This window comes from Dietzia sp. PP-33 (genome assembly GCF_033790845.1).
Classification (GTDB): domain Bacteria; phylum Actinomycetota; class Actinomycetes; order Mycobacteriales; family Mycobacteriaceae; genus Dietzia.
The window spans coordinates 1-56,070 of the sequence record NZ_JAMYEI010000015.1 but is presented as its reverse complement, the minus strand read 5'-3'; the positions used below and the strand labels follow the sequence as shown (position 1 = coordinate 56,070).

58 protein-coding genes and 1 pseudogene (1 of these 59 only partly in view) are annotated in these 56,070 nt (G+C 70.1%); 22 read left to right on the top strand and 37 right to left on the bottom strand.

The features are described 5' to 3' along the window. On the bottom strand, positions 1-182 hold the 5' portion of the coding sequence (locus tag NJE57_RS18755) for a stage II sporulation protein M (RefSeq protein ID WP_319030032.1). Its footprint begins 484 nt before the window's first position; the window shows 182 of its 666 coding nt (coding positions 1-182); the start codon lies at positions 180-182; its stop codon lies beyond the left edge, outside the window. Positions 183-282: 100 nt separating this feature from the next. On the opposite strand from NJE57_RS18755, the gene NJE57_RS18750 reads away from it, so the two are divergent. From NJE57_RS18750 to NJE57_RS18725, 6 genes are all read left to right on the top strand, one after another. Continuing rightward, on the top strand, positions 283-537 hold the full coding sequence (locus NJE57_RS18750) for a hypothetical protein (RefSeq protein WP_319030031.1): 255 nt from the start codon (positions 283-285) through the stop codon (positions 535-537). Between the two features lie 59 nt (positions 538-596). After that, the gene (locus NJE57_RS18745; RefSeq protein WP_319030030.1) at positions 597-1,673 is read left to right on the top strand and encodes a sensor histidine kinase; all 1,077 of its coding nucleotides are present in this window, start codon (positions 597-599) and stop codon (positions 1,671-1,673) included. Continuing rightward, positions 1,670-2,287, top strand: a complete 618-nt coding sequence (locus NJE57_RS18740; protein WP_319030029.1) for a response regulator transcription factor — start codon at positions 1,670-1,672, stop codon at positions 2,285-2,287. Before NJE57_RS18745 ends, NJE57_RS18740 begins: the two co-directional genes overlap by 4 nt. 326 nt (positions 2,288-2,613) lie before the next feature. Further along, on the top strand, positions 2,614-3,252 hold the full coding sequence (locus NJE57_RS18735) for a SipW-dependent-type signal peptide-containing protein (RefSeq protein WP_319030028.1): 639 nt from the start codon (positions 2,614-2,616) through the stop codon (positions 3,250-3,252). Positions 3,253-3,314: 62 nt separating this feature from the next. Then, positions 3,315-3,983: a signal peptidase I gene (locus NJE57_RS18730; protein WP_319030027.1), complete on the top strand. Its 669-nt coding sequence runs from the start codon at positions 3,315-3,317 to the stop codon at positions 3,981-3,983. After that, positions 3,976-5,553 carry a hypothetical protein gene (locus NJE57_RS18725; protein WP_319030026.1) on the top strand — a complete coding sequence of 526 codons (1,578 nt, stop codon included), beginning with the start codon at positions 3,976-3,978 and terminating at the stop codon, positions 5,551-5,553. Before NJE57_RS18730 ends, NJE57_RS18725 begins: the two co-directional genes overlap by 8 nt. Before the next feature lie 59 nt (positions 5,554-5,612). Here NJE57_RS18725 and NJE57_RS18720 read toward each other — a convergent pair whose 3' ends face one another. Continuing rightward, complete coding sequence (locus NJE57_RS18720) at positions 5,613-6,164, bottom strand: XRE family transcriptional regulator (RefSeq protein WP_319030025.1); 552 nt, start codon at positions 6,162-6,164, stop codon at positions 5,613-5,615. Positions 6,165-6,229: 65 nt separating this feature from the next. Here NJE57_RS18720 and NJE57_RS18715 point away from each other — a divergent pair, with 65 nt between their 5' ends. Both NJE57_RS18715 and NJE57_RS18710 read left to right on the top strand, forming a co-directional pair. After that, entirely contained in the window at positions 6,230-6,901 is a 672-nt protein-coding gene (locus NJE57_RS18715) for an AzlC family ABC transporter permease (RefSeq protein WP_319030023.1), read from the top strand. After that, positions 6,894-7,211, top strand: a complete 318-nt coding sequence (locus NJE57_RS18710; protein WP_319030022.1) for an AzlD domain-containing protein — start codon at positions 6,894-6,896, stop codon at positions 7,209-7,211. The genes NJE57_RS18715 and NJE57_RS18710 overlap by 8 nt, the downstream gene beginning before the upstream one ends. A 121-nt stretch (positions 7,212-7,332) precedes the next feature. Here NJE57_RS18710 and NJE57_RS18705 read toward each other — a convergent pair whose 3' ends face one another. Next, positions 7,333-7,590 (bottom strand): hypothetical protein, encoded by a 258-nt coding sequence (locus tag NJE57_RS18705; protein ID WP_319030021.1) that lies wholly within the window; start codon positions 7,588-7,590, stop codon positions 7,333-7,335. Here NJE57_RS18705 and NJE57_RS18700 point away from each other — a divergent pair. Continuing rightward, positions 7,584-8,705 (top strand): DNA alkylation repair protein, encoded by a 1,122-nt coding sequence (locus NJE57_RS18700; protein ID WP_319030020.1) that lies wholly within the window; start codon positions 7,584-7,586, stop codon positions 8,703-8,705. The genes NJE57_RS18705 and NJE57_RS18700 overlap by 7 nt on opposite strands. A gap of 97 nt (positions 8,706-8,802) precedes the next feature. On the opposite strand, the gene NJE57_RS18695 is transcribed toward NJE57_RS18700, so the two are convergent. Then, positions 8,803-9,726: a GyrI-like domain-containing protein gene (locus tag NJE57_RS18695; protein WP_319030019.1), complete on the bottom strand. Its 924-nt coding sequence runs from the start codon at positions 9,724-9,726 to the stop codon at positions 8,803-8,805. Between the two features lie 3 nt (positions 9,727-9,729). Further along, entirely contained in the window at positions 9,730-10,362 is a 633-nt protein-coding gene (locus NJE57_RS18690) for a TetR/AcrR family transcriptional regulator (RefSeq protein ID WP_319030018.1), read from the bottom strand. A gap of 133 nt (positions 10,363-10,495) precedes the next feature. Here NJE57_RS18690 and NJE57_RS18685 point away from each other — a divergent pair, with 133 nt between their 5' ends. Next, positions 10,496-11,290, top strand: a complete 795-nt coding sequence (locus NJE57_RS18685) for an SDR family oxidoreductase (protein ID WP_319030017.1) — start codon at positions 10,496-10,498, stop codon at positions 11,288-11,290. A 362-nt stretch (positions 11,291-11,652) separates the two neighbouring features. On the opposite strand, the gene NJE57_RS18680 is transcribed toward NJE57_RS18685, so the two are convergent. From NJE57_RS18680 to NJE57_RS18660, 5 genes are all read right to left on the bottom strand, one after another. Further along, on the bottom strand, positions 11,653-13,302 hold the full coding sequence (locus tag NJE57_RS18680; RefSeq protein ID WP_413464441.1) for a CotH kinase family protein: 1,650 nt from the start codon (positions 13,300-13,302) through the stop codon (positions 11,653-11,655). A 212-nt stretch (positions 13,303-13,514) separates the two neighbouring features. After that, positions 13,515-14,192, bottom strand: a complete 678-nt coding sequence (locus NJE57_RS18675) for a DUF4956 domain-containing protein (protein WP_319030015.1) — start codon at positions 14,190-14,192, stop codon at positions 13,515-13,517. Between the two features lie 35 nt (positions 14,193-14,227). Then, positions 14,228-15,037, bottom strand: a complete 810-nt coding sequence (locus tag NJE57_RS18670; protein WP_319030014.1) for a polyphosphate polymerase domain-containing protein — start codon at positions 15,035-15,037, stop codon at positions 14,228-14,230. A 207-nt stretch (positions 15,038-15,244) separates the two neighbouring features. Continuing rightward, a complete protein-coding gene (locus NJE57_RS18665) occupies positions 15,245-16,900 on the bottom strand; it encodes a HAMP domain-containing sensor histidine kinase (RefSeq protein ID WP_319030013.1) in 1,656 nt (551 codons plus the stop codon). Further along, the gene (locus tag NJE57_RS18660; protein ID WP_319030012.1) at positions 16,900-17,637 is read right to left on the bottom strand and encodes a response regulator transcription factor; all 738 of its coding nucleotides are present in this window, start codon (positions 17,635-17,637) and stop codon (positions 16,900-16,902) included. Before NJE57_RS18660 ends, NJE57_RS18665 begins: the two co-directional genes overlap by 1 nt. Before the next feature lie 202 nt (positions 17,638-17,839). Between NJE57_RS18660 and NJE57_RS18655 the strand changes: the two genes are divergently transcribed. Beyond that, positions 17,840-18,385 carry a hypothetical protein gene (locus NJE57_RS18655; RefSeq protein WP_319030011.1) on the top strand — a complete coding sequence of 182 codons (546 nt, stop codon included), beginning with the start codon at positions 17,840-17,842 and terminating at the stop codon, positions 18,383-18,385. A gap of 179 nt (positions 18,386-18,564) precedes the next feature. On the opposite strand, the gene ccsB is transcribed toward NJE57_RS18655, so the two are convergent. Continuing rightward, a complete protein-coding gene (gene ccsB, locus NJE57_RS18650; protein ID WP_319030010.1) occupies positions 18,565-19,593 on the bottom strand; it encodes a c-type cytochrome biogenesis protein CcsB in 1,029 nt (342 codons plus the stop codon). After that, a complete protein-coding gene (locus NJE57_RS18645) occupies positions 19,590-21,293 on the bottom strand; it encodes a cytochrome c biogenesis protein ResB (RefSeq protein ID WP_319030009.1) in 1,704 nt (567 codons plus the stop codon). Before NJE57_RS18645 ends, ccsB begins: the two co-directional genes overlap by 4 nt. A gap of 155 nt (positions 21,294-21,448) precedes the next feature. On the opposite strand from NJE57_RS18645, the gene NJE57_RS18640 reads away from it, so the two are divergent. Continuing rightward, the gene (locus tag NJE57_RS18640; RefSeq protein WP_319030008.1) at positions 21,449-22,285 is read left to right on the top strand and encodes an SDR family oxidoreductase; all 837 of its coding nucleotides are present in this window, start codon (positions 21,449-21,451) and stop codon (positions 22,283-22,285) included. 36 nt (positions 22,286-22,321) lie between these two features. Then, positions 22,322-22,822: an SRPBCC family protein gene (locus NJE57_RS18635; RefSeq protein WP_319030042.1), complete on the top strand. Its 501-nt coding sequence runs from the start codon at positions 22,322-22,324 to the stop codon at positions 22,820-22,822. Between the two features lie 54 nt (positions 22,823-22,876). Here the strand turns inward: NJE57_RS18635 and NJE57_RS18630 are convergent, their stop codons facing one another. Then, the gene (locus tag NJE57_RS18630) at positions 22,877-23,545 is read right to left on the bottom strand and encodes a TetR/AcrR family transcriptional regulator (protein WP_319030007.1); all 669 of its coding nucleotides are present in this window, start codon (positions 23,543-23,545) and stop codon (positions 22,877-22,879) included. A 117-nt stretch (positions 23,546-23,662) separates the two neighbouring features. On the opposite strand from NJE57_RS18630, the pseudogene NJE57_RS18625 reads away from it, so the two are divergent. Then, positions 23,663-24,664, top strand: a pseudogene (locus NJE57_RS18625) (Rieske 2Fe-2S domain-containing protein). An 8-nt stretch (positions 24,665-24,672) separates the two neighbouring features. After that, a complete protein-coding gene (locus NJE57_RS18620; RefSeq protein WP_319030006.1) occupies positions 24,673-25,764 on the top strand; it encodes a dihydrodipicolinate reductase in 1,092 nt (363 codons plus the stop codon). Between the two features lie 78 nt (positions 25,765-25,842). Here NJE57_RS18620 and cynS read toward each other — a convergent pair whose 3' ends face one another. From cynS to NJE57_RS18600, 4 genes are all read right to left on the bottom strand, one after another. Next, a complete protein-coding gene (cynS, locus tag NJE57_RS18615; protein WP_319030005.1) occupies positions 25,843-26,292 on the bottom strand; it encodes a cyanase in 450 nt (149 codons plus the stop codon). A gap of 77 nt (positions 26,293-26,369) precedes the next feature. Then, positions 26,370-27,227, bottom strand: a complete 858-nt coding sequence (locus NJE57_RS18610) for a formate/nitrite transporter family protein (protein ID WP_319030004.1) — start codon at positions 27,225-27,227, stop codon at positions 26,370-26,372. Between the two features lie 213 nt (positions 27,228-27,440). Further along, positions 27,441-29,264 (bottom strand): WXG100 family type VII secretion target, encoded by a 1,824-nt coding sequence (locus NJE57_RS18605; RefSeq protein ID WP_319030003.1) that lies wholly within the window; start codon positions 29,262-29,264, stop codon positions 27,441-27,443. Positions 29,265-29,413: 149 nt separating this feature from the next. Next, positions 29,414-29,971 (bottom strand): DUF3558 family protein, encoded by a 558-nt coding sequence (locus NJE57_RS18600; protein WP_319030002.1) that lies wholly within the window; start codon positions 29,969-29,971, stop codon positions 29,414-29,416. A gap of 244 nt (positions 29,972-30,215) precedes the next feature. On the opposite strand from NJE57_RS18600, the gene NJE57_RS18595 reads away from it, so the two are divergent. The 4 genes from NJE57_RS18595 to NJE57_RS18580 all read left to right on the top strand — a co-directional run bounded on the left by NJE57_RS18595 (position 30,216) and on the right by NJE57_RS18580 (position 33,297). Next, positions 30,216-31,154 carry a hypothetical protein gene (locus NJE57_RS18595; protein ID WP_319030001.1) on the top strand — a complete coding sequence of 313 codons (939 nt, stop codon included), beginning with the start codon at positions 30,216-30,218 and terminating at the stop codon, positions 31,152-31,154. Further along, the gene (locus tag NJE57_RS18590) at positions 31,154-31,357 is read left to right on the top strand and encodes a hypothetical protein (RefSeq protein WP_319030000.1); all 204 of its coding nucleotides are present in this window, start codon (positions 31,154-31,156) and stop codon (positions 31,355-31,357) included. The genes NJE57_RS18595 and NJE57_RS18590 overlap by 1 nt, the downstream gene beginning before the upstream one ends. Positions 31,358-31,551: 194 nt before the next feature. Continuing rightward, positions 31,552-31,755 carry a hypothetical protein gene (locus NJE57_RS18585; RefSeq protein WP_319029999.1) on the top strand — a complete coding sequence of 68 codons (204 nt, stop codon included), beginning with the start codon at positions 31,552-31,554 and terminating at the stop codon, positions 31,753-31,755. A gap of 168 nt (positions 31,756-31,923) precedes the next feature. Further along, entirely contained in the window at positions 31,924-33,297 is a 1,374-nt protein-coding gene (locus tag NJE57_RS18580; RefSeq protein WP_319029998.1) for an HNH endonuclease signature motif containing protein, read from the top strand. 23 nt (positions 33,298-33,320) lie between these two features. Here NJE57_RS18580 and NJE57_RS18575 read toward each other — a convergent pair whose 3' ends face one another. From NJE57_RS18575 to NJE57_RS18520, 12 genes are all read right to left on the bottom strand, one after another. Then, positions 33,321-34,181, bottom strand: coding sequence for a cytochrome c biogenesis CcdA family protein (locus NJE57_RS18575; RefSeq protein WP_319029997.1), 861 nt, complete (start codon positions 34,179-34,181; stop codon positions 33,321-33,323). Continuing rightward, positions 34,178-34,789: a TlpA disulfide reductase family protein gene (locus NJE57_RS18570; RefSeq protein WP_319029996.1), complete on the bottom strand. Its 612-nt coding sequence runs from the start codon at positions 34,787-34,789 to the stop codon at positions 34,178-34,180. Before NJE57_RS18570 ends, NJE57_RS18575 begins: the two co-directional genes overlap by 4 nt. A gap of 3 nt (positions 34,790-34,792) precedes the next feature. Further along, positions 34,793-35,413, bottom strand: a complete 621-nt coding sequence (locus NJE57_RS18565; protein WP_319030041.1) for a histidine phosphatase family protein — start codon at positions 35,411-35,413, stop codon at positions 34,793-34,795. Between the two features lie 314 nt (positions 35,414-35,727). Further along, positions 35,728-37,038: a glutamate-1-semialdehyde 2,1-aminomutase gene (hemL, locus tag NJE57_RS18560; RefSeq protein ID WP_319030040.1), complete on the bottom strand. Its 1,311-nt coding sequence runs from the start codon at positions 37,036-37,038 to the stop codon at positions 35,728-35,730. 81 nt (positions 37,039-37,119) lie between these two features. Next, entirely contained in the window at positions 37,120-39,015 is a 1,896-nt protein-coding gene (locus tag NJE57_RS18555) for an alpha/beta fold hydrolase (RefSeq protein WP_319029995.1), read from the bottom strand. A 288-nt stretch (positions 39,016-39,303) separates the two neighbouring features. Continuing rightward, positions 39,304-39,546, bottom strand: a complete 243-nt coding sequence (locus NJE57_RS18550; protein WP_319029994.1) for a hypothetical protein — start codon at positions 39,544-39,546, stop codon at positions 39,304-39,306. After that, positions 39,543-40,076 carry a hypothetical protein gene (locus NJE57_RS18545; protein WP_319029993.1) on the bottom strand — a complete coding sequence of 178 codons (534 nt, stop codon included), beginning with the start codon at positions 40,074-40,076 and terminating at the stop codon, positions 39,543-39,545. The genes NJE57_RS18550 and NJE57_RS18545 overlap by 4 nt, the downstream gene beginning before the upstream one ends. Further along, positions 40,063-40,650: a hypothetical protein gene (locus tag NJE57_RS18540; RefSeq protein ID WP_319029992.1), complete on the bottom strand. Its 588-nt coding sequence runs from the start codon at positions 40,648-40,650 to the stop codon at positions 40,063-40,065. Before NJE57_RS18540 ends, NJE57_RS18545 begins: the two co-directional genes overlap by 14 nt. After that, positions 40,647-41,690, bottom strand: a complete 1,044-nt coding sequence (hemB, locus tag NJE57_RS18535; protein WP_319029991.1) for a porphobilinogen synthase — start codon at positions 41,688-41,690, stop codon at positions 40,647-40,649. The genes NJE57_RS18540 and hemB overlap by 4 nt, the downstream gene beginning before the upstream one ends. A gap of 51 nt (positions 41,691-41,741) precedes the next feature. Continuing rightward, positions 41,742-43,385 carry a uroporphyrinogen-III synthase gene (locus NJE57_RS18530; protein WP_319029990.1) on the bottom strand — a complete coding sequence of 548 codons (1,644 nt, stop codon included), beginning with the start codon at positions 43,383-43,385 and terminating at the stop codon, positions 41,742-41,744. 69 nt (positions 43,386-43,454) lie between these two features. Next, entirely contained in the window at positions 43,455-44,453 is a 999-nt protein-coding gene (gene hemC, locus NJE57_RS18525; protein WP_319029988.1) for a hydroxymethylbilane synthase, read from the bottom strand. Then, positions 44,450-45,871 (bottom strand): glutamyl-tRNA reductase, encoded by a 1,422-nt coding sequence (locus NJE57_RS18520; RefSeq protein ID WP_319029987.1) that lies wholly within the window; start codon positions 45,869-45,871, stop codon positions 44,450-44,452. Before NJE57_RS18520 ends, hemC begins: the two co-directional genes overlap by 4 nt. Before the next feature lie 422 nt (positions 45,872-46,293). Between NJE57_RS18520 and NJE57_RS18515 the strand changes: the two genes are divergently transcribed. Next, a complete protein-coding gene (locus tag NJE57_RS18515) occupies positions 46,294-46,650 on the top strand; it encodes an HNH endonuclease signature motif containing protein (protein WP_319030039.1) in 357 nt (118 codons plus the stop codon). 19 nt (positions 46,651-46,669) lie between these two features. Here NJE57_RS18515 and NJE57_RS18510 read toward each other — a convergent pair whose 3' ends face one another. Next, a complete protein-coding gene (locus tag NJE57_RS18510) occupies positions 46,670-46,939 on the bottom strand; it encodes a glutaredoxin family protein (RefSeq protein ID WP_319029985.1) in 270 nt (89 codons plus the stop codon). Between the two features lie 71 nt (positions 46,940-47,010). On the opposite strand from NJE57_RS18510, the gene NJE57_RS18505 reads away from it, so the two are divergent. Further along, entirely contained in the window at positions 47,011-48,126 is a 1,116-nt protein-coding gene (locus NJE57_RS18505) for an HAD family hydrolase (RefSeq protein ID WP_413464440.1), read from the top strand. 10 nt (positions 48,127-48,136) lie between these two features. On the opposite strand, the gene NJE57_RS18500 is transcribed toward NJE57_RS18505, so the two are convergent. The 7 genes from NJE57_RS18500 to NJE57_RS18470 all read right to left on the bottom strand — a co-directional run bounded on the left by NJE57_RS18500 (position 48,137) and on the right by NJE57_RS18470 (position 54,947). Continuing rightward, the gene (locus NJE57_RS18500) at positions 48,137-49,270 is read right to left on the bottom strand and encodes a lysophospholipid acyltransferase family protein (RefSeq protein ID WP_319029984.1); all 1,134 of its coding nucleotides are present in this window, start codon (positions 49,268-49,270) and stop codon (positions 48,137-48,139) included. Next, positions 49,267-50,418, bottom strand: coding sequence for an NAD-dependent epimerase/dehydratase family protein (locus NJE57_RS18495; protein ID WP_319029983.1), 1,152 nt, complete (start codon positions 50,416-50,418; stop codon positions 49,267-49,269). The genes NJE57_RS18500 and NJE57_RS18495 overlap by 4 nt, the downstream gene beginning before the upstream one ends. Positions 50,419-50,603: 185 nt before the next feature. Next, the gene (locus NJE57_RS18490; RefSeq protein WP_003855542.1) at positions 50,604-50,705 is read right to left on the bottom strand and encodes a 30S ribosomal protein bS22; all 102 of its coding nucleotides are present in this window, start codon (positions 50,703-50,705) and stop codon (positions 50,604-50,606) included. Between the two features lie 219 nt (positions 50,706-50,924). Next, positions 50,925-51,146 carry a helix-turn-helix domain-containing protein gene (locus NJE57_RS18485; protein WP_319029982.1) on the bottom strand — a complete coding sequence of 74 codons (222 nt, stop codon included), beginning with the start codon at positions 51,144-51,146 and terminating at the stop codon, positions 50,925-50,927. Between the two features lie 279 nt (positions 51,147-51,425). Beyond that, a complete protein-coding gene (gene proC, locus NJE57_RS18480) occupies positions 51,426-52,268 on the bottom strand; it encodes a pyrroline-5-carboxylate reductase (RefSeq protein ID WP_319029981.1) in 843 nt (280 codons plus the stop codon). Positions 52,269-52,396: 128 nt separating this feature from the next. Next, positions 52,397-53,998 (bottom strand): hypothetical protein, encoded by a 1,602-nt coding sequence (locus NJE57_RS18475; protein WP_319029979.1) that lies wholly within the window; start codon positions 53,996-53,998, stop codon positions 52,397-52,399. 1 nt (position 53,999) lies between these two features. Continuing rightward, positions 54,000-54,947 (bottom strand): Ppx/GppA phosphatase family protein, encoded by a 948-nt coding sequence (locus tag NJE57_RS18470; protein WP_319029978.1) that lies wholly within the window; start codon positions 54,945-54,947, stop codon positions 54,000-54,002. 33 nt (positions 54,948-54,980) lie between these two features. On the opposite strand from NJE57_RS18470, the gene NJE57_RS18465 reads away from it, so the two are divergent. Beyond that, complete coding sequence (locus NJE57_RS18465; RefSeq protein ID WP_319029977.1) at positions 54,981-55,856, top strand: hypothetical protein; 876 nt, start codon at positions 54,981-54,983, stop codon at positions 55,854-55,856. The last annotated feature ends 214 nt before the right edge of the window (positions 55,857-56,070 follow it).

Here is a 56,070-nt window from a genome sequence, read left to right as displayed (position 1 = left end):
ACGGCCCGGGCCGCGTTGAGCTCCGGAAAGAGCACGCCCATCACGAGCCCGAGGAGAGTCAGTCCGTAGGCCGCCGCGTTGACGACGAGATAGGCCCGCAGGTTCGCGCGGATGAGGTGGAGGGGACGCCACCAGAGTGGCGCGGGTGCGGAGTGCTCGAGGTGCGCAGGTCGCGACGTCATGTGACCATCGCATCCCATCGACCGCCGGGGATGCAGTGGCCGTGCGTCACCGGGACTCATGACACCACGTCACTACCCACACGACGGGGCGGGAGAGATCGTGACAGACATGAAGTTCCTCGACGTGGCACTGAACGCCGTTATTGTCCTGTCCGTGACCGTATTCCTCGCCTACATCGGGTTGCACCACTACGACTACGGCCTCTTCACCACGCTCCCCCGGGACATCGTCGGGTTCTTCACCGGCAACGCCTTTCTGCAGTACGTGGCGCTCGTCCTCCTCATCGCGGCCCTGATCGCGAAGATCCCCACCGGTCGGGCGATCACGCGACGAGAGATCGGGAAGAGGGTCTGACCATCCAGGACACGCTGCAGGCCGTCGCCCCGAGCGACCTCAGGATGCGCCGGGTGGCCATGACCACCGCGGTCGCCGCGATCGCGCCGCTGAGCGTCCTCGGCGTCGCGCTGACCTCCACATCCTGGTGGGAGGGGGTGACCGCTGCCGTCGGGTACCTGCTGACGTTCGGGGTGCTGCGGGAATGGAGCCTCGACGGCTACCCGCGCCGGGCCGTCCTCGCTCTCATGTTCACCGCGGCGGCGTGGTTCATCGGGGCACTGACCGCGTCCAGCCCGATCAGCTTTGTCCCGCTGTCCCTGGTGGGCGCGCTCCTGGTCGCCCGGACGAGGCGGCGGACGCTGTGGATCCTCGGCCTCGCCTCAGGGGTCGGGGCGATCGGCGCGATGTCGTTCCTGTCCCACCCGGTCACCTGGGAGCTGACCGCGACCTACCTCGCCACCCCGGCGGTCGGCACTCTCTTCGTCGCCGGGGTGATCCTACTGAGCGAACAGACGTGGCAGGTCGTCCGGACGCTCGAGCGCGCCAGGGAGACCGAAGCCGAACTCGCGGTGGCACACGAACGGATGCGGATCGCCGACGACCTGCACGACATCCAGGGCCATTCGCTCCACGTCATCAAGCTCAAGGCCGCGCTCGCCCGCCGAATGGTGCGTATCGACCCCGAACGATCGGAGGCGGAGCTCGACGAGATCCGCCAGCTCGCCGAGAAGGCCATCGCCGAGACGCGAACGCTGGCGTCCGCGCACCACGAGCTGAACCTCGTCGCCGAGCTCGAGAACGCCAAGCGGTTGTGCGAGGCCACGGGTATCGCCGTGGAACTGCGGTTCGTGGAGGGGACCGGTGCCTCCGCGCATCCCCTCCTGGCGCAGGTGCTCCGCGAGGCCACCACCAATCTGCTCCGGCACGCGCACCCGACCGTGGTGACGATCACGGCGTCGGCGGTCGAGGTGGAGGTGGCCAATGACGGCGTGATCGATGACGCCGCGTCACCCCTGCGCGGGCTCGCGAGGTTGAGCGAGCGGGTGGAGCGCGCCGGTGGCGAACTGCGGGTCGAGCGATCACCCGAGCGATTCGTGGTGGCCGCGCGACTCAACCCGGAGCCCGCCGCCCGCGTGGAGGGGGAACCGCGGTGACCTACACGGACCCGATCCGGATCATCCTGGCCGACGACGAGCACCTGCTGCGTTCGGCTCTGGCGGCATTGCTCCCACTCGACGGGGCGATAGAGGTGGTGGCGCAGGCGGACGACGGCCCCGGCGCCGTGGCCGCGACCCTCCGACACCGGCCCGACGTGCTGGTGATCGACCTCGAGATGCCCGGGATGGACGGCCTCGAGGCGGTCGCCGCGATCATGGCGGAATGCCCCGGACAGCGGGTGCTGATGCTCACCCGGCACGCGCGCCCCGGCGTCCTGCGACGCGCGCTCACGCTCGGGGTGACGGGCTTCATGGGCAAAGGGGCCGACCCGGAGGACATCGTCGAGGCCGTCTGCTCGCTGCACTCCGGGCGACGGCATATCGCCCACGAGATCCTCGAGGCCTCGGTCATGGACGACTCCCCGCTGACCGACCGCGAGGCCGACGCCCTCCGGGAGACCCGTGAGGGCTACTCGGTCAAGGACATCGCTCATCGGCTGCACCTCGCACCCGGCACGGTCCGCAACTATCTCTCGAGCGCCATGCAGAAGACCGGCGCCTCGACCCGACACGACGCGGCCAGAGCAGCCCGCGACCGCGGCTGGCTCTGACACTCCGGCCGATCGGCGCGGTGGGCTCCGGGCTCAGGTTCCAGAGGTGAATGACCTCGTCGTCGTCGTTTTTCTTCAGCTCCTCCCTAGTGCTGACACAGCGTCCAGGTAGGGCTCCACCCTCGAAGTACCTGGGGGTACGGAATCCGAGTGATGCCTCATATCTGCTGGTTGAACCGATTTCGCGGCGAAATTGTCAGAATGTGACCTTGTCGACAGAACGGCTCTTAACGTTTGCTACTGGCGGGTAACTAAGCAACAATAAATGGGACTCGTCAACAAAGACTGTTGGCGCCCACCCTCACCCCCACCGGAAAGGCCCTCCCATGAGCACCACGTCCCAGACCCCCCGGCCCGCCGCGCAGACGCAGAACCGCCGCAAGAAGGTCCGCGCCGTCATGGCCTCCGGTCTGGTGCTGGGCGTCGGCGCCGCGGTGACCCTGGCCGCCTGGTCCGACACCGCGTGGGGCGTGAGCGAGTTCGGCACCTCGGACAGCGCGTTCAACATCCAGGGCCACTTCAACGCCACCCAGGGTTGGGACGAGTTCCTCACCAAGGACAAGGCCGGCACCATGCAGTTCGGACCCGCCTCGACCGCCCTCGTCCCGGGCCAGCCGGTCTTCCAGCTCGTCGGCCTGCACGAGGAGAAGGGCAAGCTCGGAGCGGACATCACCGTCGCCCAGCAGAGTGTCGCCTCCAACGCGCTGACCGACAAGGTCGCCGTGTCCGTCGCCGATCTCGGCGGCGACACCACCCCGCCGGCCACCTGCTCCGCCGAGGCCACCGGCTTCCAGCCCGTGGGCACCCTCGCCGCCCCCGAGTCCAGCACAACGCGCGTCGAGAAGGGCGCATACAAGTGGCTGTGCCTGCGCGCCGAGCTCGCCTCGGATGCCGGACTGGACGCCGCCGGGATCGCGCCCGCCCCCGTGTACTGGAACTTCGACGCCCAGAGCGACGACGCCTGATCCGCCATAACCCCCTTCCAGCACGACCGGGCGACCGACCGCGACCGGCGAATGACTACGCGGTGAATGACTACGCAGAGGTGATGGCCATGCAGACCGCAGCAACGACCCCCGACAGCGGGACCCCGAGCCGTCCCGCGGGATCGCACCGCGCCCCCAGCAGGTCGTTCGGCTCCTACCTCGCCGGTGGGCTGGCCAATCTCCTCGCCGCCGGCGGGATGGTGGCGGTCGGGCTCGTGATAGCCGCGGTGACCATGAACATCTCGCTGATCATGTTCAAGACCGGCTCGATGTCTCCCACCATCCCCACCGGCTCCGTCGCCGTGGTCAAGGAGATCAGTGCGGACGAGATCGCGGTGGGCGACGTGGTGACGGTCGATCGGCCCGGCCGGTTGCCCGTCACCCACCGGGTCATCGACGTCCAGCCGCAGGTGCCCGGCGAGGCGCTGATCCTGATGCAGGGCGACGCCAACCCGAACCCCGACCCGGGGATGTACCGGGTCGAGACCGTCCGGAAGGTGCTGTGGTCCGTCCCCGAGCTGGCGAAGGTGATCGTCTGGGCCGGCAACCCGCTGGTCCTCGGCTCCATCACCACCCTCGCCGCACTCGGCGTCCTGTGGACCTTCTGGCCACGTGACCCCGACGAGAACCCCGACGAGGACGACGACGAGAACGACGACGTCGACGCCGGCTTCGCCGGAACCGGCCGGGTCGGACGCTCGGATGAGTAGCGCACGCACTCGCCTGCAGCTCATCGTGGCCCTCGCCGGGGTCCTGGCCCTGCTCGCCGCCGTGGCCCTGGCCGCGGCCTCGACGCGGCCCACCGAGGCGACGTGGAACGACACCGTTGCCGGCGAGGCCCGATTCGGGATGCAGAACCCGTATCAGGACACGCGTTTCGCCCGCGCCGTCTCGACCTTCGGCCTCATGGACCGGGCAACCCGGGACAACAATGTCGGCCCCGTGACCGCGGTCCGCGAGACCCCGGCGACGTCCCGTCAGATCGTCGGCCCGTCCACCCATGACAGCTCCACCTTCCTCACCGGGATCCTCCCCCTCCACACCGTGGGATTCTCCTGCTCCACACTCGACGTCGCGCAGGCCGCATGCGCGAACGGGAACACGGCCGGCGTGGCACTGCCCACCGCCAACGCGGTCTCCGAGACGCGGTCTCTGGACGTCAGGACGGCGCGCCTGCTCGGCTCGGATCTGGTCACCTACCAGGGCAGGAACCCGATCCGCGCGACCGCCACCTGTTCCCCGACCCAGGGCCTGGCCACACTCAGCTCGGACGGACCGGTGATCCTGGGTCGAAGCGGCCTCTTCGAGGAAGAGGTCCGCGTCCCGATCCCCGGTCCCAACTCGGAGCTGTCGGGTAGCCGGAGCTGGGGAAGCTACGACTACGTCGCGACCCTCCAGCACGTCAAGAAGGAAAGCCGTGGACACGCCCTGTCCGAGCTGCGACTGCGCGTCCACGCCACCGGTACCGGCGGAGCAGAACGCTGGAACCTCACCCTGATCCTCGCCCACGCCGAATGCGGGGTCGACCGGGAGACCACGGCCGCCCCCACCCGTCCGACGACCGGCGAGTGGCCCACCATCGCGGCCCAGACCAGTCGTATGACGGCGGTTCAGGCGGATACTCACACCGCTGCGCCGACCACCACGCAGCCCCAGGCAGTCGACCCCGAGAGCGACGAGCCCGCCACCGAGGAGACCTCGGCCCCCGCTGCTGCGACGACCCCGACCACGGCTGCGGCTACGGCTACGGCTACGGCTACGGCCGAGAGCACCACGCCTGCTGTGCAGCCTGAACCCACCGAGCAGTCCGACGTCGCGGACGAACCGCAGCGACCGGAGAACGTGGACGTCGGACGATGGTTCGCGCTGGTGGGCCGCGACGGCACCGAGCTCGGCTCCGCGAAGGTCGAGGACGTCGTGCGGACCCCCGGCTGCGGCGTGGAACTGACCCTGCACATCGCGACCTCGGCCGAGGCGGGAGCGGACCGCTGGTCCTCGCTCAGCCCCGACGACTTCGCCGAAGTCCGGCCCGGCGGTGCGACCCGCGACGCCGGGACCGTCAGCTCGGACTGCGAGCAGTCTGCGACCTCCACGACCACGCGCCTGTCGCCGGATCGCGAGTACGAGATCGTGGTGGCGTTCCAGCTCGACGACTCTGCGCAGCGGGCGATGCTCCGGCCCGACGGCACCGCAGGCCGGATCGTCGACCTGCCGCCGCTGACCCAGGTCACGACGAGCGCCGCGGCCACCACGACGGTCACCGCGGACTCCGACGCCTGATCGCCAGGCGGGCCTCCGACCCCTCGACGCATCCCAGAACCGGAAGGACCGCTGACGTGCTATCTGATCTCCGAGATGAGCACCGCGGTGGTTCCCTCCTGCTGGGCGTCGAAGAGGTGCGGGGCGTCGCCCGGATAGCAGAGGTAGTCACCGGGCAGCAGGGTGTGGGGAGATGATTCTGGTCCGACGAGTGCGGATCCCGACACCAGGATCACGTGCTCGACGGTGCCACGGGCATGCGGGGCGGACACTTTCGGGCCGCTGGGGTCAGCCTGGACCAGGTACACATCGCGGCGCGCGTGGGGAGGACTGGCCGACAGGAGCGCGGCCACATAGTTGGCACTGGCCGATCGGATGGGTGGCGCGCCTCCAGCGCGGATCAGCGTGACGGGCTCGGTGTCCTCGTCCACGAGACGGGCGAATGGCACGCCGAGCGCATCTCCCAGAGCCCACAAGGTCTCCACGCTGGGGTTCCCCCCGCCCGATTCGAGTTGGGACACGGTCGCCTTGGAGACGCCCGAGCGCCGAGCGAGCTCGGACACCGACAGGCCTCCTGAAGTGCGCTCCCGTTTGAGTGCAGCCCCGATTCTGGCGCCGAGCTGTTCCGTCATTCGTTCACTGTAGCGAACGAATGATCAGTTTGACAGATAGAAGCGGTTCGTTCACCATACTGATCATGTGCCTATTCCGCCGAACGCGCTCGGCCTTCGCGCCCGTCATGGCGATCGCCTCGGCGGTAGGTGTGGTCGGGGTGGCCTACGGGTCGATGGCCTCAGCTGCGGGTGTTCCCCCCTGGCTCGTAGTGCTCGCCGCCGTCCTGGTGCTCAGCGCATCCTCGGAACTGGTGTTCATCGGCGTGATCGCCTCGGGCGGTCTGGCCTGGGTCGCCGCCGGCGCAGGACTCCTGGTGACGCTCCGGAATTTCGTCTACGGATTCTCTGCGTCGGCGTTCCTGCCCCAAAGGTGCGTCCCTCGGGCCCTGTCGAGCCACCTGGTGAACGACGAGAGCGTCGCCTTCGCGATGGCCCAACCGCACCCATCTCGACGCCTCAGCGCGTTCCGCGCGGTCGGGGTCGCCATCCTGATCGCCTGGCCCCTCGGCGCGATGGTCGGCGTCGTCGTCGGGTACGTCATTCCCGACCCCGGCAGTCTCGGGCTCGATGCGGCGTTCCCCGCAGTCTTCGTCGCAATCCTGCTGGGAAGCGTCCACAGTCGCACCGCTGTTCCTGCCGTTGCCGGCGCGACGATCGCCGCGGCTGCCACCCCATTCGTGCTCGCCGGAGTGGCCCCCGTCCTGGGCCTGATCGGCCTGCTCACAATTGCGCGGAAGCGGGGAGACCGTGTCTGATGCAACCCTTCTACTCGCCGTTCTCGCCCTGGCCATCGGCACCTATGCCATCAGAGTGGGCGGGGTCGGCCTCGGAGGGTCGCGCCTCTCGCTGCATCTCCGACAGTGGGGCGATCCCGCGGTGATCGTGCTGATCGCCAGCGTCGCCGCTACCGCGACCCTCTACGAAGGCCAGGCCTTTGCCGGGTGGGCTCGCGTCGCCGGGGTGGCCGCGGCCGCCGGCCTGGCAGCGCTACGGGCACCGCTCGTTGTCGTGGTCGTCGCAGCAGCCGGAGTGGCCGCCTCGCTGCGAGCGCTCGGGATCCACTAACGGGATAGGCGAGGGACAGGTCTACTCGGTGGCCAACGCCGAGGTCGGCGCCGCGACCCTCGCCTTAGTGACGCAGTGGGCCTGAGGCCGGACAGGCCCTCACCTGACCGCCCGCTCCTCGTCATGCATCCTCCAGGTCAGAGTCGTTCATGACCTGCTCGAAGAACGTGTCCAGGCGAGTGAACAAGCCCAAGAAGGCCTCGAGGTCATCCTGGGCATCGACGTACACGGCCGCAGCCATGTCCTCGTACATGTCGTTGACCCCCTCGGCGACGAGGGCCCCGGCCTCGGTCACCCGCACCTGCCGGGCCCTGGCGAGTGCGGCCCGGAGAACCCCCTGGCGGAAACCTGGCGAGGCGCAATGATGAGGGCATGCCATTCGCTGACGAACTCATCTCCCCGGACGTCGCGACAGCACTGTCCAGCTCCATCCAGTCCGCCATCCCCGAGCGACGTCTCAGTGAACTGCCGCAGCTCAGCGGTGCTCTCGACGGCATGTCGCTTCGGGAGCGAGCGGATCTGCTGCGCGACGGACTGCTCGCCGACGTGCCCGGTGACTACCGAGCCCTCGCCGACGTCGTCCGATCTGCCCGCGATCTGGACTCGGGATTCACCGGCTGGATGATCTGGCCCGTCACGAGCGCGATCGCCACTCGCGCCACGCAGGAGAACACCGCTGCCGCCTTCTCCGATGCGATGGCGCTGCTCGCCGAGCTCACCCACAAGCTCACCTCGGAGTTCGCCATCCGGACATTGCTGCGGCACGACCTCGACCGCGCACTCGCCGTCATCACGGACTGGACGAAATCCCCGGACGAGCACGTGCGACGCCTGGCCAGCGAAGGCACCCGCCCCTACCTGCCCTGGGCGGTGCGGGTCCCGGAGATCACCCAGCACCCGGGAGTCACCGTGGCGATTCTCGACGCCCTCTACCGCGATGACAGCGCGTACGTGCGACGCTCGGTGGCCAACCACCTCAACGACCTCAGTCGCGATGCCCCCGACCTTGTCGTCGAGACGGCGCAACGGTGGTTCGAGGCGCCCGCGCCCACAACTGCCGCACTCGTCCGCCACGGTCTGCGCACCCTCATCAAGAGGGGACATCCCGGAGCGCTGGCACTACTGGGGTTCTCCCCCGCTGCGGTGGACGTCGACGGTCCGACCATCACCGACACTCGGGTGCCGTGGGGCGGCGACGTCCACTTCAGCGCGGTGCTCCGCAACACCGGCACGGAGCACGCCCGCCTCTCAATCGACTACATCATCGAATACCTCAAGGCCAACGGCACGCTGAGCGCGAAGGTCTTCAAGCTCGCCCAGCGCGATCTGGCCCCGGGAGCCGAAGTGGTCATTGACCGCAAACACTCCTTCCGCCCACTGACCACCCGCCGCTACTATCCCGGCGGCCACACACTCGCGCTGCAGGTCAACGGGATCAGGACTCCCCCAGCCGCCTTCGAACTGCTGCCGGCCGACGCGCAGCCCGGGACGTGAGCTACTCGGCGCACAGTCCCGTCCCACTGCGTCTGACCACGCTTCGTGGACCATCACGATGGTCGGCTCAGGAGATGCTTCGGTCCTTGCCCGTCGTTCAGGACACGGGATCGCGAAGGATGGTGCGCAGCGTGTCCTGCGGGGTCTCGCGGGTGAACCCGTCCAGGTGGATCTCGTGGTGGGGACCGCTGCGATGGGTTCCCCGCTGCTGCGCGAGTGCACCCAGACGCTCGAGGGTCGGGAACTCCTCGGCGAACGGCCCGTGGTGCATGATCTGGACGACGTCCTGCTCCGGCGTGCTGTGCAGCTCGATGACGTCGTCGCGCCGATCAGCCTCGCTCTCCGCGCGAGCTCTCGCTGCCGCCAGGTCCTCGGTCGTGGTGGCGTCCGGGACGGCCGCCATGATCCGGTACAACAGCGAGGGCACGGGGTTGACGGAGTAGAAGTCCGCGATCTCGACCGGGGTCGATCCCTCGGGATACCAGTACTGGATCTCGATGACCGGACTCGACTCCCGGGTGACCTGTCGGGCGATGTCTCCGATGAGCGCCATCTTGCGGTAGAACTCGTCGGTTCCGGGCGATCCGGAGCCGGCGATCGATGCGTACGTCATCGCCGGTACACGGACCAACTCGGGATCGTCCGGGGCGTGGAGATGCGGAGCTGCCGTCATGGGTTCTGTCCGGGCGATCGTGTCGTTAAGCCCGGTACGAATGGTCGCCATGGTGTCGGCGAAGGCCTGGTCGATATCTATCTCGAGCCTCTCGGCCAGGACGAACACCCACCACAGGCTCTCGGCGAGCTTGTGCTTCAACTCGGCCTCGCTGTCACCGTCGATCGCCCACGTTCCGTCGTTGGCGAGTAGCAGTCGGCCGATGTAACCGACGTCGTTGGAGAATCCGAGCATGAGCTCATGGAGGGACCACGTCTTGCCGTTGAAGCGCTGCTCGAGGGTCTCGTAGAGGCGGCGGATCTCGAGTGCCTGGTCTCGTGCGGGAGCGAGGTTGGCCAAGTCAGTCATGTGTCATGCCTTTCGGAGGTGGTCCGGCGCACTGTTCGGATGCGGTGTGGAATCGGGTGACGGGACGACGGCAACAGAACGATGGGCGAGGGCGACCAGCGCGTGCCGGGGTTCGCCATCGGCGGCGCGGATGGCGAAGCCGGTGGCGAGTGTGATTAGGAACCGAGCCAGCTCCTCGGCGTCCTCGTCGGACGGGAGGTCGCCGTCGCGGATAGCGCAGCGGAACCGGTCGGCCAGACGCCCCTGGATCACCCGGCGGTTCTCGGCGAGCAGCGAGAAGGCGTCTGCTTGATCTGTGACCATCGCCTGGACGGACAGGCATCCGGGCGGCTGCCCGGGAGACGTCACCGCCGCGGCGTTGCCGACCAGGAAGGCCTCGGCCACCTCACGCGCCGTGGGCTCGGCCAGGGCAGCCTCCACATACTCCATGTTGCGTGCGATGTAGCGCTCCAGCGCTGCGCGGAAGAGCTGGGCCTTGTCCCCGAATGCGCGGTACAGCGCAGGTCGGCTGATACCCATCGCTTCGGTGAGCTCTGCCAGCCCGGCCGCGTCGTAACCGTGCCGCCAGAACGTCTCGACGGCGGCATCCAGTGCGGTCTCCGGCTCGAATGCGCGGGGTCGTCCTACTGGTGCCATCAGTGCCCCCTCAATTACGAACCGATCGGTACGGTATCAGTGTTGCAGAGACGGCACGATGCGCGCAGCATGAGCTCGGGCGGCGCCTGCCGACACCCGCGCCCACCTCAAGTCCAGCCCGAAAGGGGCTCCCATGCTCATCGATCTTCACGGCCGCACAGCCCTCGTGACCGGTTCGACGCAAGGCATCGGACGTGCGATCGCCGCCACACTCGCCGATGCCGGAGCCCGCGTGGCGATCAACGGGCGCCGCCCCGACAGCGTTGACTCGGCGATCGCGGAACTGCTGGCCGAGCGCGCCGATCGCGACCTCGTCGCCGCGCCGGGTGACATCACCGACGAGGCCGGAGCCGCAGACGTGCTCGCCGCCGCCGGTGACATCGACATCCTGGTGAACAACCTCGGCATCTTCGGTACGACCTCAGCCCTCGACATCACCGATGACGAGTGGCGCCGCTACTTCGAGGTCAACGTTCTGGCCGCGGTACGTCAGATCCGCGCGGCCCTCCCGGGGATGAAACAGCGCGGCTGGGGGCGCGTGCTGAACATCGCCAGCGACTCCGCGGTCGTCATCCCCGAAGAGATGATCCACTACGGCATGTCCAAGACTGCTCTCCTGGCCGTCTCTCGCGGGTTCGCCAAAGACGCCGCCGGTACCGGTGTCACCGTGAACTCGGTGATCGCAGGTCCCACCCACACCGGCGGCGTGGAGAGCTTCGTCTACGAGCTGGTGGACCCCGGCACCCCGTGGGACGAGGCCCAGCGCGAGTTCATGCGCACCCACCGGCCGCAGTCGCTTCTGCAGCGGCTCATCGAGCCCCAGGAGATCGCGAACATGGTGGCCTACCTCGCCTCACCTCTCGCCTCGGCCACGACCGGCGCCGCAGTACGCGTCGACGGCGGGTACATCGACTCGATCATCCCGTAGGAAGTCACTGGCAGCTGGTCGTCGACCGACTCTGACATCCCCGCTCCCGCGCGGCTAGCGGGTCCTGGAGGCCGACGGCACGCGCGACCCTGCCGCAGCAGAGGGACCGCGCAGCTGAGGACCTCGTCGTCGTCATAAACCGGCCCGCACACACCGCAACCCGCACCTACCCGAGCCCCACCCACCCGAGTCCCCCACTCCCTCAGCGGCGACGGTGAACCTCGTCGCGGCCGGCGGCGGAATTGGTCGTGGCCACTGCGGAGTTTGTCGTGGCCACTGCGGAGATCCGCCGAGATTCCCGCAGTGGTCACGACCAATTTCTCCGAGCCCGGGGCGGCCCCAAGCCGGGGCGAGCCCGTGCGTCAGGCGGGCCGCTGCTCGGCGAGCGCCGTCGTCCGCTGCTCGATCCAGGCGCGCAGTGACGTCGCCTCCTGCTCGAGCGTGGCCTGGTCCACCTCGTCGCTCACCGGGAAGGCCGCCTCGACGTCATCGAGCGTCTGCGCAGCGAGGCCGCTTCCGTACATCTGGTCGTAGAGCTCCCAGTACTTCTGCTCGTACAACGCGGTGAAGGCGTCCGAGTCGAGGAAGCGGGTCTTGAGTGGATGACTTCCGCCCATGCCGCCCGGACGCTGCTCGCCGTCGGCGCCCTCGGCCATCCCTAGCTGCCCGGCGGCCTCCTGGCGGGCGGCCCACTGGTCGGCAGCGTTCTGACCAGCGAATTCTTGCCCAGCGGCCACTTGACCCGCGACGTCCTGGCCGCCCTCCGGCACCGCGGCCCCGGCAGCGGGAGCAGCAGCACCCGGCATGCCGCCTGCGCCTGCGCGCCCGCCCATCGAGACGGTGTCGTCCGGGCCGGCGGCCGTGTTCCCGCTCATCGCCAGGTTCAGATCCCAGGACACCACGGTGAACTTCTCGGATTCGAGGTCGTACCAGAGGTAGTAGTTCTGGCCCGGGCCCGACATGTCGTCGGAGTTCCCCAGCAGGTTCTGGGTCGCGATGTAGGCGGCCAGCGAGTCCACGTCGACCCATTGATCGAGCTCGGCGGCGAACTCCTCGTCGTCGGCGGAGTCCACCCAGCGCAGCAGGTCGATGATCGGCTGCATGGTGCCGTTCCCCTGCGCGTTGACCTGCTTGAACTGGTCCGAGTAGTCCGACTGGTCCTCGCCCACGTACGCGAAGTTCGAGCTGGCGTCGGCTTTGTAGAGGTAGCCGGAGCCCTCGAAATCTGTAGAGGCGTACCCGTCGTCGGGGTGTTCCAGCAGGAGCCGCGAGGTGGTGGCGCCGTCGTTGACCGAGTACTCGCTATAGGCGTAGCGCTGAGTCGCCTGACCCGTGGCCTCGGTGAGTTCCAGCGCCATGGCCTCGTTGAGCACCGGCGTGCCCGGGCGGACCGACAGCTCCGTCATCCCCTGGTACGCGCGGCCGGGATAGTTCTGGTCAAAACTGATGAGAAGCGGCAGCGTCGCGGGGTCATCGACGGATATTCCGCTGTTCATCCCGAACATGCCGCCCGGCGCCTCGGCGCCCTCCTGCGCCACAGGCGGCTCGGCGCCCTCAGCCATCGCGGGCGGCTCGGCACCATCGGGCATCGCGGGCGGCTGGCCGCCCTCTGCCGCCACGGGCGGCTCGGCACCATCGGGCATCGCGGGCCTCTCGCCGGTCTGTCCCATGCCGGGCCGGGCCTGCCGGCCACCTCCCCCCTCGCCTCCGGCTGCCTCGCTGTCCCCACGTAGACCGCGCAGCGTCGAATTGCCCTTGAGGCGCACGGCGACGTCGTTGACGAACACGCCATCGATCGTCATATCCGCAGTGACCCAGTCTTTGTCACCGTCGCGTTCATACGCCTCGATCATGTCCGCGTACTCCACGTCGGTGATCTCCAGGTGGATCTGGTGTGCCACCGTGTCGTCGAACAACTCCACCGTCCCAGTGACGTTCTGCGTCACCGTCGAGGCGATCACGTCCGCGTCGCCGGTGATGTACGGCCGGACGCGGATGCCACCCAGCACCATGACGACGACGACGAGCGCCGCCGCCCCCACCACGAGCACCTTCCAGTGCTTGCGCACGGACAGTGGCACCCGGTGGCGCAGTCGGCGGCGGGGCGGGGTCGCACCGTCCGGGCCAGCAGGCTCGGCTGGGTCCGCGGGTTCGGCTGGGTCCGCGGGCTCGGCCGGGTCTCGGGGTGCGGCGGAATCTCCGGCGCCTGCGGGGTCGGTCGTCATCACAGGTCCGTCTGGTCGTACCCGGTCAGCACGGTGACCCTCTGACCGGAGTTGACCTCGTTCAGCGCGGTGATGAGTTCTCCGGAGGTGCTGCCCTTCTTGAGCTGGGCCGTGAAGTTCAGCTCGGTGAGCGCCCCGCCGCGCGCGGACTCGGTGGAGACCAACTCGAACTCCGAGCAGTGGCGCACCAGCGCGTCCTCGACGAGCGAGTGGTACTCGGGCCCGGGCGGCACCTGCACCTTGACCACCTGGCGCTGCACGTCGAGCTTGAACCAGTTGAACCGGTGCATCACCACGATCACCAGGCAGATGCCCACGGTCGCGACCGCGGCGAGCACGTAGAAGCGCGTGCCGGCCGCCATGCCCACGGCCATCACCAGGAAGATGAACCCGACGTCGCGGGTCTCCTTGATCGCGTTTCGGAAGCGCACCACCGACAGCGCTCCCACCAGCGCGAACGCCCGGGCGATATTGGAGCCCACCACCAGCATGATCATCGCGATCACCATCGCCACGATGATCAGCGTCTGCACGTACGACTGGCTGTACGAGACGTTGCGGTGGGTATGGCGGTAGACCCAGCCGATCACGGAGGCGAGCACGAAGGACAGCGTCAGCGCCATGGCCACGTCGAAGACGGTGAAGGTTCCGCTGAGGTCCTGCAGATCGATAGTCATGTGTCCTGGTTCATTTCTCTAGTGAGTGGGGCCGGTCAGGCGGTCGCGAATTCGGGGGCTCCGTAGATGGAACGGGGAGCCAGTCCGAACGCCTCGACGGACTTGCAGTACTTGGAGATCCGCACCACGGTCAGCTCAAGGCGCGCGGCGAGGTCGGTGGCCCAGTACGGGACCCGCTCGTTGGCTTTGAGCTCGACGATCGCCAGCTTGGGCGGAACGATGAAGCGGTTCTGGCCACCGGAGGCGAAGTGGAAGTCGCGATCCCGGCCGTGGACACGGTGGTCGATCGTCATGCGGAGCCCGGAGTCGGCTTCGCGTCCCACGAACGCCTCGCGCACATATCCGGTGGTGGCGACGGGCCGCAGCTCCAGGGTCGAGACCAGGTTGCTGACCTCGTTGACGAACCCCTGCTGACCGGGCTCGCACTCGGGGCGGATCAGGTCGTCGAGCCAGCCGCGGGCGGTGCCGTACGGCAGCGCGAGGCGACGCTTCTGGGTGACGCGGTTGACGCGCTGCTTGATCTCCACGTGGACCGTCGAGGCGTCGGTGCACTCGGCGGGATCACCGTAGAGCCGCATCCGAAGCTTGCGGCGGAACCGCAGGCCCTCGATCTTCTCCCAGTAATAGAGCAGGTCCTGGGTGTCGTAGTACAGGGAGCTCACCGGGTAGCCGCCGTGGGGCGAGTGCGGGTCGCCGTCCATCCGGGCCGCGAGCTCCTCCCGCAGTGCGGGGACAGCGAGTTCGTCGATGAGGTACTTGATCTCGTAGCGGTTGAAGGCGTGCGGGCTGGGCGCGGGCGGGGTGGAAGCGGGCGGGCTGGGAGCGGGCGGTGTGGACGAATTCATGTATGCGGATCACTCTCTCGCTCCCCGTCCGATCCGGCGGGTGCCGGCGGAGTCGGTGAACGTGTGGTTGACTCCGCTAGTCCATCCGGCAACGCTTGGGTGTCGCTCCGCTGACGCTGGCAGTTTCCTGTCAGTGCCTGCCCAGCTCACCCCGCAGCCGCGCGCGCCAGAGGCAGCCGCATGCGAAATATCCCGTGCGGATGCACCTCAGGCGCGCGGCTGCGGGGCCTCGTCGTTGCCGTCGTCGCCGTTGTCGTCGTCGTACTCTCCCGCCCGGACGCGCGGCAACAGGACCCGGAACGTGGCCCCCTGCCCGGCGGCGGTCTCCACGTCCACGGATCCGCCGTGCGCCCCGACCAGAGAGCGCACGATCGCCAGGCCGAGCCCGCTGCCGCCGGTGGAGCTGGTGCGGGAGGTGTCGGCGCGGTAGAAACGCTCGAAGGCGCGCGCGGCGTGCTCCGGCGTCATCCCGGGCCCGCGGTCGGCCACCTCGAGCACGGCGTCGCTGCCGCGGGTACCCACCCGCACGGTCACGTCAGCGTCCGGCGGGGTATGGGTCAGCGCGTTGTCCACCAGGTTCCCGAGCACCTGACGCAGCCCGGTGTCGTCGCCCAGCACCTCCGGGGTGCCGGAGCCCTCGATCACCTCCAGCCCGACCCGCCTGTCCGGGGCGAGGAGCCGCGCGTCGTGGACGGCGTCGGCGGCCAGCGCGAGCAGGTCCACGCTCTCGCGGGCCAGCGGCCGCTGCTCGTCCAACCGCGCCAGGGTGAGCAAGTCCTCCACCATCACGCCCATGCGCTTGGCCTCGGCCTCGATCCGCCACATCAGGCGATCGACGTCATCCGAGGCGCCCAGACGATGGAGCTCGGCGAACCCGCGGATCGTGGTCAAAGGGGTGCGCAGGTCGTGGCCTGCGTCAGCGACGAATCTGCGCATGGCCGCCTCCGACCGCACCGCGGTGTCCTCCGATTCGCGGGCCGCCTCGGCGGACGAGCGGGCCGCGTCCTCGGCCTCGGCCGCATCCGCCATCGACGACTGGATCCGGGTGAGCATCGCGTTCACCGCGGCGGCCAACGTCCCGACCTCCGTGCGCGGATCACGCTCGGGCACCCGGCGGGACAGGTCGCCACCCGCGATCGCCGCCGCCGTGCGCTCGACCTCCCGCAGCGGCCGCAGACTGCGCCGCACGGTCGCGTAGGCGGCCAGCGCGAGCACCGCCAGAACCGCGATCCCGATGCCGACCTGCAGGTAGACAAGGCGCTGCACCACGGCCCGGTTCTCGGTCAGCGGGGTCGCCACGGTCACGCTCTCCCCGCCCGGACTGTCGAACCGCAGCGCCCGCCACGGGGCCGAGTCGCCGTCGGTCGACGGGACGGTCGTCGGCGTATCAGGCTCGAGCGAACCCAGCTCGGGCGTGGTGCCCTCGTCGTTGATCTCCACCACCACCTCGCCGGCGGCATCGCGGACCTGCACGAAGTAGCGGCTCGGCGGGCTCTGCGGACCGGGGGCGCGCGCCGGCGATCGCGGGGCGCCGGCGGGCCGGTCGCCGGGCAGGTCACCGGTTGGCAGGTCGCCGGCTGGCAGATCGCCGAGTGGGCGGGCCCATCCGCGCTCGGCCTCGTGCAGCGCGGCGTCGGTGCGGTCAAGCATCGAGGCATCCAGCGCGCGGGTGACGGCGAACCCCGAGACCAGCAGCGTGAGCGCCGTCAGCACCACCGCGAGCAGGACCAGACTCACCCGTAGCGGGACCGCGCGACGCCGCGAGGTGGGTGCGGCGGCGTCCGGCGGCGTTGCCTGTGACGACGAGGACTGTGACGACGAGGGTGACGACGACGAGGTGGCCGCGGCCGGGGCGGTGGGCATCAGCGTGGCTCGCGCAGGACGTAGCCGACTCCCCGGATGGTGTGGATCAGCCGCGGCTCTCCGGTGTCGATCTTCTTGCGCAGGTACGACACGTACGACTCGACCACCCCGCCGTCGCCGCCGAAGTCGTAGTCCCACACGTGATCCAGGATCCGCGCCTTGGACAGCACCGTCCCGGCGTTGACCATCAGGTACCGCAGCAGGGTGAACTCGGTGGGCGAGAGCGACACCGGCCGGCCCGCCTTGTGGACCTCGTGGCTGTCCTCGTCGAGTTCCAGGTCGGCAAAGGTGAGCCGGGAGCTGCGCTCGGCCTGGGACAGTGTGCCCGCGCGGCGCAGGATCGTGCGCAACCGCGCCACCACCTCCTCGAGGCTGAACGGCTTGGTCACGTAGTCGTCGGCCCCCAGGGTCAGCCCGGCGACCCGGTCGGCCACGGCGTCGCGTGCGGTGAGGAACAGCACCGGGGCATCGCAGCCGTCCGCGCGCAGTCGCTTGACCGCGTCGAAGCCGTCCATGACGGGCATCATCACGTCCAGGATCATCGCGTCGGGCCGGAAGCCGCGGGCCTTGTCGATCGCCTCCGCCCCCGTGCCGGCGGTCTCGACCTGGAAGCCCTGGAATCGCAGGGACACCGACAGCAGCTCGACGATGTTCTCCTCGTCGTCCACAACCAGGATGCGGGCCTCGGGCTGCGCGCCGGGCCGGGCGCCGTGGGCACTTCTCGCTGCGGGGTTCACGTGGACAGTATGCCCAGTGGTGCTGCGCGTTCTCCGGCAGTTCGCTGGCAGATTGCTGGGAGCCCTCCCCACGCTCGGGAATGCCGCCTGACCTGGGGCGCCCTGCAGAAGGGTTGCAGGGCGCCCCAGGTCAGCGCACGTTTCGGAGCGGCTGCCGGCCGAACCGAAGACCGTCCGCGCTCTCGTGGGGCAGCATGAGGACATGACCAAGCCCTCCAACACCTCCGCCATTACCGCAGCCACCGGCCGGTCGTGGGACGACTGGGTCGAGCTGCTCGAGCAGGCCGGGGCGCGGGAGTTGCCGCACTCGGCGATCGCGCGAAAGACCCTCGAGTTGATGCCCGAGTCGGTGGAGCGCCGGGAGTGGTGGGCCCAGGGCACCGCCATCGCGTACGAGCAGCACGCCGGACTGCGGGTCCCGGGCCAGTCCTGCACCGGTGACTTCCAGCTGTCCGCCTCGCGCACGGTCAGCGGCGACAAGGACGCGGCACTGCACGCGTGGCAGGAACTGGTCGGCGGGCTCGAGGAGTTCGGCGGGGTCGCGGTGGAGGCCCCCGCGGCAACGTCGAGTAGCGAGAAGTGGCGCTACTGGCGGGTCCCGCTGGCAGACGGCACGCGCGTGGCGGTGAACTTCAGCGACAAGGCTTCAGGCAAGTGCGCGGTGGGTCTGGCGCACACCAAGCTCGACTCTGCCGAGGCGATCGAGTACTGGCGGCCCGTCTGGAAGGGCCTGCTCGCGCGACTCTGAGGCCGGCTGCGGATCTGGCTCGGGCTCGGGCCGCCCACAGAAATCCGCTCCCGGCGATGAACTCTCGCGCGTACCGCTGCGCAGGCGAGAATGCATGGCCAGGAGCGGCTGTGCGAAGTGCGAGCATCTGCGCGCGCGGATGCCCACACGCCGATGCCCGCGCGCGGAGGCGACTCGGGTCAGGTCAGGCCGGCGTAGGAGTGCAGGCCCGAGACAACGATGTTGATGAAGAACAGGTTGAAGATCAGCACACTGAACCCGGCGAGGTTGATCCACGCCGCCTTCTTGGCGCCCCAGCCGCTGGTCGCGCGCGCGTGCAGATAGCCCGCGTAGAGCACCCAGGAGACGAACGACGCCGTCTCCTTGGGATCCCAGCCCCAGAAGCGGCCCCACGCGCTCTCGGCCCACACCGCGCCGAGGAGGACGCCCACGCCGAAGATCGGGAACGCGATCACCGTGGTGCGGTACGCCAGGCGATCGAGGGTGTCGGCGTTCGGCAGTGGACGCACCAGCCGCGCGCCCCAGCCGTGCTCGGCGCCCTGCGGCTGCCACACCCGCAGCAGGTACATGACCGAGGCCACGCCGGCGATCAGGAAGATCCCCGAGCCCAGCGAGATGATGGACACGTGGATCGGCAGCCAGTACGAGCGCAGCGCCGGCACGACGGGAGCGGCCTCGGAGTACAGGTGGGTACCGCCGAAGAACAGCAGCGCCAGCACCGGCACCAGCACGAACGGCCACGCCACCTGCAGCGCAGGCTTACGCAGGAACACCAACCCGGTGCCCACCCCCAGCAGCGTGGTGGCCAGGATGAACTCGTACATGTTGCCCCACGGGAACCGGTCCGTGGCGAGCCCCCGCAGGAGCAGCGCAGCGGCCTGCAACACGAACGCGACCATCACGAACAGCTGCGCGATCCGCGCCCAGCGCATACTGCCCGCCGAGGCGCGGTCCTCGTCGCCGGTGTCGGTGAGAGAGGTGGACTCGGTCAACACGGGATCGTCGAATCCGGGACGGGTCAGCCCCGGCCCACCGGCGCCCACGAGCTCCTTCTCCGAGGCCTTGGGCACACGGAAGCCCGCGTAGTAGATCATCGACGCGAGCAGCGCCAATGCGTAGATGCCGAACGCCGAGCGAAACGCCAGGTCGCTGTACGTCGAGAGCGCCTCGTTGACGGGCATGCCCTGGGCGAGGGTCAGAGTGATCACCGGGTGTCGTCCTTCCGCGGGTCGTCGCCGGTCGTGCCGCGACTGGTTGCAGTGTGCTCCGAGTCAGCTCGGTCGGGCAAGGTGGAGCCGGGCGGGACGGGGGTGACGGCCGCCGTCGCGACCAGCCGATCCCTCAGCTCGTCGAACTCCGAGCCCCAGCCCGATCGGTCGGTCTTGGCGAGGCCTCCCAGCTCGACGCGGGTCACGTTGTCGTCGTCGACACTCACGCGCGCCCAGATCCTCCGGCGCCGCACCATCAACGAGAGCACCAACCCGGCCATCATCACCGCGGCCGAGACACCCACCCAGATCTGCGTGGGGTCCTCCGAGACCTGGATGTTGATGAACTCCTCGGCGCCGTCGAACCGCACCTCTGTGCCGTCGGGCAGGGTCGTGGATTCGCCGGGCATGAGGTTGACGCGCGCCTGGCGCTCGAGGGCGCCCGACTCGATGAGGTCCGAGTCCAGCGAGAAGACCGACTGCGGCCGCCCGGTGTCGAGGCCGGCATCGCCCTGGTAGACGTCGATCGCCACGGCCGGGTCGTCCATCCGCGGGAAGCGTGAGCTCAAGATGGTGCCGTCGAACGACGCGGTGGGCGCGAACAGCCCCTGCACGGCGATCTGCTGCTCGCGCCGCTCGGCCAGATCCGGGTACAGACCGGCCGGCGGGTCGAAGCGCATGATGCCCGAGGACAGGAAGGTCTGCAGCTCGGTGGGCTGCCAGTGCTGGGTGTCCGTGCGGGTCTCGCCGTTCGGGAAGGTCACCGTGAACGTGGGCGCGAAGCCGTGACCCTGCAGGTAGACGCGGGTCGAGCCGATGCGCAGTGGGTGGTTGACCCGCATCTGGAACGACTCCCACGTGTCCGGGTCGGTGGTGGTGACCTCCTCGGTGTACCGCACGTTGGAGGTGAACATCTCGGCCTGGCCGTTGGGCAGGTAGTCCGCGCGGAAGTCCTCGATCTTGATGCAGAACTGCTCGAGATCCGTGCCGTCCACCAGCAGGCCCGCGCGGAACGCGTCGTAGGCGCTGGGGGTGGTGTTGCAGAACGCCGGCGACTCCTCGTTGGCGATGATCACCCGCATGCCCTCGGCGTAGACGAACTTGCCGGCGGCGAACATGATGAGCAGGGCGAGGAGGCCGAAGTGGAAGACGATGTTGCCGACCTCCCGCGCGTACCCGCGTTCCGAGGACAACTCGATGGTGCCGGGGACGCGGCCGTCGCCGTCGTTGCGGCGCACTCGTCCCTTGAGCTCGCGCCGGACCTGATCGGCGGCCTGCTCGGGTGGGGCCGCGGTGCGGTACGCCGCGTGATGGGGTAGCCGCGACAGGTTGCGGGGCGTCAGCGGCGGCGGCGTGCGCAACTGCCTGACCAGCTCGAAACAGCGCGGGGTGAGGCATCCGACCAGCGAGACGAACAGAAGCACGTAGATGGCGGTGAACCACCAGCTGGAGAACACGTCGAACAATTGGAGTTTGTCGTAGGTCTCGCCCAGCCAGCCGTTCTCGGCGATGTAGTCGTTGACGTTGCCCTCGTTGAGGCTGCGCTGGGGCAGGAGCGCGCCCGGGATCGCGGCCACGGCCAGGAGGAACAACAGGATCAGCGCCGTCCGCATGGCGGTAAGGGTTCGCCAGGAGCTGCGGAGGAAGGCGGTGACTGCGCCCAGCGACGAGCGGGCGGCGGCGGTTCTGGGCTCTGGCATGGGGTCCATCTGCGGTTCGCGGCGCGCCGACCTGTCGCGGCGCCGATTTCGACCCAGGTTAGTCGGGGCCCCCTGAGCGGATTCTGTGAGGGCCGGGCCCGGCCCGGCAGCGCGGATCCGGCACAGCGAATGAGAACGTGTTCTACCCTCGTGGCATGGACCTCCAGGGCAGATCAGTCCTCGTCACCGGTGGCGGCAGTGGAATCGGCGCAGGGGTGACCGAGGAGCTGGCACGCCGCGGCGCCCTCGTCACCATCATCGGACGGGACGCCGAGCGTCTGGCCGAGACCGCACGGCGGATCGGGGAGGCCACCTCCCGCCCCGACGCGGTCCGCGCCCACGCCGCCGACGTCACGGTCGAGGATCAGGTGAGCGGAGCGGTCGCGGCGGCAGTCGACCACGGCGGCGGGCTCGACGGCGTGGTGGCGTGTGCCGGGGGCAGCGAGACCATCGGGCCCCTCACCCAGACAGACACCGAGGCCTGGAAGCGGACGGTCGACCTCAACGTCAACGGGATGATGTACACGCTCAAGCACGCGGCCCGCGCCCTGGTCGCGCGAGGCGGGGGGTCGTTCGTCGCCATCTCCTCGATCGCCGCGAGCAACACCCACCGTTGGTTCGGCGCCTACGGGGTCACCAAGTCGGCGGTGGACCACCTCGTCCGCCTCGGCGCGGACGAGCTCGGCGCGAGCCGGGTCCGGGTCAACGCCATCCGGCCCGGGCTCATCGAGACCGAACTGGTGGCACCGGTGCTCGCCGACCCCGCCCTCTCCGAGGACTACCGGGCGAGCACACCACTGCCCCGGATCGGCCGGGTCAGCGATGTCGCGCACCTGGCCACCTTCCTCCTGGCCGACGAGTCGGAGTGGATCACCGGCCAGGTGATCAACGTCGACGGCGGGCAGATGCTGCGCCGCGGCCCCGACTTCTCCCCTATGTTGGAGCCGCTGTTTGGCGCCGACGGACTACGCGGGGTCGTGGCCGATGAGTGACGGACAGTCCTGACGAGAGGAGCGGCGATGACGACCATGCACCCCTGTGAACCGGTGGACGTGACGTACACCGGCACCGCCCGGTTCCGTTTCGCCAACAGCGTGGCGATCCCCGCCACGCCAGCGCAGTTGTTTGAGATCTTCGCCGACGCCGACTCGTGGCCGCGCTGGGCCGGGGTGATCACCAAGGTGGTCTGGACCAGCGAGCCCCCCTACGGCGTGGGCACCACCCGCACCGTCCACATGCTCGGCGGACTCGTGGGCGAGGAGGAGTTCCTGGCCTGGGAGCCAGGGCGGCACATGGCCTTCCGGTTCGACTCCTGCTCCCTGAAGAGCATCCGGGCCTTCGCAGAGGCCTACGACATCGTGCCCACCGACGACGGCTGTCGCCTCACGTGGACGCTGGCGATGCACGGCAACGCGGCGACCAACCTGTCGATCTCCGTGTTCCGGCCGGTCATGAACGTGCTGTTCCGCCGCTTCCTGCGCCGGCTCAGCGCGCTGGCGGCCGAGAGATACCCGGGCGCCTCCACCTGACACCGGACGCCTCCCTCTGACCCCGGGCGTCTCCCGCCGCCTGGGCGTGCCGCTTCATGAGGTGGCGCTGTGGCCCGGGCTCGTCAGCAGCAGTCGCAGCCTCGCCGTCATGTCGTCGACAAGTACCTCCGGGTCGTCCACACGACCGGACGACACCCACTCCGACAGCCAGACCTGGAGCGCGGAGATCGCCATTCCCGCGGCGATGCGCGGATCGAGGCCGGCGAGCTCCCCCTGATCCGCCGCGGTCTGCATTCCCGCGGCGATCACCTCCAGCCCCGAGCTCCACACCGTGCGCTGGATTCCGTGGGCGCCCTCCACGCTGCTCGCCCACCCCCCGCCCGCCCGGAGATTCATGTCGAGATAGGCGGGGTGCTCCGAGAGGAAGAGGAACACGCTCCGCAGCCCGCCCAGCAGGCGCTCCAGACCGGGCTCCGCTGTGTCGGCCTCGCCCACGACCTCCAACAGGGCGTCCATCCGCGTGCGGTGCAGAGCGTCCCAGATCTCCGCCTTGCCGGAGAAGGACTTGTACACGGTGGCCAGCGACAGACCGGCGGTGGCCGCGATCGCGCTCATCGGGGTCGCGGCGTAGCCGGACCTGCCGAACTCCCGCTCCGCGGCGTGGATGATCTGCTGCCGGTACCCGTGGATCCGCTCCTGACGGGGGCTCGCGCCTGCCGCTCCGCCTCTCCCCGGCTGCACACGTGCCCCATTCCTCGTCATCGACGTACTCCTTGTGGCCTCCACACCTCGATGCTACCTTCGCAGAATCGCCATTCTGTTATTCGTAGATGGCGGTTCACACCCCTTGCCCGTCCGAGCAGAGAACGGAGTCTGGCGATGTCGAAACCCCCGCTCCCGATGAAGCCGACCGGGTGGTTCCAGGTCGCGTGGTCCGCCGAGGTCCCCGTCGGCCACGTCCACCGGGTCGCAGCGTTCGGGGAGGACCTGGTGGCCTGGCGGAGCCGGTCTGGCCGGGTCACCGTCATGGACGCGTACTGCAAACACCTCGGCGCCCACCTGGGCCACGGTGGCACCGTCGTCGACGAGACCATCCAGTGCCCCTTCCACGGCTGGCAGTGGAATTCGGACGGCCGCAACACCGCCATCCCCTACGCGGATCGTCCGAACCTCGGCCGCAAGATCAGGACCTACCCGGTGGTCGAGCGCAACGAGTCGCTCTACATCTGGCACGACCTGGAGGGCCGGGCCCCGTACTTCGACGTCCCCGACGTCTTTGCCAGCTGAGACGACGGGACGAGCGCCGAGGACTACCACCCGTGCCACCCGCGGACCACGCTCTACGAGGAGCGACTTCAACTCCACGCGCAGTACGTCCTGGAGAACGGGGTCGACTTCGCGCACTTCGAGTTCGTCCACAAGGTGCCGATCATCCCGGTCTTCACCCGGCAGGACTTCGACGGCCCGGTCTCCTACGTCGACTTCACCATCGCGTTCGAGGGCTCACCGGGATCGATCGAGGAGGTCGACAGCGGGGTCGAGGCCATCAACGGCGGGCTGGGAGTGGCCGTGACCCGCAGCCACGGGATGCTCGACAACCGCACGGCCACATGCGTCACCCCCGTCGACGACGAGACCTCCGACGTCCGGTTCTCCGTCTGGATCCGTCGGCGACCGGACCTGGGTGACGACGAGTCCGCCGAGCTCGCCGTCAAGCACGGCCTCAGCGTGATCGAGCAGTTCGAGGCCGACCTCGCCATCTGGAAGTACCAGAAGTACTCCGACCCCGCCGCGCTCGCTCCCGGCGAATACGAGGGGTTCACCGCACTGCGCCGGTGGGCTACCCAGTTCTATCCCGATCAGCCACTTCTCGAAAGGTGACACCTCAGATGACCAGCAGAACCAGTGAGCCCGCCCGCGTGTTCCAGGTCGCCACCGGCAACGTCGGCAGCGAGATGATCAGACGCATCGGCACGCACCCGGACCTCGAACTCGTGGGCGTCCACTGCTACACGCCCGCGAAGGTCGGCCGGGACGTGGGCGAGCTCGCCGGGATCGCACCGATCGGGATCCTCGCGACCGGCACCGTCGAGGAGATCATCGCGGCCCGGCCGGACGTGGTCACCTTCCACGGTGTCTTCCCGGACGAGGAGCTCTACCTGCAGGTCCTCGAGGCCGGTATCAACGTCGTCACCACCGCCGACTGGATCACCGGCCACCACCGCGACCTCAACCATCCGCACCCGTCCGGCCGCTCGTGGCGGGAGATCCTGGACGAGGCCGCCGTATCCGGTGGCGCGACCTTCTACGGCACGGGCATGAACCCGGGGCTCAACCAGATCCTCGGCCTCGTCGCCTCGGCCGACGTGGCCGACATCGAGAACGTCACGACGATCGAGTCCGTGGACGTCTCCTGCCACCACTCCGCCGACACCTGGAAAGAGGTCGGCTACGGCCGGCCCGTCGACGACCCGGAGCTGCCGGGGATGCTGCGCAAGTACACCGAGGTGTTCGCCGACTCGGTCTACATGATGGCCGACGCGTTCGACCTGGAGCTGGACGAGGCGGTGTTCGACTGCCAGTTGGGAGCCTGCACCGAGGACGTGGACCTGGGCTGGTACCAGCTCCCTGCCGGATCCCTCGGCGGCAGCTACATCAAGTACCTGGGGATGGTCGACGGGGTCTCGCGGATCGAGACGCACCTCGAGTGGCAGATGACCCCGCTCACCGAGCCCAGGTGGGACATCAAGGGCTGCTACATCACGATGATCAAGGGCGACCCGCAGATCTACAACAAGCACATGATCTTCCCCGCCCCCGGCGTCGACCTCTCCGATCCCGAGGACTTCGCGTCCATCGGCATGACGGTGACCGGACTGCCCGCGCTGAACTCCATCAGGTCGGTCATCGCCGCACCCGCCGGGGTCGTCACCAGCGCCGATCTTCCGCTCCGATCGTTCGCCGGCAGGTTCGCGAGGTAGCGGGCCGGGGTTCCTCGGCCGGGGCTCCTCGGCGGCCGCCCGGCGTCGTGCCGGGCCGCCGCCGTCGGCCGCCGGCCGTCACCAGCGGTAGTCGAGGAACTTGCCGTCCAGCGTGATCACGACCCGGTCGCCGTCGGGATCCTCGCGCCTCGCGAAGTCGACGGTGAAGTTGATCGCGCTCATGATCCCGTCACCGAACTCCTCGTGGATGAGTGCCTTGAGCGCGGGCCCGTACACCGACAGCGCCTCGGTGAACCGGTAGATCGTGGGGTCCGCCATCACCTCGGGAGGTGTGCCACGGCTGGGTTGCAGCGCGAGGCTCTCCGCCACGGCGTCGTCCAGGCCCAGGAGGTCGCACACCGACCGCGCCTGCTCGACTGTCATCGGGTGTTGGCCGAGCAGGGCCGCGGTGGTCCACACCAGCGGTGCGCCGAGGTGCTCGGCCAGTTCTGCCCAGGTGCGGCCCTGGCGGATACGGGCGGAGTCGACGTGCGCGGCGGCGTCGCGCTTGGACATGATGGGGGTCATCGAGGTTCCCTTCGGGTGATGCTCGTGTGACGGGCCGGGCGCGGGCTCGGGGCTCAGGCTCGGGCTCGGGCTCGGGCTCAGACGGTGGCGGGCTCGCGCTTGTCCTCGGCCTCGGCCGGGTCCTCGGGCAGCGGCCGCTGTGCCTTGGTGCGGGCGTGGGTGACGTACAGGGTCAGGCCCACGAAGCACAGTCCGCCGACGAGGTTGCCGATGACGGTCGGGATCTCGTTCCACACCAGGTAGTCGCCCAGCGAGAAGTCGCCGCCGAGCATCAGTCCGGTCGGGAACAGGAACATGTTGACCACCGAGTGCTCAAAGCCCATGTAGAAGAACAGCATCACGGGCATCCACATGGTGAGGGCCTTGCCGGTCACGCTCGTGGACATCATCGCCGCGACCACGCCGGTGGAGACCATCCAGTTGCACAGCACGCCGCGGAAGAACAGGGTCAGCATTCCGGCCGCCCCGTGTTCGGCGTACCCGAGGGTGCGGGCCTCGCCGATCTCGCCGAGCCGCTGGCCGACGTCGTCCGGGGTGACGTTGAAGCCGTAGGTGGCGATGAACGCCATGATGAACGCCACGGTGAGGGCGCCGGCGAAGTTGCCGAGGAAGACCAGGCCCCAGTTGCGCAGCATTCCCCGGACCGTGGCCCCTTCCCGCTTGTCGAGCAGCGCCAGCGGCACGAGTGTGAACACGCCGGTCAGCAGGTCGAAGCCGAGCAGGTACAGCAGGATGAACCCGACGGGGAACAGCACGGCCCCGAGAAGCGCGCTCCCGGTCTGGACGGTGACGGTGACGGCGAACGCGGCGGCCAGGGCCAGGATCGCCCCCGCCATGAAGGCGCGGATGAGAGTGTCTCGAGTCGACATGCGGATCTTCTTCGCCCCGGCGTCGATCATCGCGCGGGTGAAGTCCTGTGGTTGTACGTAGGACACTTCGTTGCCTCCAGCTGTGCGGTGGGTCCGTGCTCACCTGAGTGTGGACGCCCTTTGTGACGTGGTCGTTACCGCGAAACGCGAGACCGTAACCGGTCGCTCACCTCGCGCCGTCCACGCGGTGAGGCGGGTGGCGTCGCCGGACGCTGCGGGGCTCTCACCGGGGTGGGACCGGACGGGGCCGGCGGGGCCGTCAGACTTGGGACGGCGCCGCTATGTCTCGGCTGCTCGCCGCCCGATGACCCGGCCCTGGTAGGCCCTGCCTTCGTCCGGGTTCTTCTCGGGTGGGACATCTCCTGCCGCGTCATCCGGCCGGGGCGCCCGTCCCAGAACCGCGGGCGCCACCTTGACGGGTTCCCCGATGATCTCGGAGGCGTTGGTCGCGTTGGTCAGGTATCCGGCCGGAGTGTGCCCGCGGCGGCCCTCGTTCTGTCCGGCGCCTGCCGCGCCCATCATGCCCATCGGCATCATCCCCGCACGTCCGGCCTGGGCACCGCCAGTTGACGACGACGACGAGAGCGCCCCCGCCGGAGATCCCGCCGATCCTGTGCCAGCCGATGCTCCCCCTGCACCCGGGGCCGCCGGTGTGCCGCCTGGGCCCAGCGCGCCTGCTCCCGGTGCACCTGCACCCGGCCCGCCTGCACCCGGTCCGCCCAACCCGCCCAGGCCTGCGAGTGTCCCGGCGCCGCCCATCCGGGCAGCTCCGGCGCCCCCGCCTCCCGCGGCGACGGCACCGCCCCCGAGCATTCCGGCAGCGGGCCCGAATCCGCGGTCCCTCTGGGTGGAGCCGTTGCGGATACCCCGCGCCCCGGCCGCGCCCCCGCCCGCGCCTACAGGTTGGCCGTTGGCGCCCGCGACCGGCGCGAACGGCGTGGCCGCCGCATGGGTCGAGGCGTTGACTCCGCCTGCCCCCGGGCTGCCTGCGCCGAGTGCAGAAGCACCGCCCGCGCCCGCCTGTCCGGCGGTTCCCGTGGCCGCTCCCCCGCCTTCGGCCGCGCTGGCCCGCGAGGCCAGAAGCGCCTGCTCTGTAGCTGCGTCCGTAGGGGTGGTGGGCAGGCTCGTCGTCGTCGCTCCCGTTCCCTCACCCCCGCCGACCGCACCGGCCCCTGCCGGGGCACCCATGCCTCCGGCGGCGGCGAGCGCGGCTTCGCCCGGCGCGGCCGGACCGGCGGGCCGAACCACCCCGTCCACGTTCCATGCCGACATCAAGTCAAGTCCGCTCGCGCCTGCGAGTGCCGAGGTCGACACCACCCGGTATGGGTTGGGGATGTCGAGGTCGGCGAGGTTGGAGTCCATCACGGCGGGGCTGTAGACGGTGTTGACTATCGAGCGCGCCTGCTCCTCGGCGGCGTCTTGGGCTGCCTCCATAGCGGCGGCGGACTCGGGTGTCGGCGGGCCGTGGACGTAGCCGAAGCCCGGGGTATTCGCCTGAGCAGCCTGGAGCGAGAGGGACTCCTCGCCGATCCGAGTCTTCGTGGTGCGGAATCCGTCCTCGGCTGTACTCGCCTTGGTGACGACTTCTTCGAGCGCAGTGGCCAGCTTGTCCACTGATTCGGTGAACGAGCCCACCGAGGTACTGGCCTGAGCGGCGAACTCACCCTGCCACTGGCTGCCCAGCGCGGCTCCGAGGCCGCTCTTGAGATCGCCGGCCGCGGTTCCCAAACTCGTTGCGACAGTGCTGAGGCGATGGCGAATCTGCTCGAACTGTGCCGGATCCAAGGCTTGTGCTCCGGACACCATCCTCGCCAGCGGAGCGCCCGATACCTCCTCGGGTCCCACCCGGTCGTACCCGCGGGTCGCGCTCAGCCCCTCGGCGGCATCGAGCATCGAGATCGTGGAACCGAGCGAACCCATTAGCCCCAGGCTCTGCAGCCCGGCAGGTTCCTGCGCCGCCTTCCCCAATGCGGCAGCCACCGCCTCGTCCTGAGCCTCGATCAACCCGCCAGCAGCAGCGAAGAGCATGGACATGGCCTTGGCTTGATCGACGTAGCCATTCAGGAGTGTGCGGAGATCCTCCCCCACGAACAGCGAATACACCGTGCTGATCTGGCGGGCGGTGTCGAAGGCGCCGGGGGTCGAGTTCTGGCTGTCGAACGCTCCCGAATTGGCAAGCCTCCCAACCTCGCGAGAAAACAGTTGGCATGCTCGGACGCATGATTCCGCAGCATCAAGTTCAAGATGAACGGTCACCGGAAGTCTCCCTCTGGAAAGCTCGCCATTATGGGCACCATTGCTTCATCCAAGGATTCGCAAGGATCAGCGAATCGCTCGCCCTTGAATTCGTGGAACGCCCCGAATAGATCGAGTTTGGTCCAGATAGTCCCTCGCGCAGTGAAGAAGATTTGGATGCATGTCTTTTTCGTGTAATCGTCCGATTCGCCCACTCGAAGCCCTGGCCTGTCCATGACTTCGTAGCTCAGATCCTGAACCTTGAACATGTCGTCGTTCAGATAGTCATCGCGGGACTTCCACGTGGCCAGGACGCTTAGGTCGACTTCATCGGTTGACCAGCCGCAGACCATCAATCCTCCCGGCTGATGCCTGGTGTATTCGTCCACAGGCTCAACCGGCCCGCCTACCCCCTGCTCCACTGCTTCGACCGGGATTTCCGCGCACGGGTCGAACAGGGCTGGGCGCTGCTCGATCGGCAGATCCCAGGGATTGCTCGGCGCCTCAGCGGTGGTTGGGCTCGTCGTCGTCGCCTGGTCGTCCGCCTGACCCGCGACACATCCGGATAGCACCACGCACGCCGCGAGCGCGGCGGCTACTCCTCTTAATGTCCCCACGATCTGTATGACGTCCCGACTCGCCGGATGGTTCCACCGCGCTCGTGGCGGAACGGGAATGAAATCCGTAGCCCGATGGAACCGGTTGGCAGTGAGCCCCGTCGTAACTGGTGACGGCAGAAAAGGCGCGAGGGGGATCCGGGTGAGTTATTCGGCGGGGGCGGTGCGTCGGTGGGACACCGATGGGGTGATGACAGCGACGGTGGCGATCTCCGACCGTCAGGCCACTGCCGAGAAGTCGATCGAGGCCCTATCCGCGGGGCGCCTCAGCCTCACCGAGGGGTGGGAAGGCGTCGCCGCCGATGCGGTCCTGGATGCGGCCGAGGGAGAGAAACTCCACGTCAGCAGGCTCGCAGCCGGTCTCGACGATCTCAAAGACATTCTCTCCCGGGCCGCGTCCGCCCTCGGACCCGCAGTACAGGCTGTCCGCGACCGGATCGCCGACGCCGAGGCCGCAGGGCTCGTGGTGGGCGAGGACTCGGTCGGCCCCGCCCCCGGCCGCGACGAGATCACCCAGGACATCGTCGACGGCCACGTGGAAGCGCTGGGACAGGCCCTGGACACCGTTGCGTCATTGGATCAGCACTACGGCCGCGAGATCGACTCCATCGCCGAATTGTTGCATCACGCCATCCCGCCGGGGGTCGACAGGGAACCGATTCCGGGGCCGGATGCGGTGGTGATGAGTACCGCCGCCACTGTGATTTCTGGGGGCATCAAAGAAGGGGCGCCGAATCTGGCGGACGAGCACGATCCAAACACACGGGGCAGACACAAGCTCAACCCGATGTCCGAAGACAAGGGGCGCCTCAGCGCCGGCTTTCTGCGGAGACTCGGCCGGTTCGCCGGCCCTGCGGGTGGGGGGATCACGGTGTACGAGGGAATCGAGGGATACACAAACGGGGAGACCACCGCCGGGGAAGCGTTTCTCGAGACCACCGGGGCTTTAGGCGGAGGAATGGGCGGCGGGGCCATGGCAGGAGCAGCTGCGGGATCGTTCCTCGGACCAGTCGGCACGTTCGTCGGAGCCGGCATCGGAGCGGGAGTAGGCGCGTGGCTTGGGGAAGAGGCCGCTGACCGAGCTTACGACGCGGTGATTCGCGGAGAGTCAGACGACAATGCAGTCGAGGGCGGGAATTGATGACAACGAACGAGCACGATCCGACCAGCGACGACGAGGTGCCCTACTCGCGGTGGGAAGACTTCAAAGAGCGCCTGCACACAAGTTGGCGGCGCGACGACTTCAGCCGGCACACGATCTATTGGTGCATCGTCGTCTGGGTCGGATTTCTCTGCTACGCGCTCATCGTCCGCTTGGGTGAGGCTCTGGGCCTGGTGGGGTGAGGGGCCTGGTGGGGTGAGCAATCCGTCCCACCCTCCCTAAGGTGGCGGCGAAGCGGCGAGACTCAGCGCCGGATTTATGCGAACGCTCGGCCGCTCCGCTGGCCCTGTGGGCGGAGGATTCGCCATGCACGAGACATCCCGGAAACGGTAATGCGCGGAGATTCACACGACAACGCAGACGAGGGCGAAAACTCATGACAACGAACGAGCACGATCCGATCAGCGACGACGAGGTGCCGTTTTCGCGGTGGGCGGAATTCAAGCGGCTACTGATCGCGAACTGGCGTGAGGATCACTTCGGCCGGCACACGATCTATTGGTGCATCATCCTCTTGGTCGGATTCCTCTGCTACGCGCTCGTCCTCCGCTTGGGTGAGGCTCTGGGTTTGGTGGGGTGAGCTATCCGACCCGCCCCTCGCCGCCGCGACTACTCGTCTGCCGATCCAACCCTGACGCGTCGAGCCGGCGCAGGTTCGGTTCGACGTTCAGCTCCAGAATAGTTGCGTTCGAACGGTTCTGGACTGCGTCGACGGGTCGTGTCGTACCCGGGTGATCTAATCGAACACATGAGCGAGACAGGGAGTGCGGCCGCGGCGGCGGGTGAGGAGTTGAGCGCTGTCCTGGCCGCGCTCGATCGGCACCTGCAGCGTGACTGGACCGACGCCTCGCCCGGGCAGGTGCACGCCGAACTGGTGGCGCTCGAGCAGGCCCAACGCCGGATCCGCGCCACCCAGGCCCGCGTCATGGCCGCAGCCCGTCAGACCGGCACCGCCCGCCAGATGGGGTTCGTCAACGACCGGCAGATGCTCACCGGCGGGATGGGCCTGGCCCCCGGGGACGCGCGCGGCCGGCTCGACGACGCCGGGATCGCCGACTCCGCACGCATGCGCGCCAGCGGGAAAGGCACCATCTCGGCCGGACACCTACGGATCATCAGCACGGCGCTGGCCGCACTCCCCGATGAGTGTGACGACGAGGTCCGCGACCGCCTGGAGCAACAGTTGCTCGCCGTCGCCGACCAGGCCACCACCCGCCAGTTGCAGGACCACGCGCACCGACTCCTCGATGCCCTGGATCCCGGGCGCACCGAGCGCGGAGCCGACGACCGGGCCCGCCGCCGATCAGTGACCTGCACCGGCCAGGGCCTGGACCTGATGGCCCGCGCCAGCATGACCATGGACCCACAACTGGCAGCCCTGATGCGGGAGGTCCACGCCCGCTGGGGCCAACCCGGCCGCCTGTGGCCAGACCCCGACACCACAGACACCCGCACCGACGGCCAACGCATGCACGACGCGCTCGTGAACGCCCTGCAGCTGGCCCTGTCGGCCGACGCCCGCAAGACCGGGGCGCCGGCCGCGATCGTCATCCGTATGGACCTGGACCAGCTGACCACCCTCGCCGGGTGCGGGCAGAGCGACGGCGGGATCCGCGTCCCCGTGCCGCAGGCGCTGGCCATGGCCCGCGGAAACCACTGGTTCCTGGCCCTGTGCGATGAGGAGATGGACCTCAAGCTCTACCGCAGCCGCCGCACCGCCTCCCGCTACCAACGCCTCGCACTGTTCGCCGCCTACGGCGGCTGCACCCACCCCGACTGCGACCAAGACGCCCGACACAGCCAAGCCCACCACGCAGGCAAACCCTGGTCCGCCGGCGGACTGACCAACATCAACGAACTCGCCCTGGCCAGCGGCGACTGCCACGCCATGATCCACGACACAGGATGGTCGACGGTCCCCGACCGGCGGGCCCCGCAAGGAGTCAGATGGATCCCACCAGCCGGCACACCCCGCGCCCAGAACCCACCACCACCCACACCCGAACCACCACCACCGACCCCACTCGAGGCACCCGTCCTACCCTTCGCACTCCTACGCGACCTCGACCACGCACTCAGCGCCCGAACAGCGGTGGGCGACGCGCGTGATGAGGCGGCATGAATACATCCCGGTCGGGCGGGCGCTCAGATGGGAAGCGTGGTGTCCGAGATCGCGAAGTCGCGGAGCCAATCGATGAACAGCGCCCATCCGCCGGAGAGCAGCATCAGGCCCACGATGATCAGCATGACGCCGCCGAAGATCTGGATGGTGCGGGTGTGCTTCTGCAGCCACCCGACGGTGCGCATCGCCCAGGTGGAGCCGAAGGCCACCACCACGAACGGCAGCCCCAGGCCCAGGCAGTACGCGACGATCAGCAGGACGCCACGGGCCGCGTCGACGCCCGTGCCCGCGGCCACCGACAACGCGGCGGCCAGCGTGGGTCCCAGGCACGGCGTCCAACCCAGGGCGAACACCGCGCCGAGCATCGGTGCGCCGACCCACGTGGAGAGCGACTTGGGCTGCATCCGCGTATCCCGCTGCAGCGTGGGCACCAGGCCGATAAAGACGAGCCCCATGAGGATCGTCACCACACCGCCGAGCCGCTGCAGCAGCTCCTGTTGCGGCGCCAGGTACTGCACGGTGCCCAGCACCATCGCGCTGAGCATCACAAAGACCACGGTGAACCCGGCCACGAACAGCAGCGACGCCATCACCACCCGGGTGCGGGACGCGCGTCGGGTGCGGCGCTCCTCGAGGGTCAGGGTCGCCGTGGCGGCCTGCTGACGTTCGGCCGCGGCCACGGTCGCCGGCGGGCGGTCGGCACCCACCACGCTGGCCAGGTACGCCAGGTAGCCGGGTACCAGGGGGATCACACACGGCGAGGCGAAGGACACGAGTCCCGCCAGGATGCAGGCACCCAGGGCCAGCAGGATCGGGCCACTGGCCACGGTCTGCTGGAAGGTCTCGCCCACGCCTTGCGCGAGCAGGATCAGGTCCGGACTCACACCGGATCGACCTCCTCGGCCAGAATCGCGGACACGGTGTCACTCAGCTCCTCGTCGGTGATCTCGGCCAGATACACGGCGGCCACCCGGTGCTGCTTGTCCAGGATGATCGTCGCCGGCACCACAGAGGTCGGGAATCCGCGCAGGGCCGCGACCGCGGCGTTGCTCGGGTCCCAGATCGAGGGAAACGTGATGCCGTTGTCCTCGACGAAGTCGACGGGCTTCTGCCGGTTGGGGTCACGGAGGTTGATACCGAACACGGTGGCGCCCTGCGGCTCGAACTCCTCCTGCAGTCGCTGCAGATCATCGGACTCGGCGCGGCACGGCCCGCACCACTGGCCCCAGAGGTTGAGGATCACGACCTGCCCGGCAAAGTCCTCCTGCACGTTGAGCGTGCGGTCGGGGTCCAGCAGGTCAGGGCCGGCGATCGTGGCGACGGGCTTGCGCTCGGCAGGGGGGTCGTAGTGGATCTCGATCTGGCCGTCCGGGCTGACGAACTCGAACGTCTCGGGACCCGCCACCACCGCGTCGGTCCCGGTCGCGCACCCGCCGGTGACGAGGGCGCCCGCCAGCAGCAGAGCTCCGAGGGCGGCCTTGGGGCGTCGCATGGTTCAGGCTCCCGTCTGCGACGGGTCGGATGCACCCGCCGGCTCGGAGTAGACGATGTCGCGCAGGGTCGTTCCCTCGAACACCAGCGAAGTGACCGAGGCCAGCGAGCACTGCCGCGAGCGGGGATCGTGCCACAGTCGCCGTCCCTCGAGGAACCGGCGGGTGGTGTAGACGGGCAGCTGGTGGCTCACCAGGACCGCCTCGTGGCCGCGGGCGGCGTCGAGGGTGGAATACACGGCCCCGATCATCCGGTGGGCGATCTGCAGGTACGGCTCTCCCCACGAGGGCCGCATCGGGTTGATCAGGATGGGCCAGTACTGCGGGTTGCGCAGTGCACCACCCCGGCCGCCGACCTTGTTTCCCTCGAAGCGGTTGTCGGCCTCGATGATGTCGGCGTCGATCCCCACGGGCAGGCCCAGCACCTCGGCCAGTGGAGCGGCGGTCTCCTGCGCGCGCTGCAGCGGCGAGGCCACCACCGACACGATGTCGTGCCCCTGCCCCAAGGTCCGGGCGACGGTCTCGGCCTGGCTGCGCCCGAGCTCGGAGAGCCGGAAGCCCGGCAGCCGCCCGTAGAGCACGCCGTCCGGATTGTGGACCTCGCCGTGGCGGACCAGATGAACGATGGTCTGCGTCTCGGTCCCGCGGGCCGAGGAATCGCGAGGAGTCGACGACGACGAGACCGGCTCACCCGGGGCGGAGATCGTCCCCGGCTCGGCCCCGTACGCCTCGGCGCCCTCCTGCTCCCGCGGTGCGGAGGCCTCTGCCGGGCGCGCGGTGGCCGCGGACCCGCCCAGCGAGGGCGGCGCCGCGGCGGGCTCGGGATGCTCCCCGCGAAGGGGGATGGGCAGTGAGGTCGGCCCCGTCGACGGCACGTCGAGTCGCCCGCGCAGCCCCCGTCCGCGTAGCCCGCGACCGCCCAGCCCTCGACCGGAGCGGCTCATCGGATCGCAGCCGGGTCGGACGCGGCGGCAGCGGCCTCCGCGGCCACCGGCAGGGCGTCGGAGATGTGCTGGAAGTCGTCATCGGTGAGCGCGGTGGAGACGAACCAGGTCTCGAAGGCGCTCGGCGGAGCGTAGATGCCCCGGTCGAGCAGGGTGTTGAAGAACGGGGCGTACCGGAACGACTCGGCGGCCTTGGCGCCGGCGTAGTCGGTGACCCGCTGGTCGGTGAAGAACACGCTGAGCATGGTCCCGGCCCGCTGGATGGTGTTCGCCACGCCCGCGGCCTGCAGGGCGTTGCTCAGCAGCGCCTCGAGGCGGTCCGCGTTGGTCTGCAGCGTGTAGTAGCAGGAGTGGTCGGCCAACTGCAGCGAGGCGAGACCCGCCGCCACCGCCACGGGGTTCCCCGACAGCGTGCCGGCCTGGTACACCGGCCCGGCGGGGGCGAGCGCGGACATCACGTCGGCGCGGCCACCGAACGCGGCGGCGGGCAGGCCGCCGGACATGACCTTGCCGAAGGTGGTCAGGTCGCCGGCCACGCCGTCTATCCCCCACCAGCCGCGATCGCCGGCCCGGAAGCCGGTCATGACCTCATCCATCACCAGCAGTGCACCGTTGGCGGAGCACAGGGTGCGCAGTTCCTCGTTGAAGCCGGGCAGCGGAGGGACGGTGCCCATGTTGCCGGCGGCGGCCTCGGTGATCACGCAGGCGATCTCGCTGCCGTGGTTGGCGAATACCAGTCGGGCTGCCTCGACGTCGTTGTACGGCAGCACGATCGTGTCGTGGGCGGACGCGCCGGTCACCCCGGGCGAATCCGGCAGGGAGAACGTCGCCACTCCCGATCCCGCGTCGGCGAGCAGTGCGTCCACGTGGCCGTGGTAGCAGCCGGAGAACTTGACCACCTTGGAGCGGCCGGTGAATCCGCGGGCCAGGCGCACCGCGCTCATGGTGGCCTCGGTGCCGGAGTTGACCAGTCGCACCTCCTCCACGGAGGTCCGCGAGATAATCTCGCGGGCCAGGTCGACCTCGCCCTCGGTGGGGGTGCCGAAGCTCAGGCCGCGGGTGGCGGTCTCCCGGACGGCGTCGACGATCGCGGGGTGAGCGTGGCCGTGAATCATCGGCCCCCAGGAACACACCAGGTCGATATAGGTGTTGCCGTCGACATCCGTCATGCGGGAACCCCGCGCTTCACGCATGAAACGCGGGGTTCCGCCGACGGAGTTGAAGGCGCGGACCGGGGAGTTGACCCCGCCGGGGATCAGCTCACAGGCCTCGGCGAAGAGCTCGGCCGATCGGGTGGTGCCGGACAGGCCGGACGGGGTCGGGAGGGCATCGCTCGGAGTCACCCCTCCAGTGTCTCAAAGACTGCCCTCGAGTACCCCTTCGCGGTGTCAGGCCTGCGGCGGGGCGGGCGGGGCGAACATCGCCTTGACGGCGGAGTCGACCTGACCTGCCACGTCGTGCAGGGCCTTCTCGGCCTGCTGGTGCAGCTCCTGCGGGGTGGGCAGCGGGGCCGGCGCCGGGATGGCCGGCGCGGGGGCGGGGGCGGCCACGGGTGCGGTCGCCGGCACGGCCGGGGCCACGGACCCCGTCGCGGGGGCGGTCGCGGCCGGGGCCACGGATCCGGTCACAGATCCCGTTGCGGGCGCGGGCTCGGCGGCGGTACCGGCCCCGCGATGGGTGCCGTACCAGTCGTCCGCGCCGTCGACGGGGGCGGACATGCCCTGCTGCGCGGCGGCGGCCCGCTCGGCCTGGCCCCACCGGGGCAGCGGCTCCGGGGAGGGCTTGCCCTCGATGTGGCCCGGCGTGGCGACACCGGACTCGAGGAACTCCATCACCACGGCGTCGACGGCCGCGTTGCCGGAGCGGAAGGTGCCGTGATCGCCGCCGCCGACGGTGACCAGCGCCCCGCCGAGGGCCTCGACGACTCGGTGGGCACCGGCGATCGGGGTGACGGCGTCGTCCTCCGAGTGCAGCACGAGCGGCTTCTCGTCGAGCTGGTCGCCGTTCGGCTGGATGGTCTGCGCGACCGGGGCCCAGCCCACGCAGTCGTCACCGGCGGCTTCGGCCGCGGCGCGGGTCGCGAGCTTGTTGCCGCCCGTGTACCGGTCCGCCTTGGCCGCCATGACGCCCAGCTGATCCGGCGGGGAGGCGGTCTCGTTGCAGGTGATGATCGCGTTCATCTCGATGTCGGTACGGAATACCGGGGAGCGGCTCTCCTGCGCGGCGACGATCTGCGCGGCCGTCGCGGGGTCGACGCGGGCGATGTTGCCGCCGTCGTTGTAGTACTTGAGCATGTGCGCCAGCATCGGCCACGCCTGCTCGGAGTAGGTCGCGCCGACCGTGGCGTCGTACAGCCCCGTGGTGGCGTTGTTGGTCAGACCCTGCAGCGCCAGGGCGCGGCCGAGTCCCTCGGCGCGGGCGAGGGCGGGCGCGGTCCCGTTGATGGTCTCCAGCGCGGGCCGCTCGAGCGCGGTGCCCCGCAGCTCGACGGGCAGATCGCGGATCTCGGCCGGCGGCGGGGTCAGGTTGGCGGGTCCCCCCACCTCCTGATCGGTGACCCACTTCCAGGAGTGGAACACCTTCCTCGGGGTGTCGCCGAGGCCGTAGTAGTCGTCGCGCTCGGCGATCCAGGAGAAGATGTCGTTGAGACGCCGCTCCTGGGCCAACGCGCCCTGCTCGGCCTGCTCGGACCACCGCCAGTCGGGGTGGGTGTTGGAGTCGAGAACCATGCGGCCGGTGTTCTCGGGGAACAGTGTCGCGAAGTCGGTGCCGATCGCGGTGCCGTAGGACACGCCCACGTAGTCGATCTCGGCGAGCCCGAGGGATTCACGGACCGCGTTCATGTCGCGGGCCGCGTTCTCGGTGGTGAACGAGGCCATGTACGCCGGGTCGGTGCCGTAGCAGGCGTCGTGCAGCGGGTTGACGGTCGTGGGGCCGACAAAGGCGACGTCACAGTTCATCGGGTTGGAGCCGTAGAGCCCACGCGGCTGCACGGCCACCAGATCGTGGTTCTCGTACAGTCCGGCGGGGGCGGCGCCGTCGTCGGCGGGGTTCCAGAAGTTGAGCGCGTAGTTGCCGGGTCCGCCGGGATTGCCGAACACGGCCGACCGGGCCTGCCCCGAGGAGGCCTTGATCCGGGTCAGTGCGACCTCGGTCTTGGCGCCGTCGGGCGTGGAGTAGTCGACCGGGACCTCGACGGTCCCGCACTCGAGTCCGGCCGGGACGTACTCGGCCTCGATCCCGAGCATCTCCGTACAGTCCTGCCACTCGACCGGGGCGGCCACTGCCACTCCTGTGCCAAGAAGTGCGATCGCCCCGACGACCGCGGTGGTGCCAACAAAAGTGCTAGACGGCTGCACCGATCCCCGATTCCATGTTCTGTGAATGACTGCCAGACGAATCGGACGCCGCGACCGCTCAAGTTCACGAGCGTCACAAGCGTCCGAACCGCACCAAATGTAGCCTGCGGCGAGCGCCACGCGGACCAGACCCACGTCGACTCAGCGAACCGTCATCTGATCGTTACCGCGGGCTGGATCAGCGGCGGAAAACGGCAGGCAGAAGTAGATATATTAGTGTCTGGGCCGGGGGCGGCGACCGAGAACCGCGAGAGTCGCGGAGACCATCGCGAGGCCGGCCGCGAGCGCTGCCGCCATCAACAGCCAGGGCTCGGTGTGGATCCGCAGGATCATGCCCTCGACGGGCGGGTCGACCTCCGGCGGTCGGACGGCCACGAAGTCGCGCGACAGCCACCACAGCACCACCGCCAGGACCGCTGCGACGACGGCCCGCAGCGCGTGGCGGCGGGCGCTCACGTGGGGTCCGCGGCGGTTCCCGTGGCCGTGCCCGAGCTGGCCGATCGGACCGCGGTCTCGAGCGCGGCATGCAGGGCCACCGGGTGGCGGGTCCACGCGCGGACCTCGGCTCCGGTGTCCAGTCGCAGCCCCACGGACCGCCGGCGGCGCGGGATCTCGTGCAGTTCCCCGAGGGTGCGGGCGGTCTCCCACGAGGCCTCGGGACGGCCCTCGCCCGGCAGGGGCAGGACCTGCTCGACGCGGTCGAGTTCCAGTTCCTCGGTGCCCTGGATATACGTGGTCGGGGTGAGCCGGACGCGGCCGTGGACGCGGGTGGCGGCGATCATCACGCCGTGGCACATCGCCGTGGCGATCGCACAGACGGTGAGCATGAGCCAGTGGACGGGAGCTCCCATGCCCAGTTCGAACACCGCCGCGCCCGCACAGAACAGCGGGCCTGCGAAGATCCAGGCCCAGCTCCACCCGTCCTCGGCAAAGAGGACGGGGCCCTCGGGCTCGGGCCCCGGGCGCCCGGGTTCACTCGCCGCCACGTGCACCACCGGTGGTGAACTCCATGGCCTCGGCGGTGTGTTGGCGCCACACCGCGGTGGCGGCGCACAGTCCCGCGAGGATCTGCAGCGAGATGACGATGAAGGTGACGACCTCGCCGCGCTCCCCCGCCATGGCGACACCGCCGTACACGCCGATCACCACCGAGACCGCGTCCACCACCAGGAAGATCGCCACGATGTCGAGCATCGTGCGTGCCCAGCCCTTGCCCGCCCGCAGGCGGAAGGCCAACCACACGGTCACCACCGCGACGAGCACCGCCAGGATCGCGCCCACGATCCGGGCCATGCCGAACAGCGCCTCGATGGAGATGTCGGTGGACCCGGCGGTGTCGACGGCCTCACGGAAGGCGTCGCGGGTGGCGACGGGCAGGTCACCGAAGCGGGAGGTGGCGGCGTTGAGCAGCATCCCCAGCAGCGCGAACCCGGTGGCGGCGAGCCACAGGACCCAGGCGGAGTGGACGTCGTCGGGCAGCGGGCCCGCCGGCTCCTCGGGCCGGCCGTCGGCTCGGCCGTCGGTCCGGGCGGGCGGGCGCCACGGCCCGGTGCCGGTCACCGCGAGGCCCACCCGTCGGCGAGGAGGCGTGCGGCGTGCAGCGCCCAGTAGGTCAGGACGACGTCGGCGCCGGCGCGGCGGATGGAGATCAGCGACTCCATGACCGCAGGGTCGTGGTCGATCCAGCCGCGCTCGGCGGCGGCGGAGATCATCGCGTACTCGCCGGAGACCTGGTAGGCCGCCACGGGGACGTCGGAGATCTCGGCGGTCTGGCGCAGGACGTCGAGGTAGGACATCGCGGGCTTGACCATCACCATGTCGGCTCCCTCGTCCAGGTCCAGCCGCACCTCGCGCAGCGATTCGCGCAGGTTGGCGGGATCCTGCTGGTACGTACGGCGGTCCCCCCGCAGCGACGAGCCGACCGCCTCGCGGAACGGTCCGTAGAAGGCGCTGGCGTACTTGGCGCTGTATGCCAGGACCGCCACGTCCTGGTAGCCCTCCCGGTCGAGAGCCTCGCGAATCGCGGCGATCTGACCGTCCATCATCCCGCTGGGCCCCACCACGTGGGCGCCGGCGGCGGCCTGGGCCACGGCGAGATCGTTGTAGGCGGCCAGGGTGGCGTCGTTGTCGACGATCTGCTCGCCGCGCGGGTCGGTGCCGAGGACCCCGCAGTGACCGTGGTCGGTGAACTCGTCGAGGCAGGTGTCGGCCATCACCACGATGTCGTCGCCCACCTCCTCGCGGACCGCGGCCAGCGCACGGTTGAGGATGCCGTCGGGCGCGGCGCCGCAGCTGCCGGTGGCGTCCTTGTCCGCATCGCGCGGGACGCCGAACAGCATGATCCCGCCGAGTCCGGCCTCGGCGGCCGCGGCCGCCTCGCGGCGCAGGGAATCGACGGTGTGCTGGACGACCCCGGGCAGCGAGGAGATCGCGTGGGGCTCGTCGATGCCGTCGGCGACGAACGCCGGCAGGACCAGCTGCCGCGGGGCGAGCGTCGTCTCCGCGACGAGGCGGCGCATCGCCGGAGTCGAGCGCAGCCGGCGCGGACGCACCAGCGGTGCCGGAACGGAAGCGGTGTCGGTCTCAGGCGGAGTGGTCACGGGCTCCACTGTACGAAAGACACCGGTGGTCCGGCGCGGCGCACGACGCCATCAGCGACGGCGGGCCCGGCGACGCGGGGGCGGCAGCTCGCCGGCCTCGCGCAGCTGATCGGCGTGCTCGGCGAGCGCGTCCACCAGATCGATGATGGAGGCGTTCTCCGGCTGCACGTCCACACGGAGTCCGAACTCCGCGGCGGTCTCGGCGGTGCGCGGGCCGATGCACGCGATCAGGGTCCGGGCGTGCGGCTTGCCGGCGATCCCCACCAGGTTGCGGACGGTGGAGGAGCTGGTGAAGCACACGGCGTCGAACCCGCCGCTCTTGATCATCTCGCGGATCTCGGCGGCCGGCGGGGCCGCGCGGACGGTGCGGTACGCGGTGACGTCCTCGATCTCCCAACCGCGGCCGGTCAGGCCCTCGGCGAGGGTCTCGGTGGCGATATCGGCGCGCGGCAGCAGGACCCGGTTGACGGGATCCAGCACGTCGTCGTACGGCGGGAAGACCTCGAGCAGGCCCTGGCTGGACTGCTCGCCGGAGGGCAACAGCTCGGGCTGGATGCCCAGCTCGCGGACCCGTTCCGCGGTGCCCTCGCCCACGCAGGCGATCTTGACGCCGGAGAAGGCACGCGCGTCCAGACCGAACTCGCAGAACTTCTCCCACACCGCGCGGACCGCGTTGGAGGAGGTGAACACGACCCACTGGTAGCGGCCATCGACCAGGCCCTTGACGGCGCGCTCCATCTGGGCGGGGCTGCGCGGCGGCTCGACGGCGATGGTGGGCACCTCCACCGGGACGGCGCCGTGCTCGGCGATCCGCTCGCTCATCTCGGCGGACTGGGCCTTGGTGCGGGGCACGAGCACGTTCCAGCCGAACATGGCCCGCGACTCCCACCACTGGTGACGGTGACGCTCACCGGCGGACTTGCCGATGGTCACCACCAGGTCGCCGTCCATCTCGCGCCCGACCTCGGCCATGGTGGCCAGGGTACCGTCGGCGGACTTCTGGGCACAGAGCGAACCGGAGCAGGTCACGGTGATCGGGGTGCCCGCCGCCAGGCCCTGCTCGGCGAGGTTGGAGGCGGCCTCCGCGAGGTGCCGACCGGTGGTGCGCAGGACGATCGGGCCGGGCGAGCTCACCAGCGAGGCCCAGTCGACCTTGCCCCGGCCGTCGGCGAAGACGTACCCGGAGCCCAGCGCGATGCCGGCGAAGGCGGGCACGGCGGTGGCCTCGGCGACTCCCGGCACGACCTCGAACGGCACCACGGTGCGTCCGACGGCGGCGATCTCGGTGACCGTGGCGTCGATGGTCATGGGGTCACCGGTGACCAGCCGAACCACGTCGTGGCCCTTCTTGGCCTCGGCGACGAGCTGCTTGGCCACGGCGGCCGGCTCACCCAGGACGGGGCGCACGTCGGCCGCGGTGGGTGCGGGCAGCGTCTTGAGGCGCTTGATCTCGGCCTTGTCCTCGGCGGCGACGGCGGCGTCCATCTCGGCGCGGCGCTCGTCCAGCAGGTCCTCCGGGACCGGGACCTCGTTCGCGACGAGCGCGAGGACCTCGGTGGAGACGTCGGCGTCGGCGAAGACCAGCGCGTTACCGGCGAGGACCTCCCGGGCCCGGCAGGTGAGCATCCCCGCGTTACCTGGACCGCCGCCGACGAAGCGGACGGTTCCGGGGCGGGTGGAGCGTGCTCGAGTCATTGTTCGTCTCTCCGTGGTGTGGGTGTCGCGCGCTGGCTGCGCGCGACGGGGAGCATGAAAGGGGATCGATCAGGTTTCTGTGACGGTCGGTGGCGCCGTCGTCGACTCTCTCGGTACGAGCGGCGCCCGTTCCTCGGTGGATTTCTCGGCCATCAGGTCTCGGGCGCCTCGATCGAGCAGGTCCGCCGCGAGTCGGCGCCCCAGCTCGTCCGCGGCGTTGACGGGTCCGTCCGGGTGGTCCGCGATTGCGGTCGAGCCCTCGGTGCGCAGCACGGTCGAGCCGTCGTGGGCGGCGGCCACCGCGTGCAACGTGAGGACTCCTCCGTCGAGGTCGGCGCGCGCCCCGACGGGAGCGGTGCACCCGGCCTCGAGCTCGGCGAGCAGCCGGCGTTCGGCCGTCACCTGGATCTTGGAGGGCAGGTGGTCGAGCACGGCGATCGCCTCGGCCGCCCCGGGGTCGTCGGCGCGGCATTCGACGGCGAGGGCGCCCTGCGCCGGGGCGGGGAGCATCTCATCGATGCCGAACCGCTGGCTGGCCCGGTCGCCCTGGCCCACCCGGTCGAGCCCGGCGCCGGCCAGCACGACCGCGTCGAGATCACCGCTGGTGACGTACGACATGCGCGTGTCGATGTTGCCGCGCAGCGGGTGCAGGTCCAGATCCGGCCGGACCGCGGCGAGCTGGGAGCGCCGGCGGGGCGCGGAGGTGCCCACCCGGGCGCCCTCGGGCAGCTCCGCCAGGGTCAGCCCGTCCCGGGCGATGAGCACATCCGAGGGGTCGACGCGGGGCGGCACCACCATGGGCGCGAACCGCTCGTCGGTCGCGGTGGGCAGGTCCTTGTACGAGTGGACCGCGACGTCGCAGTCGCCGCGCTCGAGCGCGAGACGCAACTCCATGGTGAACACGCCCACGCCGATCCGCTCGACCGGCGCCATCACCACGTCGCCCCTGGTCCGCACGATCACCAGTTCGGCCGGGTGTCCGGCGGCGATGAGCGCGTCCCGCACGTGCCCGGCCTGTGTGGTGGCGAGGTTGCTGCCCCGCGTGCCCACCTTCAGGGTCCTGCTCATGACGCCTCCTCGTCCACGCTCGACTCACCCGTGATGCCCTGCTCTGTGATGTTCTGCTCCGTGCTGCTCTCGTCCGTGCCGTCCAGATCGTCCAGATCGAACAGGGTCCGTACGACGGCCGCCAGGTTCTCCCCGTCCGGCTGGGCGGCGAGTTCCTTGAACCTCACCGTCGGCGGGTGCAGCAGCTTGTCGACCACGCGGCGGACGGTGTTGGCCACCTCGTCGCGGACCTTGTCGTCCATCTCGGGCAGGCGCGAGTCCAGGCGTCGCATCTCGGCCGCCACCACCTGTCCACCGCGGCCGCGCAGGCGGCCGATCAGTGGCCCGACCCCGGCCATGCGCTCGGCCTGCGTGTAAGCGGCGAGCTCGGTGTCGACGATCGTGCGGGCGGCGTCGGCGTCGGCGGCCGCGGCCGAGGTGGCGGGATCGGCGTTGAGGGCCTCGATGCCCAGCACCGTCACGCCCGGCAGTCCCGAGACCGCGGGGTCGACGTCGCGCGGCATCCCCAGGTCGCAGATCACCAGCGGGCGGTCCCGGTCGCGGCGGGCCACGGCGGTGTGCACGTCGCCCAGCGTCACGACCGTGCCCACGGCGCCGGTACAGGTGAAGAGGATGTCGGCGGCGGCGATCCCGTCGGCCAGGTCCTCCATCGGGAAGGCCGAGGCGGGAGTGCCGGAGTCGCGGGCGATCTCCGAGAGACGGTCGGCGCGCTCCGGGGTGCGGTTGGTGACGTCGATATGAGCGATCCCGGCCCGGCCCAGGTGCGCGACGGCGAGCCCGCCCATCGCACCCGCCCCGAGTACGACCGCCCGGCGACCGTCGAGACGGCGGGGCCGCGCCGCGCCGGGTGCGGGGGCCGTCTCGTCGTCGTCGATTCCTCCGGCCGCGAGGATCTCCGCGGCGCGGTCCAACGCCACCGACACCACCGACGACCCCGCCGAGTCGATACCGGTCTCGGTGTGGACGCGCTTGCCCACGTGGAGGGCCTGCTGGGCCAGGCGGTGCAGCGTGGAGCCGGCCGCGCCGATGTCGGAGGCGGACTGGTAGGCGGTGCGGATCTGCCCGATGATCTGCTGCTCGCCCACGACCATCGAGTCCAGACCCGAGGCCACCGAGAACAGGTGCTCGGCGGCCGATTCGGAGTACCGGACGTAGAGGTGGCGGCTGAGCTCGTCGGGCGAGAGTCCGGAATGGCGCGAGAGCAGGCCCACGACGTCGTCGAGCGCCGGGTGGAACGCCTCCACGGCCGCGTAGACCTCCACGCGGTTACAGGTGGTGACGATCATCGCCTCGTCGACGTGCGTGCCGCTGATCAGGTGCTCGGTGAGAGCGTCGCGATCGGTCTCCGCGACGGCCACCGACTCCAGCAGGGAGACGGGGGCGCTGTGGTGGGACAGGCCCACCAGGAGAATGCTCACAGTCGACCCCCCGTTGCAGGCGCCGAAGGGGCCCATGCCAGAATGGGCACCGCCCAGTCAACTCGGGAGAACGGGAACGACGGGACCGCACTGGACGCACACGCGAAACAGTGGTCCACAGTCGGTCGTCTCCTGTCGGTGTGCACGGCTGCAAACAGGGCGATCCCCAGTGGAATCCCCTGCCGGGACGGCCGTGGCCTGAGCTCGCGATCGACCCGCAACGAACTCCACCGTAACCCGCATGACACCCCGGGACAAAACCGTCGCCGGGGCGGATGCTATGCCCGGGACGCCCCGCGTCGTCGCCGTGAACAGCGCCGACCCCCGACTCCCGGGACCCGCTCCGCGGCGCGGCACGGTCGACGTACGGTTGCGCCGTGCCCCCTCGTCGTCGGTCCTCCGCCACACGGTCCTCCGCCACCGTGTCCGCGGCCAGGCGCGCGCGGTACGCCAGGCGACGGAAGGTGCGGCTCGCCCGCGTCGACAACGACCTCACCGCCCCGCAGTGGGCCGACCTGCTCGACGCCTGGAGCGGATGCGCCTACTGCCGGGCGGACGGCCCCGCGCTGCAGCGCGACTGCGTCATGCCCGTCTCCCGTGGCGGGCGCTACACCCTGGAGAACGTGGTCCCCGCCTGCGCCTCCTGCAACGCCAGCAAGCACAACAGCGAGGTCACCGGCTGGCTCCGGCGCAAGAAGCTCGACGAGGGCGCCTTCCTGCTCCGACACGCGACGATCCTGCAGTCACTGCGCGCCGGCGACCACCGCGACGACGACTGAACGCGGACGACCGAACGCCTCAGTCCCAGCCCGGGAACGGATCCGGCTCGCCGAGAGTGGCGAGCAACTCGTCGTCGTCGACCTCCCAACACGAGTGCTCCGCGCCGTCCACCAACACCACCGGCAGGCGGTCGCCGTACTCCACCGCGAGCTCGGGGTCGCGGGCCCGGTCCACGTCCACCAGCTCGAGCCGCGCCCGCTCCGGGGGGCACAGCGGGATCAACTGGCCGTGGACGCGGACGCAGCTCCCACAGCCCTCGCGGGTAAGCAGGGTCACCGTGTGCACCATGCCTCGATAGTGCCCGACCCGTCCCGGGCTGCCCTAGGATGGGGTCCCACCCCCACTAGGAGGTCCACCCGGTGAACGACGACACCGACGCCAGCGACGGCCCGGACGGCCCCGACGTCGATGCCCCGGACACCGACGATCCCGACGGTTCGGAGGGTCCCGACGCCGACGTTCCGGACCCCGGCCGCGGTATCCGGCTCCCCGGCCGGGCAGACGTCACGACAGCGATCGGGCGGTTGGTCTGGCGCCGCCGCAGCGCCCGCGACCAGAGGGTCGCCGGCGAGGCCTCCGCCAAGAACGCGGTCAAGCTCGATCCCGGGTCCGAGCCGGGTCCCCCGCTGGCCGACGCCACGCTCACCGACGCCGACCACGCCTCCGCGACGTTCGTCCCCGACCCGCAGGCCGCGGCGTTCTTCGACGTCGACAACACCCTCATCCAGGGCGCCTCGATCATCCTGCTGGCCCGCGGGCTGGCCAAGCACAAGTTCTTCACCGCGCAGGACGTGGCGGGGCTGGCGTGGTCGCAGGTCAAGTTCCGGGTCTCCGGCAGAGAGAACGCCGATGACGTGGCCGCCGGGCGCGACAAGGCGCTGAGCTTCGTCCAGGGACACACCGTCGCGGAGCTGACCGCCCTCAGCGAGGAGGTGGTGGACACCTCGATGCTCGACCGCGTCTGGCCCGGCACCCGCTCGCTCGTGCAGATGCACCTCGACGCCGGTCAGCAGGTCTGGTTGGTCACCGCCACGCCCGTCATGCTGGCGCGGGTGATCGCCTCCAGGCTCGGGCTCTCCGGCGCGCTCGGCACCGTGGCCGAGGAGGAGGACGGCGTGTACACCGGCAAGCTGGTGGGCGACATCCTGCACGGGCCCGGCAAGGCGCATGCCATCTCCACCCTCGCCGAGGCCGAGGGCTTCGACCTGAGCAAGTGCTACGCCTACTCGGACAGCTTCAACGACATGCCCATGCTGACGATGGTCGGCAACCCGGTGGCGATCAACCCGGACGGCCGGCTGCGCAAGTACGCCTCGGAGAACGGCTGGGACATCAAGGACTTCCGCACGGTGCGCAAGGCCGCCAAGAAGGCGGTGCCGGGTGTGCTCGCGGTGGGGGGACTCGCGGGAGCCCGGGCCGCCGTCCGCTCCTCCTACGGCGCGCGCACGATCGGTCAGGTCCGCCGGATGTTCTGAGCCGCCCGGCTCAGCCGAAGAAGACGCTCCCGCGGCGCGCGAGGTTGCGGAACAGCGTGTTCTGGATGGTCTCGCGGACCTGGTCGGTGATCTCGAAGACCACCATCGGGTCGTCGGCGGCGTCGGGACCCAGGTTCGAGGTCTCGATGGGCTTGCCGAACTCGATGGTCCACTTGGTGGGCAGCGGGATGCCGCCGAGGCCGCCGAGCAGCGGGAACGTGGGCGTGATGGGCAGGTACGGCAGTCCGAGCAGCCGGGCCAGCGGGGGGAACTCGCCGATCTTGGGGTAGATCTCCTCGGAGCCCACCACCGAGCACGGGATGATCGGGGCCCCCACGGACAGGGCGGTCGCCACGAAGCCGCCGCGGCCGAAGCGCTGCAGCCGGTACCGGTCCGCGAACGGCTTCCCCAGCCCCTTGTAGCCCTCCGGCCACACCGCCACCACGTTTCCGCCCTCCAGCAGCCGCTCGGCGTCGGCGGCGCAGGCCAGGGACGCCCCGGCCCGGCGGGCCAGCGGCGCGGACATCGGCAGCGTCATGGCCAGGTCCGCGGCCAGCAGCCGCAGGGCACGTCCGGCGTGGTCGTTGACGGCGACGGTGGTCATGAGAGCGTCCACCGGCAGCACACCGGCGTGGTTGGACACGATCAGCCCGGCGCCGTCGGCGGGGATGTTCTCGGCGCCGATCACCTCGACGCGGAACCAGTGCTCGTACAGCGGCCGCCACAGGGGCAGCCAGACGTTCCGGTGGAAGTGCTCGTCGAACCCGAACTCGTCGACCTCGTACCCGCCGGTGATCCGGGTCGCGATCAGCTCGCCGACCCCGTTGACGGCGTCGACCAGCCCGGACAGCGCGCTCACGTCGCCGGTCGCGAGCATCACGTCGACCCCCCGGGCGATGTCGCGCACCGGGGACAGCAACTCGGCGTCGACGGGCAGCGCCTCCAGCACCTGCCCGAGCGAGGCCCGCATGGAGGTGAGGAACCGGTCGACGATCCGGCCGATCTCGGTGGCGGCGGCGTCGCTGCTGCTGGTGGTGCCGAGGAAACCCTCGCCCACGATGCGGCTACTCCGCGAGTCGCGGCCGCCCTCCCCCCAGCGCGGGCCGCCCAGCGGCCGGCTCAGGTCGAACTCCGGGCCCTTCACAGCGCCTCCTCCTCGATCGGGTCGGGTAGCGCGCCCAGTGCCTCGAGCTCACACAGGGTGGTGTCGACCCCGGCGCGCAGGCGGGTGGCCACGGGCGACGGGAGCAGCGCCGCGATCCGGGCCGTCTTACGCTCGAGCGACTCCCGAGTTATCAGCGGCTCCGTGCCCGAGTCCACCAGGTAGGCGTGCAGTGCCTCCTCGGTGGTGTACCGCGGGGTGAAGCCGAACTCGTCGCGCATGCGCGTGGTGTCCACTGCGCGGCCGAAACGCAGGTAGCGCAGCTGCGACGGCCCGATGTCGCGCAGTCCCCGGCTGGACAACAGGCGCACCGCGAGCTTGAACGTCTGCGGCGGTACCGGCAGTGGGACGTGCCCGGCGCGACGGATGGCCTGGGAGAGCGTGAGGATCCCGTCGCCGGCGATGTTGAACGTCCCCGGCGCCGCCCCCATCGTGGCGTGCACCAGCGCGTCGAGGGCGTCCTGCGGGTGCAGCAGCTGGATGCGGGGGTCGTAGCCGGCCAGCACGGGGGCGATCGACGGCGCGAGCAGCTCCCCGAACACCGTGGGCTCGGGCAGACCGAGGATCGCGGGGATCCGCAGGATGGTCACGTCGATGTCCGGGCGCTTGCGGGACATCCCGCGCACGTATCCCTCGACCGACAGGTGGTCCAGCGGGATGCCGCCGCTGGGTTGGCGGCGGGCGGCCATGTCCTCGGTGAACATCGCCGGATCCACGCCCGAGGAGCCGTACACGGTGGTCGAGGAGATCAGTACGAAGCGTCGGACCGACGCGGCCCGCCCGCAGGCCGCGATCACGTGCATCGAGCCCATGATGTTGGACTCCTTGACGGCCGCGCGGCCGCCCGCGGCGAAATCGGTGTGGTGCAGCCCCGCGTGGACCACGGTGTCGATGCCGGCGTCGCGCAGGATGCCCTGCAGGCGCGGGGACTGCGGGTCGAGGCGGACGAACTCGGCGTCCCTCATGCGCCGGCGGTGCTGCGGCGACGGCTTGACGGAGTCGATGGCCAGGACCCGCTCGACGGTTCCGCTCCGGAGCAACATCCCCACGAGGTGCGCGCCGAGGTAGCGGCTTCCGCCCACGACCGCGACCGCCCGGGCGGGCCGACGGGTTGGCACTTCGGGGTTCACCCGGCCCACTCTAGCCGTGGACCCCCCTGCTCCGGTGCCCGGTAGGCCCACCCGATCGCCGGCCGATCCCGAGTGGCGAACTGCCGCCCGGGAGACCTGCTGACACACCGATGCCCGCCACCCTTGAAGGGTGGCGGGCATCCGCTACAGGCGTGAGTCCGGGCGCTATCGAGCAGCCGCCGGACTCACTTACCGAGCTTGCGACGCTGCACGCGCGTACGGCGGAGCATCTTGCGGTGCTTCTTCTTGGACATACGCTTGCGGCGCTTCTTGATCACAGAACCCATATCGGGGGTCACCTACCTGTCGACTGCTGGTCTGGGGCATCTTGGCTAACTGCGCTCCGGCAGCTGAGCGGACTCAAAGCCGGGACGGAACCCGTCCAGACTACCCGCAGGTGGGGCCGTTATGAAAACGGACCCGGGGGCCGCCCCGGAGAGGCTCGGCCGTTCGAAAATTCAGCCGTTCGAAAAATCAGCCGGTCGGAAAACCAGCCGGCTGGAAAATCAGCCGGCCGAGAAGTACGAGGTGTCCAGGTACTCGTGGACGGCCTTGGAATGCACGCGGAACGACCGGCCCACCCGCACCGCGGGGAGCTCGCCCGAATGGACGAGCCTGTACACCGTCATCTTGGACACGCGCATCAGCGCAGCGACCTCAGCAACGGTCAGGAACTGCGATCCCCCCGCCGCTTGCGCGCCGCCTTCGTTCTTATCGCTAGTCGCCATCTCACAACCCTTCGTGGCACGCGTCGTGCCGCAGGCTTCCCCTCCTGCGGTACGGACACGCACGTGCTGGGTATGAGCCTAGCGTGAAGGGTGTGATCAATGCGACGGGAGTGGGCAAATTACTTCGACGACACGCCGCGCCACCCCTGCCTGACCCGCCCTGAACTGGGCTTGTGCTAAATGCGGCGACCCGCCGGGTGGTTGATCTCTCACCCGGCGGGTCGCGTGCGTTCCCGTGCCCGGCTCGCCTGTCCGGCGCAGCGGGCTCGCGCGGGTCGGTCAGTGGCCGCGCTCGTCGTCGTCGGCCTTCTGTGCCGCCTGCGCCAGCTCCAGCGACCTGGTCGCGGCCGCCTCCACCGCGTTCGCCACCGCGGACCTCAGGCCCCCGGCCTCCAGCCGCCGGATCGCCGCCGCGGTGGTGCCGCCCGGCGAGCTGACGCCGGCGCGCAGATCGGCGGGGCCCTCCCCGCCGCCGGTGAGCATCGCGCCCGCGCCCAGGGCCGTGCCGGAGGCGAGTCGCAACGCGACGTCTCGTGAGATGCCCTGTTCGACCGCCGCGTCCACCATGGCCTCGGCCAGGAGGAAGAAGTAGGCGGGCCCGGAACCCGACACGGCCGTCACCGCGTCCATCTGGGACTCGTCGACGACGACGACGGAGCCCACGCTCTCCATGATGGCGACCACCTTCTCCAGGTGCTCGTCGCGCGCGTAGCGGCCCTTGCAGACCGCCGAGACGCCCTGCCCCACCAGCATCGCCGTGTTGGGCATCACCCGGACCACCGGCGAACCCGCGCTGAGCCTGTTCTCCAGCACCGACGTGGGCACGCCCGCCGCGAGCGAGACCACGATCGACTCGTGGACGCTGTCGGAGATCGCGTTGCCGATCCGGTCGACGACCGCCGGGACGTCACCGGGCTTGACGGCCACCACGATCACATCCGCGCCCTCGCACCCGATGTCGAGGCCGGTCTCGAGGATGCAGTACTTCTTGGCCAGCTCGGCGGCGCGGGACTCGACGGCCTCGATCACCGCGATGTCGGAGGGTTCGGTGCCGGACTCCCGGAGTCCCGCGATGAGGGCCTCACCGATTCGTCCGCCACCGACCACTGCAATTCTCGTCATGCCCCATACAGTGCCACACGCTCTCGGCGGGCCCGCGCGGCTCGTCCCGCGGCGGGGGCGCCCGTGACGACGACTCCGCCCGCACCGGAAGGGCGCGGGCGGAGGGTCGGGGCGGGGCGGTGGGCCGGCTAGGTGACCACCCTGAGCAGCAGGGGTCCGCAGGTCACGCCAAGGCCGACGATCACCGCCAGTGCGATGCTGACCATGTCGTTCGACCGCCGCAGCACGCGGACCATCGCCACCAGCCCGACAATCACCACGACCGCCAGCGCCATGGCCACCCACGGCAGGTCACGCCACAGCAACTGGAAGCCGATGAACAACGCCGCGCCGGCGACGCCGGCGGCCAGCACCTGCGCCACGAGGACCAGCCACTCCGTGGTGGAGGAGCGTCCGGGGGTGTCGGCGGTGTCGGCGGTGTCCGGGGCGTCGTCCGGTCCGCGATCCCGCGAGGACTCGGGCAGGGCCGTCGTCCGGTCGTGGGCCGCCTGAGCCGGGGCCGTCTGATCCGGGCCCGTCTGATCCGGGGTGGCCGGCATGGAGGCCGTCCGGGCGGAGGCGGCCTCCGCGGTGGCTGCCCCGCCGGCCGACGCGAGACCCGCCGCGGCCAGACCGGGGGCGGACGCCTCGGTGGGGGCATCGGGTGCGCGATGGGCGGTCGAGCCGCTGCCCGACGGCGCACCCCACGTCGAGGTCCCACCAGCGGGCGCGGGCGCGGGCGCCGACTTCTGGGCAGGCCCCCCGACGGGCGTCGAGTCCGTGGGCTTCGGCTCTGCGGGTGTCGGCTCTGCGGGTGTCGGCTCTGCAGGCGTCGATGCTGCCGGGGCGGTCGTCGGCGCCGACGCGGCGGGTGCGTCGGTCTTCGTCACCGGCACGGTCGGAGCAGGGCGGGACGCCGTCGACGGGGTCCCCGCGATCGCGGAGTCCGGCCTGCGCGACTCCGGCCCGTCCGTATCGCCGCCCGACGCGGCCACTCCCGCTGCCGCGGTCCCGGCGACACCCGCGGCAGCGCCTGCCGCGACACCCGGAGAGGTCCCCGGTCGCTGCGCCGGGGTCGGCCGCACGGCCGGGGCGTCGAACCGCGACTGCTCGGCATCCTTGCGCTTGCGGCCGAACAGCCCGCGCAGGCCACCCTTCCTGCCGGAATCGGCGGCCTGCTCGTCGACGGCCGGCGGCGGCGTGGGCTGCTGCGGAGGGGCGTTCTGCGGGGCCGCCTGTTGAGGGGCCGCCTGCTGAGGGGCCGCCTGCTGAGGAACGCTCTGCGGCGGAGCGGTCGGCGCTGACTGTGCCTGCTGCGGGGCTGCCGACGGAGCGCCTGCGGGCGTCACCGGTGCCTCGGCGGCGGGGGTCGCCGGTCGATCGGCGGACCTCCGTCGCCGCCCGGGTGGGGCGGTTGCCGGCGTTGTCGTCGTCGTCTCGGGGGTCTTCTCCTCGGCCCCGGTCGCTGCGTTGTCGGCCTTCGTGCTGCCGGCCTTCGTGTTGTCGGCTTCGGCCTGCTCGGCCTCCTCCGCCTCGCGGGCCCGGCGACGGGCGGCGCGACTGCTGAGCACCGTGTCATCGGTGATCTTGGGGATCTCTCCGGTGAGCTCGGAGACGCTCACACCGCTACCGCCCTCGTCGGCCCGCCGGTGCCGGCGCCCCGTCGGTGCGGCCGCGTCCGACTGCTCCGCGCCCATGCGCTTGAGCAGCTCCGCCACGGTGATCTGCTGACCGTCCTGATCCTCGGCCATCTCAGCTCCCCTTTCCGTCGCCGCCCGCGTCCCGGTCGAGACGCTGCAGAATGAGCCCCTCCCGCAGAGCCCACGGGCAGATTTTCACACTTTCCAAACCCAGAGCCCTCATAGACGCCTCCGCCACCAGCGCTCCCGCGACCACCTGATGCGACCGGTCAGAGCTGATCCCCTCCAACTCTGCCCTGTCGGCGGCCGTCATGCGAGAGATAAAGGCGATCACCTGCCGCAGACCCGACGCGGTGAGAACCCGTTCCACCCGTGGCCCCTCCGAAGACGGCGCAGCGCCGGTCAGCCGCGCCAGAGTGCGGAAGGTCTTGGACGTGGCGCAGGCCAGATCGGGCTCACCGGCCGCACGGATGGCCTTGGCGGGCCCATCGAGCTCGGCGTCGATGTAGTCCCGCAGCTGATTGATGCGCTTGCGCTCGGGCGGATCCGAGTGGAACCAGTCATGGGTGAGCCGGCCGGCGCCCAGGGCCAGGCTGTAGGCGTGTTCGGGCAGCTCGTCCTCCCCGCTCGTGAGCTCCAACGAGCCACCACCGATGTCGAGGTTGACGATCCGCCCGGCGCTCCACCCGAACCACCGGCGGGCCGCAAGGAACGTCATGCGCGCCTCGTCCTCGCCGGAGAGCACGCGCAGCTCGATGCCCGTCTCCTTCTCGACCTTCGACAGGACGGCGTCCGAGTTGGCCGCGTCGCGCACCGCGGAGGTGGCCAGTGCCATCACCTCGCCGCACTTGGTGGCCTTGGCCAGATCGGCGGCCTCGTTGACCGCGTCGATCAGCCGGGCGATGCCGGTCTTGGAGATGTTGTCCTCGTCGTCGAGGTACTCGATCAGCCGCAGACGGGTCTTGGAATCGTTCATCGGCGTGGGATGGCCGCCCCGATGGGCGTCGACCACCACGAAATGGACCGTGTTGCTCCCGACGTCCAGGACACCTAATCTCACACGCCCACCCTAAACGGTCTACGGTCGCAGGTTGTGACCGCCACCGAACGCACCAGCACCCCGGGCGCGCCCCTGCCGGAAGTCCCCCTCGACTTCCCCCGCGAGTGGTACACGTTCCCCGACCCCGCGAACGACGAACACCTGGTCTCCGCGGACATGACCTGGCTGCTGTCCTCGTGGACCTGCGTCTTCGGCACACCGGCCTGCCACGGCATCGACACCGACCAACCCGACTCGGGTTGTTGTACCCACGGGGCGTTCCTGTGCGACGACGACGACCGCGAACGCCTGACGCTGAACGTCGAACTCCTGGGTCCCGACGACTGGCAGCACCGGGAGGCCGCTCTGGAGGCCGCGGGGTCCGAGGGCGGCGATCTCGAGCCATGGCTGGAGGAGGACGAACTCACCGGTGACGACGGCGAGCCCGAGCCCGCCCTGCGGACGCGTCGCCTGGGCGGCCGATGCGTGTTCTTCAACGACGTCGGCTTCCCGGCCGGGTCGGGCTGCGCCCTGCACCACATGGCGGCGCGCACGGGCCGCACCCTGCCCGAGGCCAAACCGGACGTGTGCTGGCAGCTGCCCATCCGGCGTACGCAGGAGTGGGAGACGCGGGCCGACGAGGTGGAGGTCCTCCACACCCGTATCGGTGAGTACGACCGACGTGGTTGGGGCCCCGGCGGACTTGACCTGGACTGGTACTGCACCGGATCGCCCGAAGCACACGTCGGGGCCGAGCCGGTGTACGTCTCCCTGCGCGACGAGTTGGTGGAGCTACTGGGGGCCCGGAACTACGAGGTCCTGGCCGCCGCGTGCCGGCGCCGCAGCCAGCTGGGGATCGTGGCCGTGCACCCGGCGACGGAGCGTGCGCAGACCGGGCAGGCACAAACAGGGCGGGCCTGCGGCAGCTGACCGGGCCCCACCCATCCCGGGCATCCGCCCCCCTGGCCGGCCCCACCATCCCGGGCATCCGCTCCAGCGCATGTACTCCCGCGTGCGCAGCGCGTTCTCTGCCAGCCTGATCGTGAGACAGGTTGGTGCAGTGCGCGGGGATCGGAGTTTGGACGATGATGACTACGCCGATAGGTATTACTGCGACGGGCAGGCGGACGTTTTCGGTCGCGTT

What these genes read in the sequence shown, in the direction of transcription:
- NJE57_RS18745 (WP_319030030.1), top strand. Translation starts at nt 597, where the DNA reads ATGACCACCGCGGTCGCCGCGATCGCGCCGCTGAGCGTCCTCGGCGTC.
- NJE57_RS18735 (WP_319030028.1), top strand. Translation starts at nt 2,614, where the DNA reads ATGAGCACCACGTCCCAGACCCCCCGGCCCGCCGCGCAGACGCAGAAC.
- NJE57_RS18725 (WP_319030026.1), top strand. Translation starts at nt 3,976, where the DNA reads ATGAGTAGCGCACGCACTCGCCTGCAGCTCATCGTGGCCCTCGCCGGG.
- NJE57_RS18720 (WP_319030025.1), bottom strand. Translation starts at nt 6,164, where the DNA reads ATGACGGAACAGCTCGGCGCCAGAATCGGGGCTGCACTCAAACGGGAG.
- NJE57_RS18715 (WP_319030023.1), top strand. Translation starts at nt 6,230, where the DNA reads ATGTGCCTATTCCGCCGAACGCGCTCGGCCTTCGCGCCCGTCATGGCG.
- NJE57_RS18700 (WP_319030020.1), top strand. Translation starts at nt 7,584, where the DNA reads ATGCCATTCGCTGACGAACTCATCTCCCCGGACGTCGCGACAGCACTG.
- NJE57_RS18705 (WP_319030021.1), bottom strand. Translation starts at nt 7,590, where the DNA reads ATGGCATGCCCTCATCATTGCGCCTCGCCAGGTTTCCGCCAGGGGGTT.
- NJE57_RS18695 (WP_319030019.1), bottom strand. Translation starts at nt 9,726, where the DNA reads ATGACTGACTTGGCCAACCTCGCTCCCGCACGAGACCAGGCACTCGAG.
- NJE57_RS18690 (WP_319030018.1), bottom strand. Translation starts at nt 10,362, where the DNA reads ATGGCACCAGTAGGACGACCCCGCGCATTCGAGCCGGAGACCGCACTG.
- NJE57_RS18685 (WP_319030017.1), top strand. Translation starts at nt 10,496, where the DNA reads ATGCTCATCGATCTTCACGGCCGCACAGCCCTCGTGACCGGTTCGACG.
- NJE57_RS18680 (WP_413464441.1), bottom strand. Translation starts at nt 13,302, where the DNA reads ATGGTGCTGGGTGGCATCCGCGTCCGGCCGTACATCACCGGCGACGCG.
- NJE57_RS18675 (WP_319030015.1), bottom strand. Translation starts at nt 14,192, where the DNA reads ATGACTATCGATCTGCAGGACCTCAGCGGAACCTTCACCGTCTTCGAC.
- NJE57_RS18670 (WP_319030014.1), bottom strand. Translation starts at nt 15,037, where the DNA reads ATGAATTCGTCCACACCGCCCGCTCCCAGCCCGCCCGCTTCCACCCCG.
- NJE57_RS18665 (WP_319030013.1), bottom strand. Translation starts at nt 16,900, where the DNA reads ATGCCCACCGCCCCGGCCGCGGCCACCTCGTCGTCGTCACCCTCGTCG.
- NJE57_RS18655 (WP_319030011.1), top strand. Translation starts at nt 17,840, where the DNA reads ATGACCAAGCCCTCCAACACCTCCGCCATTACCGCAGCCACCGGCCGG.
- NJE57_RS18645 (WP_319030009.1), bottom strand. Translation starts at nt 21,293, where the DNA reads ATGCCAGAGCCCAGAACCGCCGCCGCCCGCTCGTCGCTGGGCGCAGTC.
- NJE57_RS18640 (WP_319030008.1), top strand. Translation starts at nt 21,449, where the DNA reads ATGGACCTCCAGGGCAGATCAGTCCTCGTCACCGGTGGCGGCAGTGGA.
- NJE57_RS18635 (WP_319030042.1), top strand. Translation starts at nt 22,322, where the DNA reads ATGCACCCCTGTGAACCGGTGGACGTGACGTACACCGGCACCGCCCGG.
- NJE57_RS18630 (WP_319030007.1), bottom strand. Translation starts at nt 23,545, where the DNA reads ATGACGAGGAATGGGGCACGTGTGCAGCCGGGGAGAGGCGGAGCGGCA.
- NJE57_RS18620 (WP_319030006.1), top strand. Translation starts at nt 24,673, where the DNA reads ATGACCAGCAGAACCAGTGAGCCCGCCCGCGTGTTCCAGGTCGCCACC.
- cynS (WP_319030005.1), bottom strand. Translation starts at nt 26,292, where the DNA reads ATGACCCCCATCATGTCCAAGCGCGACGCCGCCGCGCACGTCGACTCC.
- NJE57_RS18590 (WP_319030000.1), top strand. Translation starts at nt 31,154, where the DNA reads ATGACAACGAACGAGCACGATCCGACCAGCGACGACGAGGTGCCCTAC.
- NJE57_RS18585 (WP_319029999.1), top strand. Translation starts at nt 31,552, where the DNA reads ATGACAACGAACGAGCACGATCCGATCAGCGACGACGAGGTGCCGTTT.
- NJE57_RS18580 (WP_319029998.1), top strand. Translation starts at nt 31,924, where the DNA reads ATGAGCGAGACAGGGAGTGCGGCCGCGGCGGCGGGTGAGGAGTTGAGC.
- NJE57_RS18570 (WP_319029996.1), bottom strand. Translation starts at nt 34,789, where the DNA reads ATGCGACGCCCCAAGGCCGCCCTCGGAGCTCTGCTGCTGGCGGGCGCC.
- NJE57_RS18530 (WP_319029990.1), bottom strand. Translation starts at nt 43,385, where the DNA reads ATGACTCGAGCACGCTCCACCCGCCCCGGAACCGTCCGCTTCGTCGGC.
- hemC (WP_319029988.1), bottom strand. Translation starts at nt 44,453, where the DNA reads ATGAGCAGGACCCTGAAGGTGGGCACGCGGGGCAGCAACCTCGCCACC.
- NJE57_RS18510 (WP_319029985.1), bottom strand. Translation starts at nt 46,939, where the DNA reads ATGGTGCACACGGTGACCCTGCTTACCCGCGAGGGCTGTGGGAGCTGC.
- NJE57_RS18490 (WP_003855542.1), bottom strand. Translation starts at nt 50,705, where the DNA reads ATGGGTTCTGTGATCAAGAAGCGCCGCAAGCGTATGTCCAAGAAGAAG.
- NJE57_RS18485 (WP_319029982.1), bottom strand. Translation starts at nt 51,146, where the DNA reads ATGGCGACTAGCGATAAGAACGAAGGCGGCGCGCAAGCGGCGGGGGGA.
- proC (WP_319029981.1), bottom strand. Translation starts at nt 52,268, where the DNA reads ATGACGAGAATTGCAGTGGTCGGTGGCGGACGAATCGGTGAGGCCCTC.
- NJE57_RS18475 (WP_319029979.1), bottom strand. Translation starts at nt 53,998, where the DNA reads ATGGCCGAGGATCAGGACGGTCAGCAGATCACCGTGGCGGAGCTGCTC.